Below are 57,671 nucleotides of genomic sequence, written 5' to 3' on the forward strand. Positions count from 1 at the left end.
CGTTCATGGGTGATCGACGAGGATGCGCGTTTCGTTCGGCCTGATCTCCGCGAGACCGGCTACTGGCGCATCGGCCCCGACGACTCCATCGAGCTGCTCCTCGCCCACGCCGAAGGTTCCGTCGAGCTGTTCTACGGTCAGCCACTGACCCAGACGTCGTGGGAACTGGCCACCGACGTCGTGATCAAATCCGACTCCGGGAAACGCACCGGCGGGGCCAAGCGGCTGTACGGTCTGGTCGAGGACGGCGACCTCGCCTACGTCGAGGAACGCGTCGACGCCGACGGCGACCTCATCCCCCGTCTGTCGGCCAAGCTGCGTCGCTACGCCGGCTGACGTACCGCGCCCGGTCGCGATGTCGCGGCCGGTCAGTGGTCAGCGCGTCGCAGCCAGCGTCGGCGATCCGACCACGCCAGATACAGGTTCTTCTTGGGGATGGCGCTGTAGACCACCGCACCGAGCATGATCACGACCGATCCGTAATTGGTTGCGGTACCAGGTCTTCCGGGCGACCCGGGGATCAGGGCGCCGGACGACGACAGCCCTGCGGGGCGGCCGGGGTGGCTGTCCACCCGCTCGCCGACGACGGAGAACACCTGTCCGGTGTCGGCGTCGGCGCGGACCGGGAAGGTCCTCCGGCTGCGCGGTGCGATCTCGGCGACCGCCCGCTCCTGATCGCGGTTGTAGATCACCGCGATCGATTCGTCGCCGGTGTTCCGGATGGTCATGGTCTCCGCACTGTTCCGATACTGATAGGTGACGCCCGAAGCCTCCGCATCGAGGTGTACCTGATCGGGATAGCCGCTGTCCCAGTCGGCACTCCACGGGGTCAGATAGTGGTGATCGAGGTGATCGCGCCGCGTCGGGATCGGCAGGTCGCTGGGCATCAGTTCCCCGGCGGAGAACCACATCACCCCCAGAAGCGTTGGGCAGGAATCGGTTCGGGGCGCCTGCACGTAGCAGACCTGATCCCCCGGCGGCACCGGCACCGATTCTCCGGGTGAGGCGACGACCAGATCGAGCGGGCCGTCGGTACCCACGGTCAGCACCGCCACCTCGGCATCGCCGCTATTGTGGATGGCCACTTCGCCGTCGATCCGCGTGTAGTACACACCGCGCGACAGCGGGTCGGCGAAGACGAACGACGGGGTTCTCGAGGTTCCGAAGTCCACGTCGCCGGGCTTCCAGTACCGCCCGTCGGGATCACGGTCGGACCAGTGCACCTCGCCGGGGCACGGACCGTCGAGGATGAACTGTGGTTCGTCGCTCTGCGGGTCGAGGCCCTCGACGATCTGGCCCACGAGCACCGGCCGGCCTCCGAGCCGTTCGGTCTGCACGATGTGGAACCCGGCGATGGGCAACGCAACCGATGCTCCGGCCGGCAGGTGACTGAACACGGTGTCGTCGGTGGCGGAGAGCTGCGGGGTGGACAGCACCCCGAGGTCGGCGACGCCCTGGTTGTGCAACACGAGGTGGTCGGCGCCCGCGGGCCGCGAATAGGTGAGCCCGGAGACATGTCCGGAGATCCAGGTGGCAGCGCCGTCGTTGGTCCAGTCGGCGTCGTCGGGAGTCAGGAAACGGGTGCGCACATCCTCATCGACGTGCAGGTCACCCTCCTGCAGTTCCGTCAGCCGGCCGGTGATCGGTCCGTCCAGGTCTGGCACCACGTGTGCGTGCGTCGTGGTCATGTCGGTCTCCCTTGGCGAGTTCTTCGTCCATGTGTGATTCGCGTCCCGGCCCGGCGCGGATTGGGTCGGTGATCAACTCCGATCGACGCCTGTGAACAGTTCACGCCACGTGCACGTGAGGGGCACGAGTAGTCAACTACTTGAATTACCGATCGCAGCCCCTGTGACGTGCGTTACATCGGGTCGGGTCGACGGACATATGGGCGCAGTGCCCGTCCCGACTGCGCCGAGCGCCGAGCGCCGACAGAACCCCACATCACGCCGACGGAACCCAAAACCCCGCCGACAGAACCCCAGATCTCGCCGACAGAACCCTATCGGCGCATCTGGACAGGTCCCCTTGTCACCGACCGAAGCCCTGACGATGCGCCGGAGGCTGGCCGCTGCAGGCCGGACCGGTCCGCATAGTCGCTTCCGGTCCCGCTTCTGGATTCCGTCGACGCGAAAACGGGTTCTGTCGATGCAAAAACGGGTTCCCTCGGCGCAAAAACGGGTTCCGTCGGCGCCAACTCGGGTTCCGTCGGCGCGAAAACGGGTTCTGCCGATGCAAAACTGGGTTCCGTCGACGCAAAACCGGGTTCCCTCGGCGCAAAACCGGGTTCCGTCGACGCAAAACCGGGTTCCGTCGGCGAGGCGCAAGTACTCGAGACGCAAGCGGCCCCCGTACCACCCGCGAACGGGTCTGGGCCGATCAGACAGGATCGGGGTACGGGGGCCGGGTGACCATCTGGGATTCGCCGGCACGGACGGTGCATCGTCGCGGGTGGGACCCGCCGCGCACGCCGTGGCAGTGAAGCCACGGTCCGCGTCAGCGGATGGTCACCTCACGTGTCCAATAGTCATACAACTTCGAACCACCTCCTTCCTCGTGTACAGCCGAAGATACGCCCGCCCCCGCAGCGGTCGCAACGCTTTTTTCAGGCTGTCTGCGCGGCCGCCGTCTCGACCACCGAACAGTCCGAATTCACGGCCAGAACATCTTGTGCCGCAATGTGATGCGTCACGATGACGACGGTTCTTTGTTCGCCGAAGAGGCCTGGGCCGGATGCGATGATGCGGCGCAGCAAGGCGGCGCCATCGGCGGCGTCGAGGTGTTCGGTCGGTTCGTCGAGCACCACCACCGGCGCCGGATGCAGCAGCGCGCGGGCCAGGAGGATGCGGCGGCGCTGACCGCCGCTGACGGCGTCCGGACCGGCTGTGAGATCGGTGTCGATACCGTCCGGCAGCGAGCGCAGCCACTGACCCAGGCCGACCGCGTCGAGCGCCGCGATCACGTCGTCGTCGGTGGCATCGCCACGGGCCACCAAGAGGTTCTGCCGGACCGTTGTCGAGAAGATGTGACCTTCCTCCGCGAAATAGCAGGTGGCCGCGCGTGGATCGACCGGCTCACCGACGCTGTCGCGGCAGTCGATGGAGCCGGCGCGCGGCGCGAGCAGACCGGTCAGCGTCAGTGCCAACGTCGACTTCCCCGAGCCGCTGGGTCCGATCACCACCATCCGGGCGCCTGGCGGCAGTCGGAGATCGAGCCCGCCCGCGGGACCGAGTTCCGGGCCCGACGGCCATCCCCAGCGCAGACCTTCGGCCGACAGTCCGACCGGTCCGGGGTGGATGACCCGGTCGCCGACGTCGCCGCCTTCCCGATCCACCGCGGGTGTACCTGCTTCGTCGACCAGCGCCATCACCCGCGCGGCGCATTGTCGACTCCGCTCGAGCTGGATGCCCGCCTCCGTGAGCGGTCCGGTGGATTCGAACGCGGACAGCGGCAGCAGGATCAACACCCCGAGGATCATCGGTGTCAGACCGTCGCCGGACGCGACTGCGGCGATCGACCCGGGAACAGCGGACGCCAGGTGGATGCCGATGATGCATGCGGCCAGCAACGACACCCCCATCGACAGCGGGGTGGCGGCGCTCGCGGCGGCTTCGTGACGCAACCCGCGGTCCGAGGCAGCCAGTGCCGCCGCGTCGGCGTCCGCCGCCGCCGCGAGGACACGCTCGCGACGTCGCGCCACGGTGAGTTCGGGCGCGTGCCAGAGGGCCGCCACCGTGGCCTCGGACGCCTCGGCGGCCGATGACGCCGCGTCGGTGATCGACCGGGCCGACCCGCGGGCGGCCAGCCACGGCGCCACGACTCCGCTGACGACGAGTGCGACGGCGAGCACCGCGGCTGCCCAGACGGACACGATGGCCATGATCAACACCGCCGCCACACTGGTCACCGCTCCCACCGCGATCGGGATCACGCCGCGGATCAGGGCATTGCCGATCTCGTCGATGTCATCGCCGGTCCGGCCGAGGAGGTCGCCGCGACGCAGGGTCACCGAGTAGGCCGGCGCGCCGGACGCCAGCGTGCGGTACACGCGTTCGCGTGCGGTGGCCATGGCGCCGAGCGCGAGGTCGTGGGTGGCCAGGCGCTCCAGGTACCGGAACACGCCCCGGGAGATGCCGAGGGCCCGCACCGCGGTGATCGCCACCGAGAGAAAGAGTACCGGTGGCATCTGCCACGCGCGGGTGATCAGCCACGCCGACAGCGCCGCCAGGCCGAGTGCCGACAGCGAGCCACCGACGCCGAGGAGCACGGAGATCACCAATGGACGACGGTGCAGTCCGAGAAACACGAATGCGCGACGCAGTGGATCGACGCTTGCGACCGGGGCGGACACCCGCGGCTCAGTGTGCACGGTTCACCCCGTCGAGGTCGATGATGTGGTCGGCGAACGACCGTGCGATCGGATGGTGGGCCACCACCACCACGGTGGCCCCGGCCCGTGCACGCGTCGCGAGCATGTCGAGCACCGCCACCGCGGACTGTTGATCCAGATGCGCGGTGGGTTCGTCGAGGAGCATCAGCGGCGCATCCGAAGCGAGCATTCGGGTGAGGGCCAGACGTTGACGCTGCCCGGCCGAGAGTCCGACGCCACCGGCACCGACCACCGTGTGCACCCCCTGCGGTAGCGAGTTCAGCACCTCGTCGAATCCTGCCGCGGACGATGCCTGCTCCAGCGTGACGTCGTCGAGACGGCCGAACAGATCAAGATTCTCGGCGACCGTGCCCGGCACGACGACCGGTTGCTGCGGCAGCCAGGCGATCTGCGCGTGCAGCGCCTCGGGTTCCAGCTCGAGCACCGGGATCGTGCCGATCCGGACGGAGCCGGTGTCGGGCCGGATCAGGCCCATCATGGCCAGCAGAGTCGTCGACTTCCCCGTGCCGTTGGGACCGGTGACCACCGTCAATGCACCGGCGGCGATCTCGCCGTCCAACCGTCGGGGTGCCCAGCCGTCGCGGCCGTGCACGCCCAGGTCGGTGAGGGCGATCGTCGCTCCGGCGATCGAACACGTGCGATGGCCGGTCGGGGCCGCGGGATGATCCTCACCGGCGTCGATGAGATCGGCGACCTCCCGGGCGGCGGCCACGCCGTCGGCGGAGTTGTGGAACTGTGCACCCACCTGCCGCAGCGGGTGATACGCCTCGGGCGCGAGGACCAGAGCGAGGACGCCCGCATAGAGGCTCATGTCGCCGTAGACCAGACGCAGCCCGATCCCGACCGCCACCAACGCCACACAGAGCGTCGCGAGCAGTTCGAGGACCGCACCCGAGAGGAACGCCACCCGCAGCGCCGACATCGTGCTGCGGGTGTGCGCGTGGGACAGCGACGCGACCTGGGTTGCCGCACCTCGGGATCGGTTCAGCGCGCGGAGGGTGGGGAGCCCGGCGATGAGGTCGAGCAGTTGGGCGCTCAACCTGCTCATCGCCGCCAGCTTGCGTGCGGTGCGCTCGCGGGTCATGAGTCCGATCAGCACCATGAACAGCGGTATCAGCGGAAGGGTGATCAGAATGATCAGCGCCGACGGCCAGTCGGTCAGTGCGATGACGACAACGACCGTCGGCGTGACGGTGATCGAGACGATCAGCGCCGGAAGGTAACCCGACAGATACGGACCGAGACTGTCGAGCCCGCGCAGCAGGACCGTCGCCGCGTGGTCCCGACGTGCCGACAGTTCGCGCGGCGATGTACGCGCGGAATCGGTCAGCGCATCGAGTGCGCGGGCCCGCAGCTGCGCGATCACGCGTGCCGACGCCCGATGCGCATAGCGGTCGTGCAGGTAGGTGAACACCACCCGCATCGCCACCGCGCAGGCGAGTACGACCAGATGTGTCTGCTGCGCTGCGACCGTGCGGGTGGCGGGATCGACGATGAGCTCGGACACGATCGACGCCACCATCGCCGCCGTGATCAGGACGGCGACGAGCGTCGCGAACGAGAACGCCGCGGTGGCAAGCACATAGCCGCGAGCGACCGACGAATAGCGGAGCAGCCGGGGATCGATCGGTCCGGTCCGGGACGACGCTGCCTCACGTCCCGGCGCCGCGTCGGTGACGCCGACGGAGTCCTCGGGCCGGACCTGGGTCATTCCGCCGACGCGCGCAGCGACGGCAGCCCGCTCGGTTCGGGGATCTGCTCGACCGAGATCCGCTTCCGGAACACCCAGTAGCTCCACGCCTGGTACCCGATCACCACAGGCGTGATGATGAGCGCCGCCCACGTCATGATGGTCAGCGTGTAGTGGCTCGACGACGTGTTGTCGATGGTCAAGGTGTACGCCGGATCCGTCGTCGACGGAAGCACATTCGGGTACAGCACCGAGAACAGGGTCGCCACCGTGCCCGCGATGGCGACCGATGTCGCGGCGAACGCGATGCCCTCGCGCTGCATCTGCGTGGCGAGGGCCATCACCACAGCGGCGACCGCGGCGATGAGCACCGGAATCCATGTCCACCCGTTGCCGTGGGCGAACTGTGTCCAGAGCAGGAACGCGGCTGCCACCACCAGCGTCGGGATCGCCAACCGTGCGGCGTACGTCATGGCGTCGCGTTTCAGCACACCCGAGGTCTTGAGCGCGAGGAACACCGCGCCGTGCGTGAGGAAGACCAGCAATGTGGTCAGCCCACCCAGCAGGGCATACGGATTGAGCAGATTGAAGAATCCGCCCGTGTATTGGGCATCGCCATCGATCGGTAGCCCGCGGATCACGTTGGCGAACGCCACACCCCACAGGATCGCCGGGATCCACGACCCGAGCCCGATCCCGATGTCGGCCCATTTACGCCACTTGGGGTCGTTGATCTTTCCGCGCCACTCGATCGCACAGACGCGGGTGATGAGCCCGACCAGGATCAGGAACAGCGGCAGATAGAACGCCGTGAACATCGTTGCATACCAACCACCGAAGGCCGCGAACATCGCTCCGCCCGCGGTCAGCAACCACACCTCGTTGCCGTCCCAGACCGGGCCGATGGTGTTCAGGATCGCCCGGCGCCGCTTGTCGGGATCGGCGATCTCATCGGTCGGTGCCACCGTGTCGTCACCGCCCGTGTGGCTGCGGCCGAGGAACGGCATCAGCATGCCGACGCCGAAGTCGAATCCCTCCAGGACGAAGTAGCCGACGAACAGCACCGCGATGAGCAGAAACCAGAATTCAGGCAGTCCCATCGGAGGCCTCCTCAGTACGCGAACGAGAGTTGTTTGGGCTCATCGGTGTCCGACGGCTCGTCCGGTGGTATCGCGTCGTAGGTGGCCGGGCCCTCGATGACGTAGCGACGCTGGAGCAGGAACCAGACCACGCCGAGCGCACCATAGAGCAGGGTGAAACCGATCAGCGTCACCCAGACCGTCGCCGCGACGTGATTCGACACCCCGTCCTGGACCAGCATGTGGATGCGCAGCGGATCGAGGTCGTCGGCCCAGTTCGGTACCACGACCCACGGCTGACGGCCCATCTCGGTGAAGATCCAGCCGGAACTGTTGGCGAGGAACGGGGTCGGGATCATCCACAACGCCAGCAACCCGAACCGTCGGGACTCGACCACCCGCTTCTTACGGGTCAGCCACAAGCCGCCCAACGCGACGACGGCCGAGCCGAGTGCCCAGGTGATCATCGCGCGGAAGCCCCAGTAGGTGACGAAGAGGTTCGGGGCGAAGTTCTGCCCCGGCATGTCGAACTGCTCCTGATACTGCGCCTGCAATTCGTTGACGCCCTGCACGGTGCTGTGGATGTCACGGTTCGCCAGGAACGACAACATGTTCGGTATCTCGATGACCTCGGTGATGTTGTCGCAGTTGTTCTGCCGCCCGATGGCGAGTACCGAGAAGGGAGCGCCGGTGGTGGTTTCACACAGAGACTCGGCGGAGGCCATCTTCATCGGTTGCTGCTTGAACATGATCTCGGCCTGGATGTCACCCGTGATGAACAGCGCGACGCCGGACACCAGCGTGACCCACAGCGCGAATCTGGTCACCGGACGCCACAATTGGCGGGCGTCGCGCTCGAGGTCCTCCGGTGTGGCGTCGATCTGGCTGGGCGACGTGGTCTTCGGCATGCCCGACGTGTCGCCGGTCTCGATCGCCTCGCGAAGCTGCTTGGCGCGCCACATGTTCCGGGCCATCCACCAGCAACCGACCGCGGCGACACAGGTTCCCGCGGTGAGGAACGCACCCGCGATGACGTGGGGGAAGGCCGCGAGCGTGGTGTTGTTGGTGAGCACCGCGACGACATCGTTCATCCTCGGCCTGCCGCGCTCCTCATCCCAGACGACGCCGACCGGGTGCTGCATCCACGAGTTCGCCGCGATGATGAAGTACGCCGACGCGTTCACGCCGATCGCCGCCAGCCAGATGCATGCGAGATGGACTCGACGCGGCAGGCGCCCCCAACCGAAGATCCACAGACCGATGAAGGTGGACTCGAGGAAGAAGGCGACCAGCGCTTCGAGAGCCAGTGGGGCACCGAAGACGTCGGCGACATATCGGCTGTACTCGCTCCAGTTCATGCCGAACTGGAACTCCTGGACGATGCCCGTGGCCACGCCGAGCGCGAAGTTGATCAGGAACAGCTTGCCGAAGAACTTCGTGGCACGCAGCCATTGCTCGTTGCCGGTCACGTGCCAGACCGTCTGCATCACCGCGATCATCGGCGCGAGGCCGATGGTCAACGGCACCAGCACGAAGTGATAGACGGTGGTGATCCCGAATTGCCATCGGGACACATCAAGAGCGTCCATGTCGCCTCTGTCAGAGTCGGTGTATCGGGCTGCGATACACGGCCGGACCGATCTGGGGAACTTCTTGCCGAACCCCGACTACTACTGACGGTAGTAGTCGATTGTGGACCACGCTACGCTGCATCAACGGTTCGGTACAACCAACCAAAGTCATCATCGCACTCGGTATGTAATTGTGGGGTGGATCTCGACGGCGGCGGGGTCGGCGTCCGAGTCACCGGAGCACTCGGAGCGTGCCGTCCGCCGAGCCAATTGTCAGTCAACGCAAATGGCGCGGTCCACCAAATCCGCGAATTCGTCGTGACCCGACGCGACTGGCATGACATAGCGGTTCAGCGAGGTCACCCGGGCGGCCAGCGCAACGCTGCTGATCAGCCACACCGAGTCCGCCGCAATCAGATCCGCTCGCCGGATCGGCTCGATCTTGGTCGTCCACCCTTCTGCCGCTGCGGTCTCGAACACGGCCCGCTGGGTGGTACCCGGCAGGATGCCCGCCTCGGCCGGCGGCGTGACCAGCGTCTTCCCCGTGACCGCAACAACGGTCGAGCGTGGCCCTTCGAGGACCGAGCCCTCGCTGCTGAGGTAGATGACGTCGTCGTAGCCGTTGGCCGCCGCGTGCCGCAAGGCCGCCATGTTGGTCGCGTAACTGAGCGTCTTGGCGCCGAGGAGCTGCCACGGAGCCGTGGCGGCGAGATCGGTGGAGTACCCGCGTTCCAGCGTCACCACGGACACACCGTCAGCGCGCGCGGAGGCGACGCGCTCGGCGACGGGGCCGACCATGACGTAGGCGGTCGGACCGGAATCCGGCGCGCTCTCGCGGCCCCGGCTGTAGATCAGACGCAGCCATGCCTCGGCGTCCTGGTGGTCGGCCGTCCACTGTTTCTCGGCGATCGCGATCGCCGCGAGCCACGCATCACGATCGGGTTCGGGCAGTTCCATCATCTCGGCGCTACGCCCGAGCCGGTCGAGGTGCGCGGCGATCTTCCGGGTTCGTCCGGACCGGATGAGAAGGGTTTCGAACACCCCGTCTCCGCGCAACGCCGCCAGGTCGTCGGCGTGCAGGAACGGGACGTCGGGGTCGTGCACCGTGCCGTCGAGGGACACCAAGATCTGGGCTGCCATGGTTTCCAGGCTAGAGCAGCGACACCCGCGCACCCGGGACCGACAGACGTCGGCCCAACGAACGGTGGCGACGTCAGATCCGGGCAGATCAGCGGAGCTCCAGCCCGCCGCCGCAGTGCATCTACAGGTAGCCGCCGTCGACGGACACCCAGCCCCGCCGAGCAAACCACAACCCGATGCCCCGGGCGTGGGCGAACGCAACTCTCCTCCCGACCCGTAGAATCAACCTGTGACCGCGTCGCCCATTCTGACCAGGTATTCCACTCAGGGCGCCGTCCCCGGACCCCTTGCCGCCGACGACGATCAGCTCGTCGGCGTGGCATGGCATTACGGCGACCCGCTCGGTGAACAACGCACCGCCGAGCGTTCGGTCGCGATCATCGACCGCTCCGACCGTGCAGTGATGGAACTGCCCGGCGCCGAGCGCCTGACCTGGCTGCACACGATCTCCAGCCAGCATGTCGCATCGCTGGCCGACCGCACCAGCGCCGAGAACCTGTCCCTGGATGCCAACGGCCGTGTCGAAGAACACTTCGTCATGACCGACATCGACGGCATCACCTGGATCGACTGTGAGGGAGGCCGTGGCAAGCCACTGCTCGACTTCCTCACCAAGATGGTGTTCTGGGCCAAGGTCGAGCCGGCCGCGCGCCCTGACATGACGGTGCTGACACTCGTCGGACCCGACGTCCGGCATGGCCGGATCGCCGAGCTGTTGGAGCTCGATCCCGACGCGCCGGTCTACGCGGCCGGCAGCCTCCCCGAACTGCATCACGAGGACGAACCGCTCGGTTTCTGGCGCATCATGCCCGGGATCGGCGACGGTGCACGTCTGCCCGTGGTCGATCTCGTCGTGCCCGACTACACGGTGGATGCCTGGTGGACCCAGCTGACCGAGGCGGGCGCGCGGATGGCCGGGACCTGGGCCTACGACGCCCTGCGGGTCGCGGCCCTGCGCCCGCGACTGGGTGTCGACACCGACGAACGGACCATCCCCCACGAGGTGAACTGGATCGGCGGGCCGGAGGCCCAGGGTGCGGTCCACCTCGACAAGGGGTGCTACCGCGGACAGGAAACCGTCGCGCGGGTGCACAATCTCGGCAAATCGCCCCGTCGTCTCGTGTTGTTGCAACTCGACGGCAGCACTGACCATCGGCCGGCTCCCGGGGACCCGGTGACCGCCGGCGGCCGCACGGTCGGCCGGGTCGGGACCGTGGTCGATCACTTCGAACTCGGACCGATTGCGCTGGCGCTGGTGAAACGGTCGGTGGGGCCGGATATCGATCTGCTCGTCGACGGCGACGAGCCGGTGAGCGCACGTATCGATCCCGACTCGGTCCACACCGAAGACCATGTACAGGCCGGCCGGGCCGCCGTCGAGCGGCTCCGTCACGGCGGGGTGGCCGGTTCGTGAGGAGCGACTCTCGCGAGATTCCTCAGGGAGCGATTGAAGGATTTCGCGGAATGGTGACCAACTCATCAAGTCACGGCGTCGTGTTGGCCGTCTGCGCGGCGACCGATGATGTGATCCTCGAGAACATCGGCGCCAGTGGCATCGACAAACGTCCTCAACCGGGCCGCGTGGCGGTGGGTGAACTGGGACTGAAGCCCGATCACGTGGTCGACACCAAGCATCACGGCGGCATCGACCAGGCGGTTTACGCCTACAGCGAAGCCGAGGCACGGCGCTGGGCGGACGAACTCGGCCGTGACCTGCCGTTCGGCTGGTTCGGCGAGAACCTCCGCGTCGACGGCATGCCGATCACCGATGCCGTGGTCGGCGAACGCTGGACGATCGGCGACGACGGCCTGCAGGTGGAGACGACGATTCCACGCACGCCCTGCCGCACCTTCGCCTCGTGGGCGGGCGAGCCGCAGTGGGTCAAACGGTTCATGGACCGCGCCGATACCGGCTCCTACCTGCGCGTTCTCACACCCGGAACGGTCGCACCCGGCGATAGGGTCCAGGTAGTACACCGCCCCGCGCATGGTGTGAAGGTGCGGCATCTCCTCCCCGGTACGGACGCGGATGCGAACGCTTTGTCGGTGCTGCTGGGCGCCGACGGCCTGGCGCCGAAGGTTCGCCGCGAGGCGTCGCGAAAACTGGCGCGGATGTGACCTGGCGCGCTCCGGTGGGATGTTTTTCCGCTGGTCGCGCCACGCTCGGCAGGGCGATCCGCATTATCTGAACGAGCGCGCTAAACTGGTGCCACGACAGATTGACTAACTAGAGAACGGGGCCGCCAAGTGTTTGGCCGCCCCGTCATTGTGCGAGGGGGTCCCATATGGGCCGCGGCCGGGCGAAAGCAAAGCAGACGAAGGTTGCTCGTCAGCTGAAGTACTCCACTCCGAACACCGACTTCGACAGCTTGCAGCGCGAGCTGTCCGGGTCGGATGACTCGCCGGATCGCCGGGATCCGGTCGACGAGTGGGCCGACGAGGACGAGTGGCGTCGAGCCTGACGCCCTAGCGACGTCGGCAACACCCTCGTTCCTCCCGCGCCGATCATCGGCGCGCATCTACGCAAACCACACCTGAGCCAGACCACGGGCATCGCCCTACGGTGGGTGCTCAGGTGTGGTTGTGCGCTACCCCGGTGAAGACCGGTGTGGCCTCGCCGCAAGGCGCTGTCCGTCTGTCGTCGGCGCGCTTTCGGTCGAGGATGCCCCACACCTACCCCGGATTGCGCTCGGACCCTGCAGAAGTCGGTCGCCACCATTCCTGGGCGCCGAAGCCGGGATCGAGATCCGACAACGTCTGATCGCGACCTGCACCGGGTACGACGTGGAAGCAGATGCTGCTGCGTTCACTCACCAGGGCCAGCGGCCACCACAAGGCGCGAACGTACGCGCGTGCGAGCTCTTCGCCGTCCCACGTGTAGATGCCGCGATACAGGTTGTGGCCGTCGTCTGCGATCCACAGCTTCGACACGAACCCGGGAAACCCGACGAAGAGCGGTGTGTTGAGCATGCTCTCGACGCGGAACACCGCGTGGGCGAACCGGTTCGACCCGATCCAGCGCAGCCGGAAACCGACGATCAGGGTGACCGGATCGGCGACATCGTCGGTGTCCAGGACGGTCTCGCGATAGACGCGGCCAGACGTGCCGTCCGCGAACCGGATGGTCCGGTCGACGTTGTCGTCCGGGAGGGGTACCCGCCGGGCCCCCAGCAGTTGGATGGTCGCCGCGATGCACCGCGCGACATCACCGAGTCCTCGGCGCGCAGGAAGGTGTTGCACCCTATCGATCTGGCCTGTCGATGCGCCCATGACGATGCCTCTCTCTCCGGGCGAGGATCTCCCTCACTCAGTGAACCTCGACCGCGGCAGGTCGGCGAGAGGCAAAAGGCCCGATGTGGACCGTCAGAAGCGGGGATGCTCCCCCGACAGCACGACGCGCGGAAGTTCGTGGTTCTTGGGCTCGGAGGACCGTTTGATCGAGCCCAACACCCAGTTGTCGACATGGCGGGCGGTCAGCACCGCCTGGGCACGCTCGGTGTCCTCCGGGGCGACGACGGCCACCATCCCGACGCCCATGTTGAAGGTGCGTTCCATCTCTTCGCGTGCGACTCGGCCCCGTTGCGCGATCAGCGCGAAGACAGGTGCGGGCGTCCAGGTCTCACGTTCGATCTCGGCGACCAGCCCCGCCGGGATCACCCGCGCGAGATTCTCGGCCAGGCCGCCCCCGGTGATGTGGGCGAAGGTGCGTACGTCGGTCTCCGCCGCCAGGGCGAGACAGTCGCGCGCGTAGATCCGGGTCGGTTCGAGTAGTTCCTCGCCGAGGGAACGACCGAATTCCTCGACGTGGCCGTTCAGGTCCATATGACCCCATTCGAGGAGAACCTTGCGGGCCAGCGAATAGCCGTTGGAATGCAGACCCGACGACCCCATGGCGATCACCACGTCGCCGGGCCGTACCTTTTCCGGCGACAGCAACTGGTCGGCCTCCACCACACCGACGGCGGTGGCCGACAGGTCGTAGTGGTCCTCGTCCATCAGACCCGGGTGTTCGGCGGTCTCACCGCCGAGCAATGCGCAGCCCGCGTCGACGCAGCCGTCGGCGATACCGGCAACGATCTGGGCGACGGTCTCGGGCACCACCTTGCCGACGGCGACGTAGTCCTGCAGAAAGAGCGGCTCGGCCCCGCAGACGACGAGATCGTCCACGCACATCGCGACGAGATCGCGGCCCACCGTGTCGTGCTTGTTCATCGCCTGCGCGATGGCGAGCTTGGTGCCGACGCCGTCGCTGGCCGCGGCGAGCACCGGCTCGCGGTAGTTGCCCTTGAGGGCGAACAGACCGGAGAAACCGCCCAGGCCACCCATCACCTCGGGGCGTGAGGCCCGCTTGGCGTGTGGCGCAAAGAGTTCGACCGCGCGCTCACCGGCATCGATGTCGACGCCGGCCGCCGCGTAGGAGATACCGCCGTCGGCGCCTTCGTGAAGGTCGGCCTGACTGTCGGCAGCCGAATCCCGATCGGTCATCTAGCTGAGCACCCCTTGTCGAAAAGTCCAGGTGGTCGGATCTCCGGGTGATCGGAGGCTCCGTCGTCGCATGCCGTCAGCAACTCGCGTTCTGACGTTCGCGCACGAGTCCCGACGGCGAATACGCTACCCGACCGCGGTGCGGCTGTACTGTCCGGTGTGGGTCGGCACGCGGACGATCAGGGCCGCATCACGGCGCTGACGTTGTCGTTGGGCGCGGCGAGCGGATCGCGCCCGTCCGCGGCGGCGCTGGCGAGCATCTGTTCGAGGACCGCCTTACCCATCGAGGTCTCCCTCGGCAGTTCGATCGGGTATTGGCCGTCGAAACACGCCGCGCAGAGGTTCTCCGCCTGCTGGTCGGTGGCCGCGATCATCTCGTCGATGCTGATGTAGCCGAGTGAGTCCGCCCCGATGGCCTGCCGAACACCGTCGACCATGCCCTCTTCGGACTCCATGCCATTGGCGATCAGCTCGGCCGGCGACGCGAAGTCGATTCCGTAGAAGCAGGGCCAGCGAACCGGACTGGACGCGATACGGACGTGCACCTCGGCCGCACCGGCCTCGCGCAGCATCCGGATCAATGCGCGCTGGGTGTTGCCGCGGACGATCGAGTCGTCGACGACGACCAGGCGCTTGCCCCGGATCACTTCACGGAGCGGATTGAGTTTGAGTCGGATGCCCAGCTGGCGAATGGTCTGCGACGGCTGGATGAAGGTCCGCCCGACGTAGGCGTTCTTCATCAGGCCTTGTCCGTACGGGATGCCCGATTCCTGGGCGAAACCGACCGCGGCCGGGGTGCCGGACTCGGGCACCGGGATCACGAGGTCGCCGTCGGCCGGGTGCTCCCGGGCGAGCCGACGCCCGATCTCCACGCGGGTCGAGTGCACCGAGCGGCCGTGGATGACGCTATCGGGCCGGGCGAGATAGACGTATTCGAAGACACAGCCCTTGGGCTGGGGCTCGGCGAACCGCGAGCTGCGCACGCCGTCGGCGTCGATGGCGAGGAGTTCGCCGGGTTCGATGTCGCGGACGAACGACGCGCCGACGATGTCGAGGGCGGCGGTCTCGGACGCCACCACCCAGCCACGGTCGAGTCGGCCCAGAGAGAGCGGCCGCACCCCGTGGGGGTCGCGAGCCGCGTACAGCGTGTGCTCGTCCATGAAGGTCAGGCAGAACGCGCCGCGCAGCAGCGGCAGCAGTTCCATCGCGGCCTGCTCGATGGTGCTGTCGGCGGCGCCGTGGGCCAGCAGGGCGCCGACGAGATCCGAGTCCGACGTCGCGGCCGTGCTCATCACCCCGAGGGCGCGGGCCCGACTGGCGAGATCGGCGGTGTTGACCAGGTTGCCGTTGTGACCGAGAGCGACACCGGTGCCTGCGTCGGTGTTCCGGAAGATCGGCTGGGAGTTCTCCCACGTCGTCGAACCCGTGGTGGAGTAACGGCAGTGCCCGATCGCGACGTGACCGGACATCGCGCCGAGCGTCTGCTCGTCGAAAACCTGACTCACCAGGCCGAGATCCTTGAAGACCAGCACCTGCGACCCGTCGCCGACAGCGATACCCGCGGCTTCCTGTCCCCGATGCTGCAGCGCGTAGAGCCCGTAGTACGAGAGCTTGGCGACGTCCTCACCGGGCGCCCAGACACCGAATACACCGCATTCTTCGCGCGGTTCATTCTCGGGTTCATCGGAGATGTGTGCCGTACCGCGGGCCGGCGAGGGAGCGAGTAGGTTTTTGCTGTTGATCGACAAGTCGGTCATCCGGTGCGCTCCCTGGGGCTGCGAGAAAACATGACAACACGTTGGTGGATGGGGAGATAACCCCAGCGTACCGGCCGGTAGCCATTCAGTGCGAAACATGTAGCGGCGCGGCGGCCCGAGCTATTCCGGCGTGTGAGCAATCCCACCCGGGCGGCACGCAGGGACACCCCCGTCATTCCTGGGCTTGCGGACCGACCGGGACGATCGGCAACAGCTCCGCGACGGCGGGCGCACGGTGGCCCGACGCGCTGAGCCGCCCGTTCGCGACAGCGTCGTCGAAACTCTCCAGCCCGGTCGCGAGCAACAGCCACTCCCGCGGATTCATCTCGAGCACATTCGGTGGTGTGCCCCGGGTGTGCCGCGGACCCGGGATGCACTGCACGGCCACGAACGGAGGCACGCGGACCTCCACCGAGTTGCCCGGTGCGAGCTGCGCCAGCGTTCGCGCGGTGAGCCTGACGGCGGCGGCCAGATCGGTCCGCGACGGTTGCGGCACGGTGTCATCCCGGAGCCACGGCGCGACCGCGATCACGGCGTCACGCACCTGGGCCGGATCGATCGGTTTGCGCGCTGCCACGTCGACCATCATGCACCATTGGTTCATGGGAACCGACGTGGCAAAACGGGAGTTCACCGGTGATGACCGGGTGCGGTTCCGCAGGCAGGTAAGCCGTGGCACCGAGGCGATCGCGCGGATGCTCTCCGACGGCTTGTTCACCGATCAGGGGAAGCCGCCGGAGCCGCTGTTGGGGATGGAAGTCGAACTCATTCTCGTCGACGACGACATGAATCCGGCGATGGCCAACGCCACCGTCCTCGACGCGATCGCGGACCCCGACTATCAGACCGAACTCGGGCAGTTCAACATCGAGATCAACGTGTCGCCGCGCCCGTTCGTGACCGACGACACCATCTCCCTCGAACAGGCGCTGCGTACGTCACTCAACCGCGCCGAGCAACGCGCCGCGAGCACCGACAACCACCTCGTGATGATCGGCATGCTGCCCACCCTGAGCGCTGAGCACTTCGCCCACCACTGGATCTCGGCCAATCCACGCTACGACCTGTTGAACCAGCAGATCTTCGCCGCCCGCGGCGAGGACATCGAGATCGACATCAGCGGCGTCCCGCTGGGTGACGACCACCCCACCGAGCGACTGCACACCACCACCGACTCGATCCTCCCCGAGGCCGCCTGCACCTCGCTCCAGCTGCATCTGCGCGTGGCGCCGGAAGACTTCGCCGCCCATTGGAATGCCGCGCAGAGCATCGCCGGCATACAGGTGGCGCTGGCCGGCAACTCACCGTTCCTCGCCGGGACGGCGCTGTGGCACGAGAGCCGCATCCCGGTCTTCGAGCAGGCCACCGACACCCGCCCGCTCGAACTGAAGAATCAGGGTGTCCGGCCCCGGGTGTGGTTCGGTGAGCGCTGGATCAACACCATCTTCGATCTGTTCGAGGAGAACACCCGCTACTTCCCTGCCCTGTTGCCGGTGTCGACCGACATCGATCCGATCGACGAACTCGATGGGGGCCGCACCCCGGCGCTCGACGAGTTGCGACTCCACAACGGCACCGTCTACCGCTGGAATCGTCCGGTGTACGACGTCGTGGACGGACACGCACACCTGCGGGTGGAGAACCGCGTCCTGCCGGCAGGTCCCACGGTGGTCGACACGATGGCCAACGCCGCGTTCTACTACGGCGTGGTCCGTGGGCTCGTCGACTCCGACCGACCGCTCTGGTCGCAGATGTCGTTCAACGCCGCCGCCGAGAACCTGCACTCCGGGGCGCGGGCCGGACTCGAAGCGCAGCTCTACTGGCCGAACGTCGGCTGGGTGCGTCCCGACGAACTGACGTTGCGCCGGTTGCTCACCGTGGCCGACACCGGCCTGCAGGCCTACGGAGTGTCGGGCAAGGCACGCTCCCGCTATCTCTCCGTCATCGAGGGCCGGTGCATCACCCGGCAGACCGGCTCGGTGTGGCAGCGCAAGGCCGTTCTGGCACGTGAGGACGCCGGCGACGACCGGTCCACCGCTCTGCGCGGGATGCTCGGCGATTACGTCGACCTCATGCACGAGGGCGAGCCGGTCCACACCTGGCCGATCTGAGCAACGAAGCGTCACCACCCGGTCTCTGAGGAAACCTCGCGAGGAACGAGCGATGCGTCACGAAGGGCCCTTCGTGACGGCCCTCCGCTTGCGCTCCGGGCCTCCTCAGGGATCGGGGGTTGAGCGAGCATGCGAATGCGTCCCCACCCGGTCCCTGAGGAGCCTCGCGAGGAACGAGCGATGCGTCCCCACCACCGGCCCTTGAGGAGCCTCGCGAGGAACGAGCGATGCGTCACGAAGGGCCGACACAAGCCCCGCGCGGACACCGAACGGGCCTATGCGGTGTTGCCCTGCGGCCGATGAAACGCCGCGAGTTGTGCGCCCGCGGCGGCGAGTCCGAGACCGGCGGCCACAGCCGCGGCCTTGTTGCCGGTCAGTTTGGAGTCGAGTCCGAGCTTCCGGTCCACGCTGAAACGTCCCGGTCCGAGGGCAGCCAGTGCTATGGCCGCCACCGATAGGTTCGCGACGTACTCCCAGCCCTCGGACGTGATGAAGAAACCGTTCGGCAGGTGCACCGAACGAGCGGCCACGGCCATCGTCCCGACGACGGCGGAGGCCGCCACGGGTGTGCCCGCCCCGGCGAGGATGGCGCTACCGGCGCCGACCTCGACCACGGCTGATGCCTGCGCCTGCAGTTTGGGCTGTTTGAAACCGAGCGAACCGAACCAGCCCGCCGTGCCGTCGAGGCTGCGCCCGTGCTTGACACCATGGGCGATCATCGTTCCGCCTATGGCCGCGCGCAGCAGCAGTTGAACTGCTGTGTTGTCGGTCGACGGTCGGGTGAACGGGCTCTTCATCGTTGTGTACCTCTCAGCGTTGAACGTCATCGGGCATGTCTGGCCATGAGATCAGGTCTCGGAACGGAGTTCCACCCCCGCGGCCCGCTCGAGCACCCGGACCACCTCGGTTTGATCCGCACGAGGTCCGAGCTCAGCAAGGGCCGACGCCCACGCCCGACCGAGCGCCGACCCCACCTCGAGGTCCACCCCGCACTCGCGCGCGAAGTCGAGCGCGATACCGACGTCCTTGTTCATCAGTGACGCCGTGAATCCGGAATCAAATCGCCGACTCAGCACGAAGGCACCGAACTTCGTCTCCGTCGCCTGATTGCGGCCGCTACTCGCATTCAGCACGGCCAGCAGTGTCTCCGGGTCGATCCCGAACTTCGCGCCGGCGACAAGGACTTCGGCCGCCGCGAACAGCCCCGTCGCGGAGAGCAGATTGTTCAACGCCTTTGCGGCATGGGCGCTTCCGGCCGGACCCACGTGAATGATCTCCCGCGCGGTCGTTGACAGGAGTGGTCGCACGGTCTCGATGGAGCCCTTCTCCCCACCGACCATCACCGCCAGATCGGCGGCGACCGCCCGGGACACCCCGCCGCTGACCGGGGCATCGAGAAGCGCCACCCCCGACTCTGACGCTGTCTCGGCGAGTGCTCGAGTGCGTGAGGGGACGCTCGAACTCATGTCGACGATGATCGATCCCGGCGCGAGAGAACGGAGCAACCCTTTCGCACCGAGGACGACGTCCTCGACAACATCACTGGTCGGCAACGAGAGCACGACGATGTCGCAGTCGCCCGGCTCCCCCGTGATCGCCGTCGAATGCTCGCCGACAAAGCGTTGGGTCGCAACGGGATCGGCATCTGCGACGACAAGGGGCTGGCCGGCGGCCGCGAAGTTCGCGGCGATCGGCGAGCCCATCGCGCCGAGGCCGACCATCGCCACTCGACGCCCCGGGAGCGGCGGGCGGTCGGTCATCATCCCTCCGCGGTCTTGCTTGTTCTCCACGGGATCACCTGGATCGCTTCATGACCCGATCGGCAGCCGCCCAATGCTCCTCGGCCACCCAGAGTTCGGCGAACTCGTGCACCGCCTCGTCAGCCGTCGCACCATTGATCACCTTCTTGATCCCGGCCGCCGGGGCCGAGGCGAGTGACTCGGCGACCGCACGCCAGTCATGGTCGAAGGTGTCGCGCGGGAAGACCTCGTCGATCAAGCCGCACCCCCGCGCGTCGGTCGCCGACAGCAACTGCCCGCTCCCCGCGAGAAGCAGTGCCCGCGGTCGGCCCACGAGCGCGGCCAGCCGCTCGGCGCCACCCCACGCGGGCATGATGGCCAGCGTCGACTGGTTGAAGCCGATCTTGATGTCATCGGCGGCGAGTCGGATGTCGGCAGCCGTGGCGAACTCCGCACCGCCACCGAGGGCGTGACCGTTGAGCGCCGCGATGACCGGCGCCGGGAAGTCGACGAGACGTTGACAGATCGTGCGCATACGCCAGGCCATCGCGCGGGCATCGTCGAGCGTCCGCAGCTTCGCGAGCTCCTTCAGATCACCCCCGGACACGAACACGCGGTCGCCCCCACCGGTGATAGCGAGCGCCCGGGCGCCGGCCGCCGCATCGATGGCCTCGTCGAGCTCGTCCATCGTCGACGGCGCGATGGCGTTGCGCGCCTCCGGGCGGTCGATCGTGATCACGGCCAGCCCATCGACCGTCTCCAACTTCACCATGAAAATCGCTCGCTCTCCACTAGTGAGATTGCTATTCTCGTTTCAAGAGAACAATATCATCATCCAATCCGGGGTCGACGTCGATGCATCGGAGCGCCGCCCCGGTCAGACCCATGGGGGATTCATGACCAGGCAGGTACCGGTCGAACTGGCCGAGAAGTACATCGCCAACGGCTGGTGGACCACCGACACGGTCGGCGACCTCCTCTCACAGGGACTGCGGGAGTCGCCCGACACCGCATTCCGCATCCACTCGTCTGTGCGCCCGTGGGCAGGCACATTCGCCGAGGTGGAACACGTCGCCCGGCGTCTCGCCGCCGGTTTGCGTGCCCGCGGAGTCGGACCGGGAGACGTCGTCGCCTTCCAGTTGCCGAACTGGATGGAGGCCGCCGCCACGTTCTGGGCGCCGGCCTTCCTTGGTGCAGCGGTCGTGCCGATCGTGCACTTCTACGGCCGCAAGGAGGTCTCCTACATCCTCGAGGAGGTCTCGCCGACGGTGTTCATCACCGCGGAGCGCTTCGGACGACTCGAGTACGACCTCTCGGTCTGCGCCGACGTCCCCATCGTCGGCGTCATCGACCGCGACTTCGACGAGCTGCTCGCCGACGAACCGATGCCCGACACCCTGCCCGTGGACCCGGCCGCACCTGCACTGGTCGCATTCACCTCCGGCACCACGAGAAACCCGAAAGGCGTTCTGCACAATCACTATTCACTGGTCCATGAGACACGCCAGCTCGCCCAGTGGTATCCGCCCGATCGAGGTCATCAACTCACCGCGGCACCCGTCGGTCATTTCATCGGCATGATCAATGCATTCCTGATCCCGGTGCTCGACGGCACCGACATCAACCTCACCGACGTCTGGGATCCCGGACAGGCCCTCGACCTCATGCTGTCGGCGGATCTGACCGTCGGGGGCGGCGCCACCTACTACATGACCAGCCTCCTCGAGCACCCCGACTTCACGCCCGAACATCTTCCGTCGATGAAATACGCCGGCCTCGGTGGCTCGTCGGTCCCGAGCGCGGTGACCACACGGCTCGCCGACCTCGGAATCACCGTCTTCCGCTCGTACGGAAGCACCGAACATCCGTCGATCACCGGATCGCTGTATGACGCACCCGAGGACAAGCGACTGCACACCGATGGCCGTCCGCTGCCCGGAGTCGAGGTCAAGCTGGCTGATGACGGCGAAATCCTCAGTCGCGGACCAGATCTCTGCATCGGCTACACCGATTCCGACCTCACCAACCGGATGTTCGACGACGCCGGCTGGTACCACACCGGCGACATCGGGGTGATCGACGAGGACGGCTATCTCAAGATCACGGATCGCAAGTCCGACATCATCATCCGCGGCGGCGAGAACATCAGCGCGCTGGAGGTCGAGGAGGTTCTCCTCGGCATGGACGAGGTGGCCGATGCGGTCGTCGTCGCAGCGCCCGACGACCGCCTCGGCGAGCGCGCCGCCGCCGTCGTACGCATCACCGCCGGACACACCGCACCGACGCTGGACGACCTCCGCCGACACTTCGCCGACGTGGGGCTGGCGAAGCAGAAGTGGCCGGAGGAGATCCATGTGGTCGACGACTTCCCGCGGACCGCTAGTGGCAAGATCCAGAAGTTTCGCATCCGCGAGGACATTGCTAGTAACCGGTGAAGAGAATAGTATTCTCGCAAGTAGCAAAGGAGAGTTTCATATGTCACCAAGCCAGCTGCCTTACCCGCTGTTCGACGCGGACAACCATCTGTACGAGACGAAGGAGGCACTCACCAAGTTCCTGCCCGACAAGTACAAGAAGGCCATCCAGTACGTCGAGGTGGAGGGCCGCACCAAGATCGCCATCCAGGGTCAGATCAGCGAGTACATCCCCAACCCGACGTTCGACGTCGTCGCCCGCCCGGGCGCCATGGAGGACTACTTCAAGAACGGCAACCCCGAGGGCAAGAGCAAGCGCGAGATCTTCGGCAAGCCGATCAAGTCGCCGCCCGCGTTCCGTGAGCCGGCTCCGCGTCTGGAGTTGATGGACGAGCTCAAGATCGACCGGACCCTGATGTTCCCGACGCTCGCCAGCCTGGTCGAGGAGCGGATGCGACACGATCCCGAGCTCATCCACGCCGTGGTCCACTCGCTCAACCAATGGCTGTATGAGAACTGGTCGTTCAACTACAAGGAGCGGATCTTCACCGTTCCGGTCATCAGCCTGCCGATCGTGGACAAGGCGATCGAGGAACTCGAGTGGTGTGTTGAGCGCGGCGCCAAGGCGATCCTGGTGCGTCCGGCACCGGTCCCCGGTTTCAAGGGACCGCGCTCTTTTGCCCTGCCGGAATTCGACCCGTTCTGGAAGCGTGTCGTGGAACTCGACGTGCTCGTCACGCAGCACTCCTCCGACAGTGGTTATGCCCGCTACAACCAGGATTGGGACGGCACCGGCACCGAGATGCTGCCGTTCGTGACCAACGCGTTCCGGATGGTCAGTGAGTGGCGGCCGATCCAGGACGCGGTGGCCTCGTGGGTGTGCCACGGTGCCCTCTTCCGCTTCCCGGAGCTGCGGATCGCCGTGATCGAGAACGGCGCCAGCTGGCTACCGCACGTCCTACAGACCCTGACCGACGTCTACAAGAAGGCGCCGGAGGGGTTCGGCATGCAGGACCCGGTGGCCGCGATCAAGAAGAGCATCCACGTCAGTCCTTTCTGGGAAGAGGACTTCAGCAAGCTCACCGCACTCATCGGTGCCGAGCGGGTGCTGTTCGGTTCGGACTATCCGCATCCCGAAGGGCTGGCCGAGCCCACCACCTACATCAGCCACATCGAGCATCTGCCGCTCGAGGACCAGAAGCTCGTGATGGGCGGCAACTTGGCGCGGCTGCTCAAGGTATGAGCTGGCAGACCATCCCCGAGATGGTCCTCTCGTCCGACGACCGCTTCGGTGATGCCGAAGCGGTCGTCGACGGCTCTATGCGCTTGACCTTTCGCGAGGCAGTCCAGCGCATCCGCTGTGCAGCAGGCGCATTCGCTGACATCGGGATCGACAAGGGCGATCGTGTCGCGATCTGGGCACCGAACTCAGCCGAATGGATCATCGCCGCCTTCGGGCTGTTGACCGCCGGCGCCATACTCGTTCCGGTCAACACACGCTACAAGCACGATGAGGCCGCGGACATCCTCATCCGCAGCGGCGCCAGGGCCGTGTTGGTCCAGAAGGACTTTCTGGGGCTCGACTTCGACGCGCCCGCAGGAATCCGCGTCATCGACATCAAGAGCGATTTCCTCTCGAGCGGAACACCTTTCGAGTCAAAGGTGTCCGGCTCGGACATCGCCGACATCATGTACACCTCGGGCACCACAGGGCGCCCGAAAGGTGTCATGATGAATCACCAGCAGGTTCTACGCCTCTTCGCCGAATGGTGCGACCTCGCCGACCTGCGTCAAGGCGACCGCTACCTGATCGTCAACCCGTTCTTCCACATGTTCGGGTACAAGGCCGGTGTCATCGCATCCTTCCTACGCGGTGCGACGATCTATCCCATGGCCACCCTCAATGTGGATGGCGTGCTCGAGATGGTCGAGACCGAGAAGATCACCATGCTGCCGGGGCCACCGACCCTGTACCAATCGCTGCTGTCCGCGACCGACGGATCACGGGACCTCTCGTCGTTGCGTGCGGCGGTCACCGGGTCTGCCGACATCCCCGTCGATCTCATCCGTCGCATCAAGCGCGACCTCCCCTTCGAGACCATCATGACGGGCTACGGACTCACGGAAGCCGGCACGGTGACCGCGTCCCGACCCGGCGACACCTTTGAACAGATCGCGACGACCGTCGGAAAGCCGTGCGACGACATCGAGATCCGCATCGCCGATGACGGCGAGGTACTCATCCGTGGGTACAACGTCATGCAGGGGTATCTCGACGACCCGGAGGCGACCGCCGCCGTCATGGACACGGATGGCTGGCTACGGACCGGCGATCTCGGCGAGATGACCGACGGCGGCCGACTCCGCATCGTCGGGCGCAAGAAGGACATGTTCATCGTCGGCGGCTTCAATGCCTATCCCGCGGAGATCGAGAGCTACCTGCTCGAGCACCCCGCGGTCGAGCAGGTAGCGGTGATCGGGGTGCCGGACGAGCGTCTCGGACAGGTCGGGAAGGCATTCGTCGTTGCGCGATCGGTGATCTCGGAGGACGAGTTGATCTCGTGGAGCCGAACACGGATGGCCGGGTTCAAGGCCCCGAGGTCGATCGCCTTCCTCGATCACCTCCCGACGAACGCCACCGGCAAGGTGATGAAGGATCTTCTGCGCTGACCCCATCCACCCCACCCGCCGATCGAGGAGCCACCCCCACCCGCCGACCGAGTAGCCAGCGATCCCCCCGCTGATCGAGTAGCCGGCGAGCGGCAGCGAGTCGGCGTATCGAGATCGCCCGCCCGCCAACGCAACCCGCTCACCAATCACGCGCTTCCCAGCGGCTCGACCTCAGCACAGCACGGTGCCGCGGCAGCGATGTCCTACTGGACTCCCTTGCCGCCCAAGGCATTTACCGAGACCGCCCGGTTGACGCTTATCACTACTCCGAACTCAGAGAGATCGCTTGTCGCGGACACGCGCTCACCGCCGCTCGAACCGAGTCGTGCGTCCGCTCCGGTGGACGCTCTTCCCACACCGCGACATCATCGTCGCCGACTTCGAACACATCGGGTGCGAGCAGCGCGCACAGGCCATGACCCTCACACAATCCCCTGTCCACGTCAACGCGCAGTTCATCCTCGGTCACAACGGTCTCCTCCGGATCTTCATGGACACTCGTATCGGGCGTGCTCATAGAGCAGCCGCCGACGCCGTCTACTTCAGCAAGCTGCCGGCGTCCACGGCCAGGGGGAGTCCCGTGACGAATCGGGACTCATCGGATGCGAGGAACAACACCGCGTTACTGATGTCGCGAGGTTCCACCCAGCCGGTCGGCAGCACATGCATCATTTGTGCGACAACCTTGAGATCCTCCGGCCCCGGAGCCTCGAGGTCCGGACGGAACATCTGCATGGTCCCCTCGTTCATGAACATCGGCGTATTCACATTCGTGGGGAGGACCGAGTTGACTCGAATCGACTGGGCTCCAAGCTCGACCGCGAAGCTGCGCATCAGTCCGATGACACCGTGCTTGGCTGCGATGTAGTGGCCGGTATTCGGATAGGCTTTCATCCCACCAACCGAGCTGGTCAGGACAATCGATCCGCCGCCAGCTGAAAGAAGATGGGGAACACCCGCTTTCACGGTCTTCCAGACACCCGAGAGATTGACGTCGATCATATCCTGCCAGTCGGTCTCGCTGGTTTTGTCGAGCGTCTCACCCCCGTTTCCGATCCCGGCATTGGCCACGATGACATCGAGATGGCCGAGCTGCTCAACACCGTTGTCGAGCGCCGCCTTCACAGCGTCGTAGTTGCGGACGTCTACCTCGGATGCGATGATCCGCCGATTCTGCTGCTTGACCAACTCCACCGTCTCAGCGAGGTCCTCGGGAGTCGACGGGGCGATCGAGGTGTCATTCGTGACCGCACCACAGATGTCCACCGCAATGATGTCGGCTCCCTCTTCCGCCAGCCGCACCGCGTGGCTTCGCCCCTGCCCACGCGCAGCGCCGGTCACAAACGCGACCTTACCCTCCATACGACCAGCCATTGATCTACCAACTTTCTAAATTCGTGATTTGATTGAGTTGCGCCCCAGCCGGGTTCGCACCGCGTCGGCACAGATACCGAACGCCTGTTCAGAAGTGTTACACGGGTCACATCCGGTGTCAACAGCCGAGTGCCCTGAAACCCATTGGCAATAAACTGTTTTCATAAACCACGATCGCCTCGCAATCCAGGCTTAGCCCGGATACACCAGCACACGATTCGAACTCGTTACTACAGCACGCGTTAAAGACCCTGTGCCGCAACTACCTCCAGGGCCTGCAGGGTTTCAGGTGACGGCTGAACCGACAGCAGCGCAACAAGACTGTCGAGCAATTGACTCACATGCACCGCGTAGCTGGGCACTGGCTCGCCGAGCGCCTTCGTTCGATGCCGGTCGACGCATGCGTGCACGCACATCGCACTGGCCTGTTTGATCCGGATCTCGCGTAGCTCGTCGGGCACACCATCCAGCAGCGCTCCGACGCGGTCGTAGTACGCCTGCTCGGTCTGCCGGTTTGCAGCGGGCAACTGATGCAACGGATGCAGGCTATTTCCGAGCTGTTCGATGAACTGCAGGTAGTAGCAGTTTTCATCCTCGCCGAGCTCGATAAGCGGCAGATGATGCGCCTCGACAACAGCGCGCAGGTCCTCCAGGTTGGCTCGCGCGAACAGCAGAGCCCGCCGGCGGTCAAGGTCATCGACCCGGTTTGCCAGAACCGCCGTGACCAACGCCTCCTTGGAACCGAAGTGGTATTGAACAGCCGACTTGTTCGACGTACCCGCCTCAACTGATATCTGCCGCAACGGAACTCCGTCGAGTCCATGGCGCGCGTAGAGCCGCTCCGCGGTCACTATCAGTCGCTCCTTGGCGGATCGGCCATCTGTCGGCATAAATCAATCAAACCATAGACAAATTAGGTCTGTCGACTTAATATTCAGACACCTGAACTGAGAGGTGGATCACATGACCCGCGGTTCCCTAGACTCCTGCGACGTCCAGAGCACCAACACCCCAGCAGTCCTAACACCGTTTGAACAGGCACGACACGACTGGCTTGACGGCCAGGTCTGGACCCGGCCTGGATTGGGGCGGCGTGAACGTCGCTGGGTGACGCTGACATGCGTGGGTGCCGCAGACGCCCCACGACCGATAGAAGATCAGGTCGACCAGGCGCTGCGCAGCGGCGACATGACCATCGACGAGATGCTCGAGTTCGTTCTCCACTTCGCTGTATACAACGGTTGGCCAAAGGCTTCGCACATGGAGGGAGTGATCCGGCGCGCCTGGGCGGCGATCGATCGCGAGGCCGGCGGAACCGGACAACTACGCAAACCCGAGAACTCGAGCCTCGGGATCACCGACTGGGATGCCCGAATCGCTGATGGTGCAAAAGAATTCGCCTCAGTTAATCTGATCGATGCACCCGGAGCGGATACGCCCTACATCCATGCCGGAATCCTCAACTTCGTATTCGGCCACGTCTGGCAACGACCGGAGCTCAGTCGTCGCGACCGTCGATTCATCACTGTCGCATCTGTCGCCGTCTGCGACGCGCTGACACCCCTGCATTCACACACCGGCTCGGCCCTGGAGTCCGGTGACATCACCAAGTCTGAGATGGACGAGGTCGTCCTGCAACTCGCCGCGTATTCGGGGTTCGCCAAAGCCGAAGCCCTGCACGGTGCCAGCGAAGACGCCTGGGCGCGCATCCATCCCTGAGCGAACTACCTGATCGTCTCATCACATCGCCACGGCCCTCGGCCGCCTGTACGAAAGAGGACAACACCATGTCAGGACTGGACGGACGCGTTGCGTTCATCACGGGAGCAGCACGCGGCCAGGGGCGCGCGCACGCCGTACGCCTCGCCCAAGAAGGCGCGGACATCATCGCTGTGGATATCTGCGAGAACATCCCCTCGATGACCTATCCGAACTCTTCGGCCGAAGATCTCGACGAGACCGCTCGCCTGGTCGAGAAGGAGGGACGTCGGATCGTAACGCGAATGGCAGACGTCCGCGACTTCGATGCGCTGTCGGCCGCGTTCCAGGAGGGTTACCGCGAGTTCGGCCGAGTCGACATCATCATCGCCAACGCCGGCATCATCAAGATGGGACCCGAGGATCCGGAGAACTTCCTCGCGGAATGGAACGATGTCATCGACACCAACCTCACCGGCGTCTTCTACACCATTCGAGCGGCCTTACCGGCGTTGCGCGAGGGCGGCCGCGGTGGGTCAATCGTCATCACAAGCTCCTCGGCCGGCATCAAGGCATCCGCCTCCATCAACGCGAGCGGGAACGCCTACGCCTCCGCCAAGCGAGGTGTGGTCGCGCTGATGCAAGGACTTGCCAATTACTTGGCACCGGAATGGATTCGAGTCAATACGATCCACCCGACGGGCGTGGCCAGCGGGATGACGCTCAACGACGCGATGCAGCAACTGATGGCGCAGGCAGCCGCCGGTGGAGCGAACACCATCTCCGGAATGCAGAATGCACTGCCGATTCAGATGCTCGAACCCGAAGATGTCGCCGGCGCAGTCGCATATCTGGTATCCGACGAGGCAAAGTTCATCACCGGGACACAGTGGGCGCTCGACGCGGGATTCACTGTCCGATGACGCTCGGTACGGCTCCCCAGAACAGAGGGCAATCATGAGTGTCGCACTCGAGCAACGTGACTCCGACGTGCTGCCCACCGGCCTACTGATCGGTGGCGAAAGTGTCAGTGCGACATCGGCAGGCACCCACGACCACATCTACCCGGCCACCGGTAAGCCCAACGCCACCATCGCCCTCGCCGGGCAGGATGAAGTCGATCGCGCTGTCGCGTCCGGGCGGGAGGCGCAACGCGAATGGATGTCGATGCCGATCGGACGGCGCCGCGATGTCTTGTTCGATCTGGCCGACGCGGTGCACGACAACATCGACACACTTGGCCGACTGAGCATCCATGATTTCGCGGTGCCCCTGCGTACCGCTCCGGGGCACGCCATGCTCGCGGAAAGCTTCATCCGGTACTACGCGGGCCACGTCGACAAAGCGCACGGCGCAGCATCGCAGGTCTCCGCCAAGTTCGACCTCAACCTCATCGAGCGTGAGCCCTACGGCGTGGTCGGCGTCATCGCACCGTGGAACGGGCCCATGGTGGTCGTCGGCCTGAGTGTTGCACCAGCGCTCGCCGCGGGAAACGCGGTGATACTCAAGCCATCCGAGCTGTCGCCCTTCAGCGCATTGCGGTTCGGCGAGATCTGCCTCGAGGCAGGATTACCGCGCGGATTGGTCAACGTGTTGCCGTCGGATCCTGATGGTGGACGCGCGCTGGTTACACATCCGGGGATCAGCAAGATTCACTTCACCGGCGGCGGCACCACCGCACGCGAAGTATTGATCGCCGCTGCGGCCAACCTCACGCCTGTCGCCACCGAACTCGGCGGGAAGTCGGCAAACATCATCTTCGCTGATGCCGACCTCGACCAGGCGGCGATTCTCGCGGCGTGGCAGGGCCCCCTCGGACAATCGGGACAAAGCTGTGCGTGTGGCAGCCGCATCCTGGTGCACAACGATGTCCACGACGAGTTCATGCAACGCTTCCTGGCGGTGTTGGATTCTGCACCGATCGGGGATCCGTTCGATCCCGACGTCATGGTGGGCCCAGTCGTCAGCGAGCCGGCAATGCGTCGCATCCTGGGTGTCATCGATGGCGCGGTTCGCGACGGGGACGGCACTCTCGTCACCGGTGGTCGTCGCATCGGCGGAGAGCTGCGCGATGGCTACTACATTGAACCCACGGTCTTTTCCGATGTCGACAACCGGTCATCTCTCGCGGGCACCGAAACCTTCGGACCGGTGGTGTCCGTCATGCGGTTCCGCGATGATGACGAAGCGATCTCGATCGCCAACGACACCGACTACGGCCTCAATGCCTATGTCCAGACGGCAGATCTCAGTCGGGCACACGCCATGTCACGCGCGCTGCAATCGGGATCCGTCTGGATCAACAGAAACAGCGACATCTCTCCGCAAGGCCCGTACGGCGGTTTCAAAAAGAGCGGGACCGCACGGTCCGGCGGTATCGAGGGCCTGCACGAGTTCCAGCAGGTGAAGAACACTCGCATCGGCCTCTAACGGTCGAGTCCACGCGGGTATTGGTAATCAGCTCTATTCACAAACTCAGCCCTGCTCAGCATTCTGAAAGGTCCAGCAAACGATGACAAATCCCGCCACCGTCGACTATTTTTCGGACAGCGACGTGTCACAGAACCCGTACGACTACTGGGACCGCTTGCGTAGTCAGGGGCCGGTGACCCGCGAGCCCTACCAGAACGTCATTGCCGTGACGGGCTATCAGGAGGCGAGCGAGGCGTTCAAGGACACCGACTCCTTCTCCGCCGTCAACGCCATCGGTGGTCCGTTCCCACCGTTGCCCTTTGAACCCGTGGGCGATGACATCACCGACCAGATTGAAGCGCATCGCCACGAGTTCCCGATTTTCGAGCACATGGTCACGATGGACCCACCCGACCATCAGAAGGCCCGATCCCTGCTGCTTCGGCTGCTGACTCCGCGGCGGCTCCAGGAGAATGAGCAATTCGTCTGGGATCTTGCCGACCGTCAGATCGACGAGTTCATCGAGAACCACCGGTGCGAGTTCCTCGGCGAGTACGGCAAGCCCTTCGCGACCCTCGCCATCGCCGACCTCCTGGGAGTGCCCGAGAGCGACCGAGACGAGGTCCGCCGCAATCTGGGGGCGGGCAACGCACCCGGAAGCAGGGTAGGGGCACTTGATCACGAACCTGTCGGTAGCAACCCTCTGCAGTACCTCGACGATCTCTTCGCCGGGTACGTCAATGCTCGGCGTGAGGAGCCCCGCGACGACGTCCTCGGCGGTCTGGCCACGGCCACCTACCCGGACGGATCGATCCCCCCGGTCATTGAGGTTGTGCACCCGGCGACCTTCTTGTTCGCCGCAGGTCAGGAGACGGTCACCAAGCTCCTGAGTTCGGCCCTGCTGGTTCTCTGTGAACGTCCAGACCTGCAGGAGCAATTGCGTGCCGACCGAAGTCTGATCGTCCCTTTCATCGAGGAATCGCTCCGGATGGAAAGCCCCACAAAGGTCGATTTTCGGCTGGCGCGGAAGTCGACAACACTCGGCGACGTCGACATCCCTGCAGGCAGCGTGATCATGCTCTGCTTGGGTGCTGCCAATCGTGACCCACGAAAGTTCGACAATCCCAACGAGTTCCGACTCGATCGGAAGAACGTGCGCGAACACATCACGTTCGGTCGCGGTATCCACACCTGTGCCGGCGCCCCACTCGCCCGTGTCGAGGGACGGGTGACGATCAATCGGCTCCTCGACCGCATGACCGATATCAGGATCGACGGGACGGCGCACGGCCCGGCCGGGCAACGCAACTTCACCTATGAGCCCACGTTCCTGTTGCGCGGCCTGACCGAATTGCACATCGAGTTCGACGAGAAGGACTGACCATGACGAACATCGTGGACAACATTCTGGATGAGCTCCGCGGCCGTCCCGGTGACGGCGATGTCATCACGATCATCAACCCCGTCACCGAGGAGCCGATCGCCGAGTTCATAGACGGCGGCGCAAAAGCAGTGGACGAAGCGGTTGCACGCGCCCGCGCTTCGTATGAATCCGCGGTCTGGCATGGGCTGCCCGGAAACGAGCGAGCCAAGATCATGTGGCGGATCGCCGATCTGATGGAGCAGCACGCCGGTGACCTCGCCGCGCTCGACTCACTGAACACCGGGATGAACTTCGAACAGGCCAAATCGATCATGGGTACGAGTGCTGAGGTCTTCCGGTACTACGGAGGCTGGTGCACCAAGCTGAACGGCATCGCGCACGACGTTCAGATGACCGGTGGTATCACCGGCGCATACTCGAACATGCACGCGTACACCCTCAAAGAGCCTTACGGGGTCGTGGGTCTCATCTTCCCGTGGAACGGACCTGTCTTCAATGCCGCGGCCAAGCTTGCACCGGCACTCGCCGCCGGCTGCAGCTCGGTCGTCAAACCCGCTGAAGAGACTCCCCTTTCGGCGATGCTCCTGGAGCGCATCCTAGCCGAGGCCGGTGTGCCCGATGGCGTCGTGAACCTTGTCACCGGATACGGCCACACTGCCGGTAAAGCACTGACCGAGCACCCCGACGTCGACAAGATCGCGTTCACCGGTTCGACCGAGGTCGGCAAGCAGATCGTCGCGGCATCGTCCGGCAACCTCAAGCGCGTGACGCTGGAACTGGGTGGGAAGTCCCCAGTTCTCATCTACGATGACGCCGATCTGGAGAAGGCCGTCATGATGGCGGCGATGGGCATCTTCATCCACTCCGGGCAGGGCTGCATCTGCGGATCACGGATCTTTGTCCAACGGGGAGTGTACGACCAGGTGGTCGAAGGCTTGTCGATGGTGGCCAACGGGGTCAAACTCGGAGGCCCCGAGGAAGATGACACGCTCATCGGTCCGCTGATCAGTGAAAAGCAACTGAATCGGGTGATGGGATTCATCGACGGCGGTAAGGGCGATGGCGTCGAAGTGGTGACCGGAGGCCATCGCCTCGACCGCCGCGGCTATTTCGTTCACCCCACCGTCGTCACCGACGTGGCACCCGCGATGCCGCTCTACCAACAGGAAATCTTCGGACCCGTCGTAGCCGTCATGCCTTTCGACGATGACGAGCAGGTCGTCGAACTGGCCAACGACTCCGACTACGGGTTGGCCGCGACAGCATGGACCACTGACGTCGGGCGGGCGCATCGATTGGCAAAGCGCCTGCAGGCCGGGACCGTCACCGTCAATTGTCAGATGGTGTTCGACGCATCCATGCCGTTTGGCGGCTACAAGCAATCCGGATGGGGCCATGAATGGGGCCGAGATGGCGTCGAGAGCTACCTCCAGACAAAGACTGTTTACACCCAACTCTGAGGATCCGGAGGCGATATGAGCATCCTGAGCGAAGAATTCGCGCGTCCCGATGCGCTGCTCTCCAGCAAGGGCACCCGCGTAGCCCGTTCCATGCGACGTCATCCTCTGCGATATCGGATGGCGGTCATCGCGACCGACCAGTTGGAGGCCGTTGTGTACTCCGGTGGTTGGCTTTTCGACCAGTCGATGGCCGGGTGGGACGTCAGCGTCCACGTGCTCGAGGACGGACCGACCTTGCCGCTGTCGATACTGGGGGCAAGCGTGATCAGCGCACGTTCGTCGCGCGATGATCCGTCCGATCACCTACGACCACCCCGCTCGTGGGTGCTATCGGCCAACCTATTCCGCACCGATCAACGGATTCGGGCTACGGTCACGGCGGCCATGGGCCGCAACCAGGCAGATATTCGACTCTGGGGCCACGGATTCACCGACGACCTCGAGCATCAGACGGTGCCGGCACGACATCACCTCAGTAATGCCGCGCGCGCATTCAAACGTCGCGCTCTCGAGGCCGCCGGCATGCCAGGTGACCTGGCACAGTCAGTGGAGGAGTTGTGTCGTGTCGGCCCTGCTTCGATCGACCTCGATACGCCGCCGCGATCGACCATCACTCACCCCACCCGCTGATCGAGTAGCCCGCGAGCGACAGCGAGTCGGCGTATCGAGATCACCCACCCCTCCGAACAAGTCATCGACTCTCGACCTGTCCACTGCCGGCGGATGCCACATCGAGAACAGCGCGCGCAGCAACCACGCCGCCGTCGACGAGTAGATCGGTACCCGTGATGAAAGCGGCGTCCGGGCCGAGCAGGAAGGCGGCCGCCGCAGCGATATCGCCCGCCGTCCCCGCTCGCCGGCACGGTGAGGCCTCAAGCATGGATCGCATCGACGCACCGGAGTCACCGGCGAGCTCGTCCCGACCCTGGCGCGTGGAGATGATGCCGGGACTGATGGAGTTGATGCGAGCGCCTCGGCGTCCCCAGTGGACGGCCGCCGCCGCCATGCGCAGTTGGTTGGCGCGCTTGGCGATGGCATAGGCATGAGCCGCCGACGGGAATGTCCCGACATCGAGAAATGAGAGTGACAGCAGATCATCTGCGGGCGTGAGGCGAAGTGCCCGCTCCATGTCTGCGGTGAGTCCCGGCGCAGCGAACGTACCCGCCATACTTGCGATCACGACACCGGACCCACCTGGCGCGATGACCTCACCGAACTCGTCGACGCTGAAGGCCACACCGGCGAGGTCGACGCCCAGAATCGCGGCGGTGCCCGACTTTGCCGCGGACACGCCCGCCGTGTGGATCACCTGCATGATCGGACCGAGCTCGGCCGCCGCGCGGGCGAGCTCGGTGACTGAATCATGCGACGACACATCGACCGTCATCGGTGTGACGTCATAGCCATCTTCGGCCAACGCGTCCTGGGTTCGGGCCAACAGCTCCGGGTCATGATCTGCGAGAACAATCTTCGCGCCCGAACCGACGCGGCGGGTGATCGCCTGGCCCATACCGCCGACACCCACTGTCACCACCACATTGCCGGTCATCTGGACTCCTTCGATCATGCGAACTGGGCCGTCCACGCGGGGACGTTGGCTGACAAGAACCGGTACCGATACGCTTACGGGCCACGCAGGATTGTGACGGCCGCAACCGATGTCGGTCCCCCGACGTTGTGCGCCAATCCGATTCGCGCGCCGTCGACCTGGTTGGCCGCTGTGCCGCGCAGTTGCTCGAACAGCTCGACGCACTGGCCGACGCCGGTTGCGCCGGGCGGGTGACCTTTCGACTTGAGACCGCCGCTGGTGTTCACCGGGATCGAACCCCCGATCGTCGTCTCGCCGGCCTCGAGCAACTTGTACCCCTCGAACCTGTTGGCGAATCCCAGATCCTCATAGCTGATGAGCTCGATCCCGGTGAAGAAGTCGTGTACCTCGGCGACATCGACATCGGCCGGCGATATGCCGGCCATCGCGAACGCGCGTTGCGCGGCCCGGACCGACGCCGGAAAAGTTGTGAGGTCGGCCTTGTGCTGGTGCATCATCGAGTCCAGCCCGAGACCCACCCCGGCGACCCATACCGGCCGACTGGTGTACCGGTCGGCGACGTCCTCGGACGTCAGGATCAGCGCGGCGGCACCATCGCTGAGTGGCGCGCAGTCGAACACGCTGAACGGTTCGACCACCGTCGGCGCCGACAGCGCCTGCTTGGCGGTGATCTCGAATTGCAGCCTGGCCTTCGGGTTGGTGGCGCCGTGGCGATGGTTCTTGACCGCGATCATGGCCAGATGCTCACGAGTGGCCGGGGATTCGTGAAGATAGCGGTTCACGTGGAGCGCGACACCTGCCGGGGCCACCAACCCCAACGGATACTCCCACGTCATGTCCCGGGAGATGGCCTCCCACTCCCACACGACGTTCTTCGACGCCGTTTCGCGCAACTTGTCGGCGCCGACGACCAACGCCACATCCACGGCGCCCGAGGCGATCGCGTAGACCGCATTGCGGACGGCGTCATTGCCGGTGGCGCACGAGTTCTCCACGCGTGTGACCGGGATTCCGTCGATGCCGAGCGAGTCGGCCACGATACCCGATGCGAAGCCGTCGGTCGGACCGACCGCCCCGAACCAGGCGGCCTCGATGTCGTGCTTGTCGATCCCCTTGTCCACCGATGCCGCGCAGTCGGCGAATGCCATCGGCACCAGATCCCGCACGCCCAGCGCGAAATGCTCCGCGAACGGCGTCATTCCCGCACCGACGACGGCAACCCTCCTCATGCCGCCACCCCTTCCGGTTCGAAGGCGTATCCGTAGTCGGGTACTCCCGACCGCAGCGCCAGCCGCCGGAGAACGAGGCGACCACGGTCGCCGATCCCCACCAATCCGACGTGTGGTCCAGCCACCTTGACCAGGGCACGTACACCCACCTCGTCCAGTTCGACCAGTACGAGAGAGTACGGCGACGGCAGCCCGGGTACCGGGACGTGGACGGTGGCCTCGGAGTACACCACCCCCACGCGCGGCAACGGCACGAGTTCGTAGTCGGTGTGCAACGCACCGTCGGTGTCCACGTGATAGCGCGGTGGGAAGTCGAGGACGTCACTTCCGGCGAACTTTCCTGCCTCCCAACGCACCTTGGCCTCGAAAGCCCGCTCGTAGGCGGCCAGAGAGATCCGGAGCTCGTCGTCGGACGCAACCGGCTCCTCCGACTTCGGCCGGGCCGACGGTTCCCGCCGGTACACCATCGCAGCACCGGCAGCGACCGCGGTCCCGGATAGGCTTCCCTGCTCCACGGCCACGAGGGTCCCGGTCAGTTCCCGGTCAGCCATGACGGCCAGCGCGAACAGGGCCGCACTCGCACCGGTTGTCGGGAGGGCCGCGTCCACCTCGGCGAGCCGAGTCGCCTCCTTACGTTCGACGCCGGCCACGATCGTCGGTTTCTCAAGCCACGATGCGGCCAGCGATGCCACCAGCCCGCGGTCGTGCAGCAGCCGCGGGTCCCCGTAGTCGTGGACGGCACCCGCGATGTTGCGGGTGCGCACCGGAAGACTGCGTGAGATCCGCGCATTGGTTCGCACGCCGAGACCTCGCTCGGCGGTCAACACCGCTGCGGCCCCGGCAGGTTCGAGGTCGACGCCGATGATCAACGTGCGCGACCGTGCCGAGCTCAGGGCGTCCAGAGCCGCGGGTGCGCCGCCGACTCGCTCGGTGACCTCGAGTTCGGGGTCGAGGTCCAGACCGGCCAGCAGCACGGCCGCGTTGCTGCTCTCCCACAAGGGAAGGTCACGACTCACCAACACCACCGACTCGGCCACGCCGCCTCCGCTCAGCGCCGCTCGGCCGGCCTCCACCGCGAGCGTGATGGCATCCTCGTCCTCGCCGGTGACGCGACGGTCGGCGGCGCCCCAGCACGGGAGATATGTTCCGATCGAGGTGATGTTCGGCATCGCACTTTCCCTTCCTGTCCGCCTTCGGCGGTTGTCGTGGGGCGGAGCGGTCCCCTACCCCTGACGAGGCCCGGAGCGCTAGCGCAGGACCGTCACCTCCCGATCCCTGAGGAGGTCCGGAGCGCAGGACCGTCACCTCCCGATCCCTGAGGAGGTCCGGAGCGCAGGACCGTCACCTCCCGATCCCTGAGGAGGTCCGGAGCGCAGGACCGTCACCTCCCGATCCCTGAGGAGGTCCGGAGCGCTAGCGGAGGACCGTCACCTCCCGATCCCTGAGGAGGTCCGGAGCGCTAGCGGAGGACCGTCACGAAGGGCGGCCCTTCGTGACGCTTCGCTCGTTCCTCGCGAGGCTCCTCAGGGAGCGGTGAGGGCGTAACGCCTTACTCCTCACGGATCGCGGAAGCTCCTCACGTCACCGCGCCCTCAGTCTTCAGCTCAATGATGCGGTCCCAGTCCATCCCGAGTTCCTGCAGGATCTCGTCGGTGTGTTCGGCGAACCCCGGAGCCGCGCCGACTGCTGCGGACTCCACATCGAACTGCACCGGGTTGCCGACCAATTCGAGGTCGCCGGCCTGGACGATGTAGTCGTTGGCACGGATCTGCGGATCGTCGCCGACCTGACGCGAATCCTGCACCGGCGCCCAGGGCCCGGCGAGGGTGGCGAACCGCTCGGTCCACTCGGCGAGAGTGCGCTCGGCGATGATCTCGCGGAGGACCGCGACGGCCTCAGCGGTGTTCTCCGCCAACAGTTCCCCGCTGGAGAATCGCGGATCCTCGGCGAGTTCAGGCCGCTCCACGTGCTTGCACACATCCGGCCAGAACTTGCCGGCCTGCAGCATGACGAACGAGATGTAGCGGTCGTCGGCGGTCTTGTACAGGCCCGACAGGGGATTGGTCGGCGAACCATGGCCGCCCTGCTGTGGCGCCTCCATCGGCTTGTCGAGGTGCAGCGACAACGCAACCGTGTGGCCCATCGACCACAGACCGCTACCCAACAGCGACACGTCGACCACCGAGGACTCCCCCGTGCGTTCCCGCTTCAGCAATGCTGCGGCGATACCACCGGCCAGGTTGGTGCCCGAGATCGTGTCGCCGAACGCGGGTCCCGGTGGGCTGATGAGACCTTCGGTGTCCGGCGGGGTGAGGGTGGCCGCGATACCACCGCGGGACCAGAAGGCCGTCATGTCGTAGCCGCCCTTGTCGGACTCCGCGCCACGCGGACCCAGGGCACTCCCCCGCGCGTAGATGATCGATGGATTCACCGCACGGATGTCGTCGACATCGATCCCGAACCGCGCCCGCGGTCCGGGCAGGAAGCTGGTGAGGAAGACGTCGGCCTTGCGCACCAACTCGTAGAGAACCTCGCGACCTTCGGGTCGCGACATGTCCAGCCCGATGCTGCGTTTGCCCCTGTTGGCGTGTTCCACATTGGGATTCAGATCGCCTTCGATGCGGAACTGGCCGGTCTGACGCAGGCCACGCTGCGGGTCACCGGTCACCGCGTGTTCGACCTTGATGACCTCGGCGCCCCACTCACGCAGCACGGCGCCGGCCGACGGGACGAACCCGTACATCGCAACCTCGAGGATCGTCATACCCTCCAACGGCTTCACGACTCCACCGCCTCGGCGAACGCCTTGATCTCGGTGAACTCGTGCAGGCCGGCCATCCCCATCTCACGACCGATCCCGGATTCCTTGTAGCCACCGAACGGCACGTCTGCGCTGAAGTAATTGCCGCCGTTGATGCTGAACGTGCCGGTCCGGATGGCACGACCCACGGCGATTCCACGATCGCGGTCGGCGGTCAGGACACCCCCGGAGAGCCCGTACTTCGAGTTGTTGGCGATCTCGATGGCATGCTCGTCGCCATCGTGTGGGATCAGCGCCAGAACCGGACCGAAGACCTCCTCTTGGGCGATCTCGCTGTCGGGGTCGACGTCGGCGAGCAGCGTTGCCGCATAGAAGAACCCGGGATCGATCCGCTCTCCACCGCGCACCAGCCGGGCACCCGCCTCGATGGCACGCTGCACCATGCCGTCGACCTTGTCGCGCTGCTTCTCGCTGATGAGGGGACCCATGTAGGTCTTGTCATCGGATGGGTCGCCGACCGTCACGTGCTCGAGCATTCCGCCGATCATCTGCGCGAGTTGGTCGTGCTTGTCCCGGGGCACGATCACCCGCGTGGTCAACGCACAACCCTGACCCGCATGGGTACAGATCGTGAATGCCGCGAACTGCGCAGCCTTCATCAGATCCGCGTCGTCGAGCACGATCAGTGCCGACTTCCCTCCGAGTTCGAGGAACACCCGCTTGAGTGATCCCGCGGCGTCGGCCATGATCTGCTTGCCGACGGGCGTGGACCCGGTGAACGTGACGACATCGACGTCGGGATGGGCGACCATCGCTTGCCCGACCTCGACCTGCGAGGACGCGAGCACGTTGACGACTCCAGCCGGAATGTCGGTGTGCTCGGCGATGATCTCGCCGAGCGCCAGGGTGACCAACGGTGTGTCGGGTGCTCCCTTCAACACCACCGTGCAACCCGCGGCCAGAGCCGGCGCGATCTTCGCCAGCGCCAGTTGATTCGGGTAGTTGTAGGCGACGATCGCCGCGACCACGCCGGCCGGTTCCCGTTCGGTCCAGCGTCGATGCTGCTGGCCGCGGATCTCGATCGAACCGAGTTCCTCGGTGGGCGAGTAGTTCTCGAGCAGGTCGGCGTAGTAGCGAACGATTCCGATCGGGACCTCGAGCTGATTGCCCTTGGTCAACATCCTGGTGGCGCCGACCTCGGCAATCGTCAGCTCACGAAGTTCCTCGACATTGTCGAGGAGCGCCTTGTGCAACTGGCCGAGGCACCGTGCCCGGAGTTCGACGTCGGTGGCCCAGCCGGACTTCTCGAATGCCGTGCGGGCCGCGGCGATCGCCGCGTTCGCCTCATCCACACCGGCATCGGGTGCCGAGCCCAGCACCGCCCCGGTCGCCGGGTTGATCGACTCGAAGGTTGCTGCCGAATCGCGAAGGTGTCCGTCGATCAGCAGTCGCTTCCCACTCACGCCGGAAGCACCGATCCCATCGACCGCAGCCGACGTGCCGCTCGTCATCGTGTCCTGGGCCACCACATGCCCTCCAGTCCTTGTTGGAAATGTCATTCTCGTATATGACTAACGTCACATTCGCATAGAATCGCCGAGTACGCAAGGTTGCGAGCCGCCGCCCCACTCCAGTGGCAGCGGAGCGCAAATCCCGCTTCCGCAGCCAGGTATTACACCGCAACCCTTGCCGATTACTGTTTTACGAGAGTACCGTTCTCACACATGGAAGGGAGATTCTTGTGATCGAAACCTCAGCCCTCACCCCCGCGATGGGTGTCAAGGTCACCGGCGTCGACGATCTGCGTGATCCCGCGGTTATCGGCCATTGCCTCGAAGCCCTGAAATGGCGCGGGGTCCTGCTGATCCGCGGACTGCACCTCGACGACGACGCCCAGGTGGCGTTCAGCAAGCAACTCGGCCCGGTGCTTGCCCCCGCCGGCAAGGAGGTGTTCGTCGTTTCGCTCGACCCGGCCAAGTCCCGGTCGGCCGACTATCTGCGGGGAACGTTCAACTGGCACATCGACGACACCACCAATGACATTCCGGCGAAGGCCACCATGCTCACCGCGCGGCACGTCGCGATGGTCGGTGGCGGCACCGAGTTCGCGAGCACCTATGCAGCCTACGAGAACCTTCCCGAGCAGGACCGCAAGCGCTACGAGGGGTTGCGTGTGGTCCACAGTTTCGAGGCCTCACAACGTCTCGTGAATCCCGACCCGACAGAGGAGCAGGTGGCGGGATGGCGTCAACTGCCGACTCACGAGACCTCGCTGGTATGGCAGCGTCGTGACGGCCGCAGGTCACTGGTGATCGGCGCGACCGCCGACCACATCGTCGGTATGCGCGCGGAGGAAAGCCGCGAACTCCTCGACGAACTCCTCGCGTGGTCGACCCAGGAACGATTCAGCTATGTCCACGAGTGGGAGAAGGACGACGTCGTCATCTGGGACAACACCGGGATGCTGCACCGGGCTCTGCCTTACGACCCGAAGTCCGAACGACTGATGCACCGCACGACGATCGCCGGAGACGAGGCGTGGATGTGAAGAACGCGATCGTCACCGGCGGAGCCTCCGGCATCGGTCTCGCCGTCGCCGAGCGCCTGCGCAGTCAGGGCTACCACGTCGGCACCATCGACCTGACGTCCGACTCCGACGATCCCCTCGCCCAGCCGGCCGATGTGACCGACCCGGAGCAGGTGGGGTCAGCATTCTCGGCGATTCGAGAAGCCCTGGGTCCCATCACCATTCTGGTCAACGCCGCCGGCATCGACGGATTCCAGAAGTTCACCAGGCTCAGCTTCGACGAATGGCGCAAGGTCATCGACGTCAACCTCAACGGAGTCTTCCACACGATCCAGGCCGCCCTGCCGGACATGCTCGACGCGCAGTGGGGCCGCATCGTCAACATCTCATCGTCTAGCGCTCATTCTGGGCAGCCCTATATGGCGCACTACGTGTCGGCCAAGTCCGCGGTCAACGGACTGACCAAGTCCCTGGCGCTCGAGCTCGGCCCCGAAGGCATCACCGTGAACGCGGTGCCCCCTGGGTTCGTCGACACCCCGATGTTGCGGAACGCCGAGGGACTCAAGCGACTCGGAGGCACCGTCGACGAACACATCCAACGCACCCCGGTCCGTCGGGTCGGCCGTCCCGAGGACATCGCCGCCGCCTGCGCCTTCCTCATCTCCGAGGACGCGGGCTACATCACCGGACAGATCCTGGGCGTCAACGGCGGACGCAACACCTGACCACCACACCCGCTGTACCGCAAGTAATCACATCCATCATTCAGAGCACGTTCGCAAGAAGGAGGACGCCGACATGGGGCGCGTAGAGGGAAAAGTGGCTTTCGTGACCGGAGCGGCACGTGGACAGGGCCGTAGCCACGCGGTCCGGCTCGCCGAAGAAGGTGCCGACATCATCGCTGTCGACATCTGCAAGGACCTCGACACCATCGGCTACCCGATGGCCACACCCGAAGACCTCGAGGAGACCGCACGGCTCGTCGAGAAGCACGGACGTCGGATCATCACCGCCCAAGCCGACGTGCGCGAGGCGTCGCAGATGCGCAGCGCACTCGAGCGCGGCATCAACGAGTTCGGCAAACTCGACATCGTGGTCGCCCAGGCCGGTGTCGCCGGGATGAAAGGTGAACCACAGACCCAGGCCTGGTGCGAGGTCGTCGACACCAACCTGATCGGCACCATGAATGCGGTCAATGCCGCGCTGCCGCATCTCGGCGAGGGCGCCTCGATCATCGCCACCGGCTCGACCGCCGCACTGATGGACATCGCCAAGGTCGACGTCCCCGGCAAGGATCTCGGCGGCGTTGCCTATGTCTTCTCCAAACGCGCTCTGTCCCAGTTCATCCACGAGCTGGCCACGCATCTCGCACCGCGCGGCATCCGCGCCAACGTGATCCATCCGACCAACTGCAACACCGACATGTTGCAAAGTGAGCCGATGTACCGCTCCTTCCGGCCCGATCTGGAGAAGCCGACGAAGGAAGATGCGACTCCCGCGTTCTACGTGCAACAGGCCATGCCCACCCCGTGGGTCGAGCCGGGTGACATCAGCAACACCGTGCTGTTCCTCGCGTCCGACGAAGCCCGCTATGTCACCGGCATGCAGATGCGCGTGGACGCCGGCGGCTACCTCAAGTGGTACGACTGGCACATCTGACCGACAAACGAAACCGCAATCGACTGCCCAGCAACCTCTTTCACACAATCCAAGGAGGACGATCGTGAAGGTTCACATCGATCCCGACCGCTGCCAGGGACACACCCTGTGCGCGATGATCGCGCCCGAGATCTTCGAGCTCAGCGACATCGACGGCCATGCCACACCGGTCTCCGAGGACGTGCCGGAGGGATTCGAGGACAAAGTCCGCGAGGCCATTCGCTCTTGCCCGGAACAGGCGATCTCGGTGTCCGAGTGCGTCAATTCGGCCGCCGAGTGATCGAACGACATCAGGAGACGAGACGATGAGTCCTGACAGCATGACCGACGACGACGCCCGGAAGCGGAAGCGATTCCAGTTCGAACGACACGCGACCGAGTACCGTGAGAAGTTCCTCGAGACCACCCAGGAGATGCATGAGCAGTGTCCGGTGGCGTGGAGCGACACCTATGGTGGTCACTGGGTTGCCGCGAGCAGCGAGGCGGTCTTCGAACTAGCCCGCTGCCCATACGTTTCCAACGATCACGATGTGCGCAACCAGCGCACCGGATACAAGGGCATCAGCATCCCCACCGCCGAGCGAGCGGCGGGCGTGCGCGGCGGAATCCTGGAGATGGATGGGTCCGAGCACAAGTTCTTCCGCTCGATCCTCAATCCGTATCTGTCGCCCGCAGCGGTCAAGCGATGGATTCCGGTCATCGACAAGATCGTCCACGCCTGCATCGACGAGAAGATCGAGAGCGGGCGCATCGATTTCGTCGACGAACTCGCCAACGTCGTACCGGCCGTCCTGACGCTGGCGATGCTCGGCATCCCGGTGGAGAAGTGGGAGATCTACAACGAACCCGTGCATGCCGCGGTGTACACCCCACCGGACTCACCCGACGCACCTCGCGTCGCCGAGCTCCATCGCCAACTCGGCATCGACCTGATCACGAATCTCTTCGAGATCCGGGAGAATCCGCGACCGGGAATCATCAACGCCGTCGCCAACGCGAGCTTCGACGGTGGCGCGCCCGACGACATGGAGTTGCTCGGCATCCTCAGCCTGGTGATCGGCGGCGGCTTCGACACGACCACCGCTCTCACCGCGCACGCCCTGGAATGGCTGTCGGAGAATCCGAGCGAACGTGAACGGCTCAGCGAGGACCGCGACACCCTGCTCGACGCAGCCACCGAGGAGTTCCTGCGGTATTTCACCCCGGCCGCCGGCGACGGACGCACCATCGCCAAGGACTTCGAGGCCGAGGACGGAACCGACTTCCGCGAGGGCGACCGGCTGTGGTTGTCCTGGGCGATGGCCAACCGTGACACCGAGCTTTTCGAGGATGCCAACTCGATCCACCTCGATCGAACCGGCAACCGACACTTCAGCTTCGGACTCGGTGTGCACCGGTGCATCGGCTCCAACGTCGCCCGCACCGTCTTCAAGCGCATGTTGGTCGCGGTGCTCGACCGCATGCCGGACTACCGGTGCGACCCTGCGGGCACGGTGCACTACGACTCGATCGGCGTCATCCAGGGCATGCGGCACCTGCCCGCGACCTTCACTCCCGGCCCTCGGACGCACGCGAGCCTGGCCGACACGCTGGTGGAGGTGCAGAGGATGGTCGACGAGGAGGAGCTGGCCGAACCGCTTGCCCTGGCGAAGGCGAAACAACAAGGGTGATAACGGGTCCCGCCACCTGATGGAAGCCACCCGTACCCACGTGAGGAGACATCGTGCCCAAAGGGCCGGTACGCCCGCTGCCGCAGCTGACCGCGGCCAATGAGTTCTACTGGACCTCGGGCGCAGATGATCAGCTGCGCATCCAGGAGTGCACCCACTGCGCCGAACTCATCCACCCACCGCAACCGGCATGCCGGTACTGCCTCGGGACCGAGATGGGACACCGGATCGTGTCGGGCCGCGGGGTCGTCGCAGGATTCACCGTCAACCACCGCTTCGCGCTCCCGGGCCTGACACCTCCCTATGTGGTGGCCCAGGTGGCGCTCGCTGAGGATCCTCGAATCCGGCTGACCACCAACATCATCGACTGTGATCCCGAGGACGTCTTTCTCGGCATGACGGTGGAGGTCAGTTTCCTGCCCGTCGAAGACGTCTGGCTACCGCTGTTCCGTCCGATCGCCGACCAACCCGACGAACCCGCCGCACTGCCCGCCGACGAGATCGATCCGGCGGACTTCGCCCAGCATGTCCGGCCGATGGTGACGTCGCACAAGTTCGAGGACCGCGTCGCTCTCACCGGCATCGGCATGTCGCAGATCGGCCGGCGCCTGATGCGGCCGCCATTGTCGCTGACCGTCGAGGCCTGCAAGGCCGCCGTCGCCGACGCAGGACTGACGATGGCCGACATCGACGGCATCGCCACCTATCCGGGCGGCGGCAACGTCGGCGGGTTCGGCGAGGGCGGCGTCACGCCGGTGGAGGCAGCACTCGGCATTCGGCCGACGTGGCACAACGGCGGCATCGAGACCTTCGGGCCCGGCGGATCGGTCATCGCGGCCATGCTGGCGGTCGCGAGCGGTTTGGCCCGCCATGTACTGTGCTACCGCACCGTGTGGGAATCCACGTATGGCGAGTTGCTCAAGAACGGTACGATCGTACAGCCATCCGGACGAACGGCGAGCTGGATGGTTCCGTTCGGTGCCACGTCGGCAGCACATACGTTGGCGCAGAACGCACAGCGCCACTTCGCCCGATACGGCACGACCAAAGAGACGCTGGGCTGGATCGCGCTGAACCAGCGCGCCAACGCCGGACTCAACCCGACGGCGGTCTATCGAGAGCCGATGACGATGGACGACTACCTCGCGGCCCGACCGATCACCACCCCATTCGGGCTCTACGACTGCGACGTGCCCTGTGACGGTGCGGTCGCCGTGATCGTGTCGGCGGTCGAGACCGCCGACGATTTGGCACACCCACCGGTCCTGGTGGAGGCGGTCGGCACGCAGATCATCGAACGGATGGATTGGGACCAGAGCACGTTGACCCACGAGCCGCAGGTCCTCGGTCAGTCCGCGCATCTGTGGTCACGCACCTCGATGCGGCCGGACGATGTCGACGTTGCCGAACTCTACGACGGCTTCACGGTGAACTGCCTCTCCTGGATCGAGGGGCTCGGATTCTGCGGGATCGGCGAGTCGAAGGAATTCCTCGATGGCGGCAAGAACATCTCGCTGCAGGGCCAGATCCCGCTGAACACCCACGGCGGGCAGCTCTCGCACGGTCGAACGCACGGCATGGGGCTCCTGCACGAGGCGATCGTGCAGTTGCGTGGAGATGCCGGCGACCGACAGGTCGCCGACGCCCGCGTCGGCGTCGTGAGCAGCGGGGGCCTCACCCCGAGCGGTGTGTTGCTGCTCCGGAGCGCGTCGTGACGGCCGATCCATGGCTCGAGGAACGGCCCGATCCGGTGACCGCTCGCGTCGTCGAGGTCGACGGCGTGCCCATGTCCGGCCTCATCGCCGAGGCACCTGATCCCCGCGGAGTTATCGTCGCCATCCACGGCGGCGCAACGCGAGCCGGCTACTTCGACTGTCCGGGCCACCCGGCGAACTCACTGCTGCGCATCGCTGCTTCGGCAGGCTATACCGCGGTGGCGATTGATCGTCCCGGCTATGGCACGTCCAGGCCCCATGCCGAGGAGATGGACGCGTCGCGTCGCGTGGACCTCGCCTACGGTGCGATCGACGCTTTCCTGGCAGGCCGAGCGCACGGAGCGGGCGTCTTCCTCTGGGCTCATTCGGTGGGATGTGAACTCGCGGTTCGCATGGCCGCCGACGTCGACCGCGGACCTGATCTGCTGGGTCTCGAGTTGTCTGGTACCGGACTCGAGCATCAGGCGAGGGCGCACGAGGTCCTGGGCGATCATGAACGCAACGCTCCCGCAGCCGGTGTGCGGAAGTTGTTGTGGGAGCCGGCCGCACTGTACCCGGCAGACGTCATCGGTGGCGCGATGATCGCCTCCCGGACACCGCCGTTCGAAGGCTCTGCGGTCCGGGCCTGGCCACGGCAGACGTTTCCGGAGCTCGCTCCGGGTGTCCGCGTGCCGGTCCATTTCACCGCCGCCGAACACGAGCGGGTCTGGCGGCGAGACCCCGAGGCGCTCGGCGAGATCGCGGCGCTGTTCTCCGGATCGCCGCGGGTGGTGGTCGACCAGTTCGTCGGGGGCGGCCACAACCTGAGTCTCGGACATACCGCCCGCTCGTATCATCTCGGCATCCTCTCGTTCGTCGAATACTGCCTTGTGCGTCGCACACGCCCCGACCTGCCCACCCTGGACCGCACATCGAGCGGACCCAATCGAACGGAGTAGTACCCATGCGCATCGGATTCATCGGCCTGGGCAGCCAAGGTGGCCCCATGGCACAGCGGATCATCGACGCCGGTGAAGAGGTGACGCTCTGGGCTCGGCGACCCGAGAGCCTCGAGCCCTTCGCGCAATCCGGGGCAAAGATCGTCGGCAGCCCGGCCGAGGTCGGGGCGGCCAGCGACATCGTGTGCCTGTGCGTCGTCGCCGACGATGACGTCCTCGAGGTCGCCGGCGGTGTACTGGAGGGTCTGGCCGAGGGCGGGATCATCGTCGTGCACAGCACCGTTCACCCGGACACCTGCCGAGAGCTGGCCGAGCGAGCTCGGGAAACCGGGGTGCGGATCGTCGACGCACCGGTGAGCGGGGGCGGACGCGGCGCCGAAGCCGGGACATTACTGGTGATGGTCGGCGGTGCCGATGACGATGTGGCGCGGTGCCTGCCGGTGTTCGGAATCTACGGCGAACCGGTCGTGCATCTCGGCGATCTCGGAGCGGGTCAGACCACGAAGTTGTTGAACAACCTGCTGTTCACGGCCAACATGGCCACAGTGGTGGACACCCTCGAACTCGGGAAATCCCTCGGTGTCGAGCCGGGCCGGTTGGCCGATGTGATCCTCAAGGGCACCGCTCGCAGCTTTGCACTGGAATCCATCGCGGCGTCTGGCGGGACGATCGAGCGGATCGCGGCACACGCCGGCAACCTGTTGCGCAAGGATGTGGGCCTCGTCGCAGACATCGCGGGGCTCGAGAAGACCTCCGGTAACGCCACTTTCACAGCCGCCCAGGCAACTCTCGAGAAGATCGGAGCGCTGAGTTCATGAGCGAGGTCGCCGTCGTCGGTGTCGGACGCATGGGTATGCCGATGGTGTCCCGCCTCATCGAGGCCGGGCACAAGGTATCTGCCCTCGCCCGGCGTCCCGAGGTGCATGAACAACTCACCGCCGCAGGTGCCCGTGCATTCGCCGACATCTCCGAGGTCGTCACCGCCGACACCGACGTGGTGCTCATCGTCGTCCTCACCGACCAACAGGTCCGCGACGTCTGCCTTACCGGCGGCCTCCTCGACCAGATGAAGTCCGGCAGCACGGTTGTCGTCCATACAACCGGCAGTCCCAGCACGACCGAAAGTATTGCCAAGATGGGCGCACCACAGGGCATCTCGGTGATCGACGCCGCTGTGAGCGGCGGCCCCCACGATATCGCCGCGGGTACGTTGACCATATTCGCCGGCGGCGACGAGGACACCGTCGACGGAGTCCGCCCGGTTCTGAGCGCCTATTCGGATCCGGTCCTCCACGTCGGCGGCCTCGGTTCGGGCCAGCGCGTCAAGCTCGTCAACAACGCGATGTTCGCGGCGCAGATCGGACTCGTCAGTGCGGGAGTCGAACTCGCCACCCGCCTCGGACTCGACGAAAAAGAGTTGCTCTCGGCGTTGCCGAATGGCAGCGCGAACAGCCGGGCATTGGGCAGTATCGCGAGATATGGCTCGGTCGACGCATTCACCGAGGGCGTGCGGCAATTCGTCGGCAAGGACGTCGACGTGGTGCGCAAGGTGACCGCCGAACTCGGCAGCGACCTCGGACTTCTCGACACGTTGATCACCCGCGTCGGCCTCTGACTCGCTGCCTCGCTTCTCGACGTCGAGTAAGCCCTCCCCTCCGCTGGTCGAGTAAGCCCCCCTTCGCTGGTCGAGCAAGCCCCCCTCCGCCGGTCGAGCAAGCCCCCCTCCGCCGATCGGGCAAGCCCCCCTCCGCCGGTCGAGCAAGCCCCCCTTCGCTGGTCGAGTAAGCCCCCCTCCGCCGGTCGAGCAAGCCCCCTCCGCTGGTCGAGTAAGCCCGCGAGCGCCAGCGAGCGAGCGCATCGAGACCCCTCAGCCTGTGGATGAGAATCCGTCACCTCGTGTGATCTGTCGGACAGTGCTTCCATGACCGCCTACGTCTACATCCTCCAGTGTGCAGATGGCAGCTACTACGTCGGGAGCACACGAAGCCTCGAGCAGCGCGTCGAGCAGCATAACAACGGACTCGGGTCTCGATACACAAGCACGCGCAGGCCCGTACAGCTGCTGTGGTACCAAGAGTTCGAGAATGTCGGCGAGGCATTCGCTCTCGAGAAGCGGCTACAGAATTGGTCGAGAGCGAAGCGTCGGGCGTTGATCGAGGGCAGGTTCGATGACTTGCCTGCCTTGGCGAAGAAGCCCAAGCGCCCCTTGTGATCTCGATACGCTCGTCGCTAGCGCTCCTCACTTACTCGATCAACGAAAATCGTGCCCCACCGCCGGTCGAGTAAGCCCGCGAGCGCCAGCGAGCGAGCGCATCGAGACCCCCACAAGCGATATCGATCGCTTGTGGGGGTCGACCGGCGAGACGAGTCACTTCAACAAGCTCCCGCCGTCGACGGGCAGCGCCACTCCGGTGATGAAGCGGGCTTCGTCAGACGCCAGGAACAACACCGCGTTGCTGATGTCCTCGGGTTCCACCCAGCCGATCGGCAACACGTGCATCATCTGGGCCACGATCTTCATGTCGTCGGGACCCGGGTTCTCCAGATCTGGCCGAAAGAGTTTCATCGTGCCCTCGTTCATGAACATCGGTGTGTTCACGTTCGTCGGCAGCACCGAGTTCACCCGGATGGAATGCTCACCCAATTCGACGGCGAAGCTCTTCATGAGTCCCAGCACGCCGTGCTTGGCGGCGATGTAGTGTCCCGTGTTCGGATAGGCCTTGGCGCCTCCGACCGAACTCGTCAATACGACAGAGCCACCCTGTCCCGACGCCAGCAGATGCGGCACCGCCGCTTTCACCGTCTTCCAGACGCCGGCGAGGTTGACGTCGATCATGTCCTGCCAGTCGGATTCGCTCGTCTTGTCCAACGTCTCTCCGCCGTTGCCAATGCCGGCATTGGCCACCACCACGTCGAGTCGGCCAAGTTGTTCGACGCCACTGTCGACTGCGGCCTTGAGTGCATCGAAGTCTCGGACGTCCACCTCGGCCGCGACGATCCGTCGGTTGCGGCCCTTCACCAGCTCGACCGTTTCAGCAAGATCCGCCGGTGTGGCGGCCGCGATCGCGGAGTCGGCAGTGACCGGTCCGCACACATCGACGGCGATGATGTCCGCACCTTCCTCGGCCAGGCGAACCGCGTGGCTGCGTCCCTGCCCTCGTGCCGCTCCACTGATGAAGGCAACCTTGCCCTCCAAACGTCCCGCCATGATTCCCACCCTTCTCTGTGTGTTGGAGCATTCGTTGGTTATCAGGATCCCTACGCCGGCACCGACACGACGCCGCGCGGGAGGATCATCGGTAGATCGGTGTAGGTGACGATCCCGGGCGGTGCCGCCACCACCGCAGGGATCGCGTTCAACGGTGGCGTGGCGGTCATGATGTGCCCGAGAACCATGAACTCCTCCATGGTCGTCGCCTCGAAGTCCGGCGGCGGCAGAAAACCGACCTTCATCGTGACGGTCGGCCGCCCGGCGACCTCGATGACCCAACCATCCTGGTCGATCTGCCAATCCGGCTGCAGGGTCTGGCCTTTGCGCCACAGCACGTTGATCTCCGCAACGGTCTTCCCGGAGACGATGCCCTTCCAACTGGCGTGGACGCCTGCCACACAACCCGCCGGGATCGTCCACGACCCGAGGTCCAGATCTTCGGTGGTCTGGGCATATTCGGCGTCGCAACGCACCTCGTCGAGCTCGACCCCGAGCGCGTCGGCCACCATGCGCACCGCCTCTCCGAACACCCCGGTCCCCTGCGCCGTCATCGCCTGCAGGTCGGGATGATCGATAGGTTGGCCGAAGCCGACGGGTTTCTCGGTCTCCGGGGAGTCGTAGAAGGTGGTGTCGGCGGCCTCGTTGACGGTGATGCGGTCGACGCGGTCGCAGATGCCGGCCGCGACGATCGACAGCTGATTGACGAATCCGGGACTGATACCGGAACCGAACATGCTCGACCCTCCACGCAGGCAGGCGTCGGCGATACGCGCGCGCCCGTCCCCCTGGTTGTGGCCGGTGATGAAGGAGGCTGTGGCAACGACATTGATACCGGACTCGAGGATGCGGACGAGTTCGTCGACGTCGATCCACATCGGGTTGTAGACCACGACATCGGGTTTGAGCGCAAGAAGATCGGCGACATTGTCGGTCGCCGTCACCCCGAGGGCTCCGACGCCGGCGAGTTCGCCGACATCGCGTCCGACCTTGCCACTCGACCAGGCGTAGCAGCCGACGAGTTCGTAGTCGGGGTTCGCTGCGATCGCCGCGACCGAGCTCCTGCCCACGTTGCCGGTGGTCCACTGCACGACACGGTAGACGTGATTGTCAGCCATGTGAGATGTCCTGTCCCCGGTCAGATCTTGGTGTAGACGGTCTTGGTCTGCAGGTATGTCTCGATTCCTTCGCGGCCGAACTCGTGGCCCCAACCGGACTGCTTGTAGCCACCGAACGGCATGGCGTGGTCGTAGACCATCTGGCAGTTCAGGGTGACTGTGCCGGCCTGCAGGCGTTTTGCCAGAGTGTGGGCACGGCTCACATCATTGGTCCATGCGGTGGCGGCCAGGCCGTAATCGGAGTTGTTCGCCATCGCGATCACTTCGTCGTCATCATCGAACGGAAGCACCGCGACCACCGGACCGAAGATCTCGCGTTGGAAAAGCCGCATCGCGGGGTCGACATCGGTCACGACTGTGGGATGCACGAAGTAGCCGCGCCGGTCCAGACGATGCCCGCCGGTCACCACCTCGACGCCGTCCTTCTTGCCCTCGTCGATGAAACCCATCACGCGTTTGAGCTGCTTCTCGCTGATCAACGGGCCAATGTGGACGTTCTCCTCCTTGGGCCCGCCGAGTTGCAGGCCGTTCGCCACACCGGCGATTCCCTCCACGACCTGCTCATAGACCCCGCGCTGGACGAAGATCCGCGACCCGCAGATGCAGCCTTGCCCGGAATGGATGAAGATGCCCATCGACGCCATGAGGATCGCGGTGTCGAGGTCGGCGTCGTCGTAGATCAGCACCGGGGACTTGCCACCCAGTTCGAGGGTCACCCGCTTGAGGTTCCCGGCCGCGGCGGCAACGATCTGTTTTCCGACGTCGGTGGAGCCGGTGAACGCGATCTTGTCGACGTCCGGGTGCTCGGTGAGGGCCTTGCCTGCCGTGTGGCCGTATCCCTGAACGAGATTGGCGACCCCCTCCGGAATGCCCGCCTCGTCGAGGATCTTGTGTAACAGGACCGCCGACAGAGGGGTCTCCTCGGCCGGTTTGACCACGCAGCTACACCCCGCCGCGAGGGCGGGTGCCAGCTTGGTGGCCCAGTTGAAGACGGGCCCGTTCCACGGGAAGATCAGTCCGACAACACCGTAGGGCTCCCGCAGGGTATAGCCATGGGCGTTGGAGAACAGCTGGGCCACGCCGCCCGTCATCTGGATGTCGTGCGCGATACCACTGATCTTCGTGCACCACCCGGCGTAATACCGGAACATCTCCGCGGCGGTGCCCATGATCGCTTGCGCCTGGTCGACCGGCATCCCGGTGTTGAACGAGTCGAGTTCGGCAAGGTCCGCGGCGCGCTCGTCGATCAGATCGCCGACGCGCCAGAGAATCTTCGCTCGTTCACTGCCGGGCTTACCGGCCCACACGCCCGATTCGAATGCCTCCCGGGCCCTCGCCACGGCCTCGTCGACAGCTTTCACCCCACCATCGGTGAACTCCGCGATCTGTTCCTCGCTCACCGGGTCGATGACCGGGATCACGTCGCCGTAGCCCGGACGCTTCTGGAGATCGTCCACGATCGTCTGTACAACCATCCTGCTTACCTCACTTGTGTCGGGTGTCCTCAGGCGTCAGACCACGAGCGATTCGTGATCGGCCCAATACTGTTGACGCACTATGCGCTTGTAGAGCTTGCCGTTGGGATCTCGGGGTAACGCATCGACGAAATCGATGGCGCGAGGGCATTTGTAGCCGGCGATCCCAGATCGGACGAAGGCCATGAGTTCGGCTGCCAACTCATCACCGGCGCACGCGGGGTCGACGGCTTGCACGACCGCGCGGACCGCCTCGCCCATCTCAGGGTCCGGCACTCCGATGACTGCCACGTCGGCGACGGCAGGGTGTGTCGCAAGGACGTTCTCGGCTTCCTGCGGATAGATGTTGACCCCACCGGAGATGATCATGTGGGCGGCTCGATCGGTCAGGTAGAGGTAACCGTCCTCATCGAGCCTGCCGATGTCGCCGATCGTGCGCCATCCCCTGCCATTTGCTGCCGCCGCGGTCTTGCCGGGATCGTTGTGGTACTCGAACGGGCGACCGCCCTCGAAGTACACCTGACCGGTCTCGCCCGGCGGCAGTTCCTCACCGTCCGGCCCAACGATGTGACACTTCTCCATCGGCCGCCCTACGGACCCGCGATGTGTCAGCCAATCCTGCGAGGTGATGAACGTGGTTCCGATGTCTTCGGTGCCCGAGTAATACTCGCTCACAATCGGCCCCCACCAGTCGATCATGGCTTGCTTCACCTCGATCGGACACGGTGCGGCGGAGTGGACGACACTTGTGAGGCTCGACAGGTCGTGACGCTCGCGTTCCTCTGACGACAACCGCAAGAGCCGGGTGAACATCGTCGGTACGAACTGCCCGGAGGTGACCCGATGTGTTGCGATGAGCTCGAGGCATTGGGTGGCATCGAAACGCTCCATGACCACCACAGTCGCGCCCAGCCGCTGCCATGACATCGAGAACACCAGCGGCGCGCCGTGATACAGCGGAGCCGGACAGAGATAGACCGCTTCGTCGGTGTCACCGGTCATCGCCAGCCCGGCGGCGATCTGCACGGTTGGTGCGGACGGATCGCCGAGAGACGTTCCCGGCAGCGGCTTGCGAACCCCTTTCGGGCGGCCGGTGGTGCCTGAGGAGTAGAGCATCTCGCGGCCCTCATACTCATCCGGCAGTGGGCCGGATGAGGTCTCTCGCAGGATGCTCTCGTACGAATCGAAGCCATCGACGTCACCGGTCACCGAGATCCGAATACCGATCCGACTCAGGTCCAAACCGGCGAGTACATCTGACATCTGCTCGCTCGCCACCAATGCGACGGCTCCACTGTCATCCAGGATGTACTGGACCTCGGCAGAGGTCAGATGTCGATTGATCGCCGTGTAATACAACCCGCTGCGCTGTGCTGCCCAGGTCGCCTCCAGGTAAGCGCGGTTGTTCTCCATGAGAATCGCCACCACGTCACCGACCCGAACCCCCCTGTCCCGCAACGCGCGGGCGAGTTGGCGTGATCGGAGATCGAGTTCGGCGAACGTCACCGTCTCACGCCCGGAACCCATGACGATCGCGGGCTTCGCCGGCGTCCTGTGCGCGTGATGGGCGAGCGTCATCGGCGCGGTGACCACGTCGACACCCCCTTCGCGAGAAGAACTGACTTCTTACTGCATCAGAATGACATTCTTTAATTCGATCGACAAGGGCTTCCCGATCTGATTCCGCATTCGCGCCGCACCTCGATCATCCGTCAGCCGCGCGCCCGGTAAGAGCGACTCTCATTGCTGACCAGCGCAGATGCTTCCTCGACGACCTCGCACTCTCACCGCTCACCTCAACAGACAGCAGTAACCAACATGCGAACCCTGATCGATCGATCAGGAATGTTAGGGTTCGGGAATGGCACAGTCAGCCGGCAGAGGAGACCCGGACTCGGCAACGCGATCCCGTCTCCTCGACGCTACGGCCGCGATCATGTTGAGCGAGGGGTATGCCGCTGCGACGTCGCGGAAGATCGCTGCCAGGGCAGGCGTGAAGCAGGCGCTCGTCTACTACTACTTCCCCACGATGGATGACCTGTTCGTCGCACTGATCCGGCGAGAAGCCGAGGCCATCCTCGAGCGGCAACGTCGCACACTCTCCGACAGCGATCCCCTTCGGACACTGTGGACACTCAACAGTGATCGTCAAGCGGGACGACTCAGCACCGAACTCATGGCACTTGCCAATCACCGCAAGGTGATCGGTGCCGAGTTGAAGGCCCTCGCGGAGCGTATCCGCGACATGGAGAGCGCCGTGGTCACCATGGTCCTCCGCGCACACGGCATCGATCTCGACGACCATCCACCTGTCGTGATGGCCATGGCGCTCAGCAGCCTGGCCCGACTGATGGCCAACGAGGAGGGCGTCGACATGACGCGCGGTCACGCCGACGTCGAGGCCTACATCGAGCGTCTCCTCACGCGCCTGTCGATGGAGCCGCGAACGACGTGAGCGTACGCAACCCCCGCCCCCAGAGGAGCCCGCGAACGAAGTGAGCGTACGCAACCCCCGCCCCCAGAGGAGCCCGCGAACGAAGTGAGCGTGCGTCGCGAAGGGCCGACCCTTCGTGACACCCCTCCGCTAACGCTCCGGGGTTCCTCAGGGACCGGTAAGACTACTCGCAATCCCCCGCCCCCAGAGGAGCCCGCGAACGACGTGAGCGTTCGCAACCCCCGCCCCCTGAGGAGCCCGCGAACGAAGTGAGCGTGCGTCACGAAGGGCACGCGACGATTGGCAGTCGTTTACTATTTCCCGACCATCCGCAGCAGGGCATCGACGATCCGCTCTGCATCGTCAGACGCAGGCTGCGCCTGTCGCCACAGGTGATCGGTCAGCATACCGAGGGTCGCGTGTGCGGCCAGCTGTGCTTCGAGAAGTGGCTCAGCACTTCCTAATTCGGTGAATGGTTCATGAAGCAGCTCGGCGAGCCGGGCACCCACCGACGGCGGCGATGTCATGATTCCGCCGTTCGCGGTGCCCGCGTTCCAGAGCACCGCATGGGTCGTCCGCGCCGATTCGGCATCAGCCTGTGCGAGAACACCGCGCACCCATCGCACCACCCGATCGCGCGGGTTCGTCTCCTTGCTCATCTGATGGGCCAGGTAGTCGTGCAGTCGATCGGCGCCGTCTTCGAGGATCGCCGCGACGAGTTCGTCCTTGGACCGGAAATGGCGATAGAACGCGTCGTTGGAGAGACCCGCCGCCGCAACGATGTCGGCCACCCGTGGCCTGCCGGACTGGCCGGCCGTCGCCATCACCTCGCGACCGGCGTCGATGAGGCGCCCCACCTCCGCCGCGTAGGCGGCCTCGCGGTTCGCCACGGCCCGCGATGCGAAACGCCGTGCGACCCCTGAACCTTCGACCGCAGCCGCGGCGACGGCCACCGCCGGTGGATCACGATCGGACGACATCCGGACCTGCCCAGCACTGCGCCATACCCGCCGCCGCCGCACGCGTCACGAGTTCGATGAGCACCCCATCGGGGTTGCGGCAGAACGCGAAGAACGTGGTGCCGCCGGGTCCGGCGCGCGTCGCCTCGCACACGAATCCGGCCGCCTCGGCCGCCGCGAGGTCGGCATCCACATCGTCCGACCAGTATCCGAGATGATGAACTCCCGACCCTGCTGACCACAGTGTGCCCGGCACCTCTCGGATGACCTCGATGCGTGGCGTCTCGATCGTGAAGGCACACGACATCGACACCGAGAGGTCGCCAGACGGCGTGCCGACACTCAGATCAGAATCGATCGTCGGCCCCCACGAATACCCGAACAGCCCGGCCATCGTCTCGCGCGTGGCCGCGGTGTCGGCGCTGACGATTCCCAGGTGGAAGAGATCCTCGCCGTTCATATCGGCCTCCGAATACGGTTTCGACGATCCAGAATTGCATTCTGTGTCACGAGAACTATATTCTCATTCGAGGAGAGGAGTTGCAAATGGCATGGGATTTCGAAACCGACCCGGAGTATCAGGAGCAACTGGACTGGGCCGCAGAGTTCGTTCGCAACGAGGTCGAGCCGCTCGACCGGATCTGGCCACACGAACAGTTCGTCCCGTTGGACGGTGCACGACGCAAGGCAATCGACCCGCTGAAAGACGAAGTGCGCAAGCGTGGCCTGTGGGCCACCCACCTCGGCCCCGAGCTCGGGGGGCAAGGCCACGGTCAGCTGAAGCTCGCGCTGCTCAACGAGATTCTGGGCCGCTCGTCGTGGGCACCGATCGTGTTCGGCTGCCAGGCACCCGACACCGGCAATGCGGAGATCATCGCGCACTTCGGCACCGACGCGCAGAAGGAGCGATATCTACGTCCACTGCTCGACGGTGAGATGTTCTCGTCGTACTCGATGACCGAACCGCAGGCGGGCGCAGATCCGACGATGTTCGAGACGCGGGCTGTCCAGGATGGCGACGACTGGATCATCAACGGGTGGAAGTACTTCTCCTC

The 57,671-nt window shown here is 65.4% G+C and carries 53 protein-coding genes (2 of these 53 only partly in view); 26 read left to right on the forward strand and 27 right to left on the reverse strand.

Features of this window, described 5'->3' with window-relative positions; genetic code table 11:
* Positions 1-336 carry the 3' portion of a heme-binding beta-barrel domain-containing protein gene (locus AC4AMJ_RS18300; RefSeq protein WP_489900768.1) on the forward strand. Its footprint begins 258 nt before the window's first position, so only the last 336 of its 594 coding nucleotides appear in the window; the start codon falls outside the window, past its left edge; the stop codon is at positions 334-336.
* Positions 337-368: 32 nt separating this feature from the next.
* Here AC4AMJ_RS18300 and AC4AMJ_RS18305 read toward each other — a convergent pair whose 3' ends face one another.
* The 6 genes from AC4AMJ_RS18305 to AC4AMJ_RS18330 all read right to left on the reverse strand — a co-directional run bounded on the left by AC4AMJ_RS18305 (position 369) and on the right by AC4AMJ_RS18330 (position 9,870).
* The gene (locus AC4AMJ_RS18305; RefSeq protein WP_489913749.1) at positions 369-1,688 is read right to left on the reverse strand and encodes a hypothetical protein; all 1,320 of its coding nucleotides are present in this window, start codon (positions 1,686-1,688) and stop codon (positions 369-371) included.
* A 917-nt stretch (positions 1,689-2,605) separates the two neighbouring features.
* Positions 2,606-4,351, reverse strand: a complete 1,746-nt coding sequence (gene cydC, locus AC4AMJ_RS18310) for a thiol reductant ABC exporter subunit CydC (RefSeq protein WP_489913751.1) — start codon at positions 4,349-4,351, stop codon at positions 2,606-2,608.
* Between the two features lie 7 nt (positions 4,352-4,358).
* Positions 4,359-6,101: a thiol reductant ABC exporter subunit CydD gene (gene cydD, locus AC4AMJ_RS18315; protein WP_489913753.1), complete on the reverse strand. Its 1,743-nt coding sequence runs from the start codon at positions 6,099-6,101 to the stop codon at positions 4,359-4,361.
* Positions 6,098-7,180 (reverse strand): cytochrome d ubiquinol oxidase subunit II, encoded by a 1,083-nt coding sequence (gene cydB / locus AC4AMJ_RS18320; protein WP_489899600.1) that lies wholly within the window; start codon positions 7,178-7,180, stop codon positions 6,098-6,100. The genes cydD and cydB overlap by 4 nt, the downstream gene beginning before the upstream one ends.
* An 11-nt stretch (positions 7,181-7,191) precedes the next feature.
* The gene (locus AC4AMJ_RS18325; RefSeq protein WP_489899599.1) at positions 7,192-8,748 is read right to left on the reverse strand and encodes a cytochrome ubiquinol oxidase subunit I; all 1,557 of its coding nucleotides are present in this window, start codon (positions 8,746-8,748) and stop codon (positions 7,192-7,194) included.
* Positions 8,749-9,003: 255 nt separating this feature from the next.
* Complete coding sequence (locus AC4AMJ_RS18330) at positions 9,004-9,870, reverse strand: aminodeoxychorismate lyase (RefSeq protein ID WP_489913755.1); 867 nt, start codon at positions 9,868-9,870, stop codon at positions 9,004-9,006.
* Between the two features lie 229 nt (positions 9,871-10,099).
* Between AC4AMJ_RS18330 and ygfZ the strand changes: the two genes are divergently transcribed.
* From ygfZ to AC4AMJ_RS18345, 3 genes are all read left to right on the forward strand, one after another.
* Positions 10,100-11,284: a CAF17-like 4Fe-4S cluster assembly/insertion protein YgfZ gene (gene ygfZ, locus AC4AMJ_RS18335; protein ID WP_489899597.1), complete on the forward strand. Its 1,185-nt coding sequence runs from the start codon at positions 10,100-10,102 to the stop codon at positions 11,282-11,284.
* 53 nt (positions 11,285-11,337) lie between these two features.
* Positions 11,338-11,988 (forward strand): MOSC domain-containing protein, encoded by a 651-nt coding sequence (locus AC4AMJ_RS18340; RefSeq protein ID WP_489913757.1) that lies wholly within the window; start codon positions 11,338-11,340, stop codon positions 11,986-11,988.
* Between the two features lie 167 nt (positions 11,989-12,155).
* A complete protein-coding gene (locus AC4AMJ_RS18345) occupies positions 12,156-12,332 on the forward strand; it encodes a DUF3073 domain-containing protein (RefSeq protein WP_489899594.1) in 177 nt (58 codons plus the stop codon).
* A 211-nt stretch (positions 12,333-12,543) separates the two neighbouring features.
* Here AC4AMJ_RS18345 and AC4AMJ_RS18350 read toward each other — a convergent pair whose 3' ends face one another.
* The 4 genes from AC4AMJ_RS18350 to AC4AMJ_RS18365 form a co-directional block, all read right to left on the reverse strand.
* Positions 12,544-13,140, reverse strand: coding sequence for a hypothetical protein (locus AC4AMJ_RS18350; RefSeq protein ID WP_489913759.1), 597 nt, complete (start codon positions 13,138-13,140; stop codon positions 12,544-12,546).
* 93 nt (positions 13,141-13,233) lie between these two features.
* On the reverse strand, positions 13,234-14,355 hold the full coding sequence (gene purM / locus AC4AMJ_RS18355; protein ID WP_489913761.1) for a phosphoribosylformylglycinamidine cyclo-ligase: 1,122 nt from the start codon (positions 14,353-14,355) through the stop codon (positions 13,234-13,236).
* A 179-nt stretch (positions 14,356-14,534) separates the two neighbouring features.
* Complete coding sequence (gene purF / locus AC4AMJ_RS18360; RefSeq protein WP_489913763.1) at positions 14,535-16,112, reverse strand: amidophosphoribosyltransferase; 1,578 nt, start codon at positions 16,110-16,112, stop codon at positions 14,535-14,537.
* Positions 16,113-16,284: 172 nt separating this feature from the next.
* Complete coding sequence (locus AC4AMJ_RS18365) at positions 16,285-16,698, reverse strand: sterol carrier family protein (RefSeq protein ID WP_489918462.1); 414 nt, start codon at positions 16,696-16,698, stop codon at positions 16,285-16,287.
* Between the two features lie 16 nt (positions 16,699-16,714).
* Here AC4AMJ_RS18365 and AC4AMJ_RS18370 point away from each other — a divergent pair, with 16 nt between their 5' ends.
* Positions 16,715-18,223, forward strand: a complete 1,509-nt coding sequence (locus tag AC4AMJ_RS18370) for a glutamate-cysteine ligase family protein (RefSeq protein WP_489913765.1) — start codon at positions 16,715-16,717, stop codon at positions 18,221-18,223.
* Positions 18,224-18,498: 275 nt separating this feature from the next.
* Here AC4AMJ_RS18370 and AC4AMJ_RS18375 read toward each other — a convergent pair whose 3' ends face one another.
* Genes AC4AMJ_RS18375 through AC4AMJ_RS18385 form a run of 3 tightly spaced genes read right to left on the reverse strand, consistent with a single transcriptional unit; the run spans position 18,499 to position 20,734 of the window.
* Entirely contained in the window at positions 18,499-19,020 is a 522-nt protein-coding gene (locus tag AC4AMJ_RS18375; protein WP_489899589.1) for a DoxX family protein, read from the reverse strand.
* 51 nt (positions 19,021-19,071) lie between these two features.
* On the reverse strand, positions 19,072-20,013 hold the full coding sequence (locus AC4AMJ_RS18380) for an NAD(P)-dependent oxidoreductase (RefSeq protein ID WP_489913767.1): 942 nt from the start codon (positions 20,011-20,013) through the stop codon (positions 19,072-19,074).
* Between the two features lie 4 nt (positions 20,014-20,017).
* Positions 20,018-20,734: an enoyl-CoA hydratase/isomerase family protein gene (locus AC4AMJ_RS18385; RefSeq protein WP_489899587.1), complete on the reverse strand. Its 717-nt coding sequence runs from the start codon at positions 20,732-20,734 to the stop codon at positions 20,018-20,020.
* Positions 20,735-20,858: 124 nt separating this feature from the next.
* Here AC4AMJ_RS18385 and AC4AMJ_RS18390 point away from each other — a divergent pair, with 124 nt between their 5' ends.
* From AC4AMJ_RS18390 to AC4AMJ_RS18400, 3 genes are read left to right on the forward strand one after another with little or no spacing between them, the layout of a single operon-like run.
* Positions 20,859-22,397, forward strand: coding sequence for an AMP-binding protein (locus tag AC4AMJ_RS18390; RefSeq protein WP_489913769.1), 1,539 nt, complete (start codon positions 20,859-20,861; stop codon positions 22,395-22,397).
* Positions 22,398-22,437: 40 nt separating this feature from the next.
* Positions 22,438-23,619: an amidohydrolase family protein gene (locus AC4AMJ_RS18395; RefSeq protein WP_489899585.1), complete on the forward strand. Its 1,182-nt coding sequence runs from the start codon at positions 22,438-22,440 to the stop codon at positions 23,617-23,619.
* Positions 23,616-25,046, forward strand: a complete 1,431-nt coding sequence (locus tag AC4AMJ_RS18400) for a FadD3 family acyl-CoA ligase (protein WP_489913771.1) — start codon at positions 23,616-23,618, stop codon at positions 25,044-25,046. Before AC4AMJ_RS18395 ends, AC4AMJ_RS18400 begins: the two co-directional genes overlap by 4 nt.
* 262 nt (positions 25,047-25,308) lie before the next feature.
* On the opposite strand, the gene AC4AMJ_RS18405 is transcribed toward AC4AMJ_RS18400, so the two are convergent.
* The 3 genes from AC4AMJ_RS18405 to AC4AMJ_RS18415 all read right to left on the reverse strand — a co-directional run bounded on the left by AC4AMJ_RS18405 (position 25,309) and on the right by AC4AMJ_RS18415 (position 27,271).
* A complete protein-coding gene (locus AC4AMJ_RS18405) occupies positions 25,309-25,563 on the reverse strand; it encodes a ferredoxin (protein WP_489899583.1) in 255 nt (84 codons plus the stop codon).
* 20 nt (positions 25,564-25,583) lie between these two features.
* Complete coding sequence (locus tag AC4AMJ_RS18410) at positions 25,584-26,420, reverse strand: mycofactocin-coupled SDR family oxidoreductase (protein ID WP_489899582.1); 837 nt, start codon at positions 26,418-26,420, stop codon at positions 25,584-25,586.
* Positions 26,421-26,662: 242 nt separating this feature from the next.
* Positions 26,663-27,271 (reverse strand): TetR/AcrR family transcriptional regulator, encoded by a 609-nt coding sequence (locus AC4AMJ_RS18415; protein WP_489899581.1) that lies wholly within the window; start codon positions 27,269-27,271, stop codon positions 26,663-26,665.
* Between the two features lie 112 nt (positions 27,272-27,383).
* On the opposite strand from AC4AMJ_RS18415, the gene AC4AMJ_RS18420 reads away from it, so the two are divergent.
* The 6 genes from AC4AMJ_RS18420 to AC4AMJ_RS18445 all read left to right on the forward strand — a co-directional run bounded on the left by AC4AMJ_RS18420 (position 27,384) and on the right by AC4AMJ_RS18445 (position 34,004).
* Positions 27,384-28,139 carry a carboxymuconolactone decarboxylase family protein gene (locus AC4AMJ_RS18420; RefSeq protein WP_489913773.1) on the forward strand — a complete coding sequence of 252 codons (756 nt, stop codon included), beginning with the start codon at positions 27,384-27,386 and terminating at the stop codon, positions 28,137-28,139.
* A gap of 68 nt (positions 28,140-28,207) precedes the next feature.
* Positions 28,208-29,041 carry a mycofactocin-coupled SDR family oxidoreductase gene (locus AC4AMJ_RS18425; protein ID WP_489913775.1) on the forward strand — a complete coding sequence of 278 codons (834 nt, stop codon included), beginning with the start codon at positions 28,208-28,210 and terminating at the stop codon, positions 29,039-29,041.
* Between the two features lie 34 nt (positions 29,042-29,075).
* Positions 29,076-30,548, forward strand: a complete 1,473-nt coding sequence (locus AC4AMJ_RS18430; protein WP_489899578.1) for an aldehyde dehydrogenase family protein — start codon at positions 29,076-29,078, stop codon at positions 30,546-30,548.
* A gap of 82 nt (positions 30,549-30,630) precedes the next feature.
* Positions 30,631-31,911, forward strand: a complete 1,281-nt coding sequence (locus tag AC4AMJ_RS18435) for a cytochrome P450 (RefSeq protein WP_489899577.1) — start codon at positions 30,631-30,633, stop codon at positions 31,909-31,911.
* A gap of 2 nt (positions 31,912-31,913) precedes the next feature.
* Positions 31,914-33,374: an aldehyde dehydrogenase family protein gene (locus tag AC4AMJ_RS18440; protein WP_489913777.1), complete on the forward strand. Its 1,461-nt coding sequence runs from the start codon at positions 31,914-31,916 to the stop codon at positions 33,372-33,374.
* A gap of 15 nt (positions 33,375-33,389) precedes the next feature.
* Positions 33,390-34,004 (forward strand): hypothetical protein, encoded by a 615-nt coding sequence (locus AC4AMJ_RS18445; protein ID WP_489899575.1) that lies wholly within the window; start codon positions 33,390-33,392, stop codon positions 34,002-34,004.
* 61 nt (positions 34,005-34,065) lie between these two features.
* On the opposite strand, the gene AC4AMJ_RS18450 is transcribed toward AC4AMJ_RS18445, so the two are convergent.
* The 5 genes from AC4AMJ_RS18450 to AC4AMJ_RS18470 all read right to left on the reverse strand — a co-directional run bounded on the left by AC4AMJ_RS18450 (position 34,066) and on the right by AC4AMJ_RS18470 (position 40,472).
* Positions 34,066-34,923: an SDR family oxidoreductase gene (locus tag AC4AMJ_RS18450; RefSeq protein WP_489899574.1), complete on the reverse strand. Its 858-nt coding sequence runs from the start codon at positions 34,921-34,923 to the stop codon at positions 34,066-34,068.
* A gap of 74 nt (positions 34,924-34,997) precedes the next feature.
* Positions 34,998-36,152, reverse strand: coding sequence for a thiolase C-terminal domain-containing protein (locus AC4AMJ_RS18455; RefSeq protein WP_489913779.1), 1,155 nt, complete (start codon positions 36,150-36,152; stop codon positions 34,998-35,000).
* Complete coding sequence (locus tag AC4AMJ_RS18460; protein WP_489913781.1) at positions 36,149-37,321, reverse strand: Zn-ribbon domain-containing OB-fold protein; 1,173 nt, start codon at positions 37,319-37,321, stop codon at positions 36,149-36,151. Before AC4AMJ_RS18460 ends, AC4AMJ_RS18455 begins: the two co-directional genes overlap by 4 nt.
* A 407-nt stretch (positions 37,322-37,728) precedes the next feature.
* Positions 37,729-38,934, reverse strand: coding sequence for a CaiB/BaiF CoA transferase family protein (locus AC4AMJ_RS18465; protein WP_489913783.1), 1,206 nt, complete (start codon positions 38,932-38,934; stop codon positions 37,729-37,731).
* Positions 38,931-40,472: an aldehyde dehydrogenase family protein gene (locus AC4AMJ_RS18470; protein WP_489913785.1), complete on the reverse strand. Its 1,542-nt coding sequence runs from the start codon at positions 40,470-40,472 to the stop codon at positions 38,931-38,933. The genes AC4AMJ_RS18465 and AC4AMJ_RS18470 overlap by 4 nt, the downstream gene beginning before the upstream one ends.
* A gap of 182 nt (positions 40,473-40,654) precedes the next feature.
* Between AC4AMJ_RS18470 and AC4AMJ_RS18475 the strand changes: the two genes are divergently transcribed.
* From AC4AMJ_RS18475 to AC4AMJ_RS18520, 10 genes are all read left to right on the forward strand, one after another.
* The gene (locus AC4AMJ_RS18475; protein WP_489899569.1) at positions 40,655-41,461 is read left to right on the forward strand and encodes a TauD/TfdA dioxygenase family protein; all 807 of its coding nucleotides are present in this window, start codon (positions 40,655-40,657) and stop codon (positions 41,459-41,461) included.
* Positions 41,458-42,165 carry an SDR family NAD(P)-dependent oxidoreductase gene (locus tag AC4AMJ_RS18480; RefSeq protein WP_489918463.1) on the forward strand — a complete coding sequence of 236 codons (708 nt, stop codon included), beginning with the start codon at positions 41,458-41,460 and terminating at the stop codon, positions 42,163-42,165. Before AC4AMJ_RS18475 ends, AC4AMJ_RS18480 begins: the two co-directional genes overlap by 4 nt.
* A gap of 73 nt (positions 42,166-42,238) precedes the next feature.
* A complete protein-coding gene (locus tag AC4AMJ_RS18485; protein ID WP_489899568.1) occupies positions 42,239-43,099 on the forward strand; it encodes a mycofactocin-coupled SDR family oxidoreductase in 861 nt (286 codons plus the stop codon).
* A 64-nt stretch (positions 43,100-43,163) separates the two neighbouring features.
* Positions 43,164-43,379 carry a ferredoxin gene (locus tag AC4AMJ_RS18490; RefSeq protein WP_489913787.1) on the forward strand — a complete coding sequence of 72 codons (216 nt, stop codon included), beginning with the start codon at positions 43,164-43,166 and terminating at the stop codon, positions 43,377-43,379.
* Between the two features lie 25 nt (positions 43,380-43,404).
* On the forward strand, positions 43,405-44,769 hold the full coding sequence (locus tag AC4AMJ_RS18495) for a cytochrome P450 (protein WP_489899566.1): 1,365 nt from the start codon (positions 43,405-43,407) through the stop codon (positions 44,767-44,769).
* Positions 44,770-44,822: 53 nt separating this feature from the next.
* Positions 44,823-46,484 carry a thiolase C-terminal domain-containing protein gene (locus AC4AMJ_RS18500; RefSeq protein ID WP_489913789.1) on the forward strand — a complete coding sequence of 554 codons (1,662 nt, stop codon included), beginning with the start codon at positions 44,823-44,825 and terminating at the stop codon, positions 46,482-46,484.
* Positions 46,481-47,422, forward strand: a complete 942-nt coding sequence (locus tag AC4AMJ_RS18505) for an alpha/beta fold hydrolase (RefSeq protein ID WP_489899564.1) — start codon at positions 46,481-46,483, stop codon at positions 47,420-47,422. Before AC4AMJ_RS18500 ends, AC4AMJ_RS18505 begins: the two co-directional genes overlap by 4 nt.
* Positions 47,423-47,427: 5 nt before the next feature.
* On the forward strand, positions 47,428-48,240 hold the full coding sequence (locus tag AC4AMJ_RS18510) for an NAD(P)-dependent oxidoreductase (RefSeq protein WP_489913791.1): 813 nt from the start codon (positions 47,428-47,430) through the stop codon (positions 48,238-48,240).
* Positions 48,237-49,037 carry an NAD(P)-dependent oxidoreductase gene (locus AC4AMJ_RS18515; RefSeq protein ID WP_489899562.1) on the forward strand — a complete coding sequence of 267 codons (801 nt, stop codon included), beginning with the start codon at positions 48,237-48,239 and terminating at the stop codon, positions 49,035-49,037. Before AC4AMJ_RS18510 ends, AC4AMJ_RS18515 begins: the two co-directional genes overlap by 4 nt.
* A 306-nt stretch (positions 49,038-49,343) precedes the next feature.
* Positions 49,344-49,634 (forward strand): GIY-YIG nuclease family protein, encoded by a 291-nt coding sequence (locus AC4AMJ_RS18520; protein WP_489899561.1) that lies wholly within the window; start codon positions 49,344-49,346, stop codon positions 49,632-49,634.
* A gap of 156 nt (positions 49,635-49,790) precedes the next feature.
* On the opposite strand, the gene AC4AMJ_RS18525 is transcribed toward AC4AMJ_RS18520, so the two are convergent.
* From AC4AMJ_RS18525 to AC4AMJ_RS18540, 4 genes are read right to left on the reverse strand one after another with little or no spacing between them, the layout of a single operon-like run.
* Positions 49,791-50,630 (reverse strand): mycofactocin-coupled SDR family oxidoreductase, encoded by an 840-nt coding sequence (locus tag AC4AMJ_RS18525; RefSeq protein WP_489913793.1) that lies wholly within the window; start codon positions 50,628-50,630, stop codon positions 49,791-49,793.
* Between the two features lie 50 nt (positions 50,631-50,680).
* Positions 50,681-51,748: an NAD(P)H-dependent amine dehydrogenase family protein gene (locus tag AC4AMJ_RS18530; protein WP_489913795.1), complete on the reverse strand. Its 1,068-nt coding sequence runs from the start codon at positions 51,746-51,748 to the stop codon at positions 50,681-50,683.
* 20 nt (positions 51,749-51,768) lie between these two features.
* Positions 51,769-53,223, reverse strand: a complete 1,455-nt coding sequence (locus AC4AMJ_RS18535; RefSeq protein ID WP_489899558.1) for an aldehyde dehydrogenase family protein — start codon at positions 53,221-53,223, stop codon at positions 51,769-51,771.
* A 36-nt stretch (positions 53,224-53,259) separates the two neighbouring features.
* Complete coding sequence (locus tag AC4AMJ_RS18540; protein WP_489918464.1) at positions 53,260-54,801, reverse strand: acyl-CoA synthetase; 1,542 nt, start codon at positions 54,799-54,801, stop codon at positions 53,260-53,262.
* A gap of 283 nt (positions 54,802-55,084) precedes the next feature.
* Here AC4AMJ_RS18540 and AC4AMJ_RS18545 point away from each other — a divergent pair, with 283 nt between their 5' ends.
* On the forward strand, positions 55,085-55,678 hold the full coding sequence (locus tag AC4AMJ_RS18545; protein ID WP_489913797.1) for a TetR/AcrR family transcriptional regulator: 594 nt from the start codon (positions 55,085-55,087) through the stop codon (positions 55,676-55,678).
* A gap of 293 nt (positions 55,679-55,971) precedes the next feature.
* Here the strand turns inward: AC4AMJ_RS18545 and AC4AMJ_RS18550 are convergent, their stop codons facing one another.
* Positions 55,972-56,637 (reverse strand): TetR/AcrR family transcriptional regulator, encoded by a 666-nt coding sequence (locus AC4AMJ_RS18550; protein WP_489913799.1) that lies wholly within the window; start codon positions 56,635-56,637, stop codon positions 55,972-55,974.
* Positions 56,621-57,076 (reverse strand): VOC family protein, encoded by a 456-nt coding sequence (locus tag AC4AMJ_RS18555; RefSeq protein ID WP_489899555.1) that lies wholly within the window; start codon positions 57,074-57,076, stop codon positions 56,621-56,623. Before AC4AMJ_RS18555 ends, AC4AMJ_RS18550 begins: the two co-directional genes overlap by 17 nt.
* Positions 57,077-57,162: 86 nt before the next feature.
* Between AC4AMJ_RS18555 and AC4AMJ_RS18560 the strand changes: the two genes are divergently transcribed.
* Positions 57,163-57,671: the 5' portion of an acyl-CoA dehydrogenase family protein gene (locus tag AC4AMJ_RS18560; RefSeq protein WP_489913801.1), read on the forward strand. It continues 793 nt past the right edge of the window; 509 of the gene's 1,302 nt are visible here — the first part of the coding sequence; its start codon is at positions 57,163-57,165; its stop codon lies beyond the right edge, outside the window.

It is taken from the genome of Gordonia sp. LMA484, assembly GCF_058129505.1.

Bases quoted from the DNA above. Each gene is read 5' to 3' on its own strand.
- AC4AMJ_RS18410 (WP_489899582.1), bottom strand. From the start codon at position 26,420: ATGGCTGGTCGTATGGAGGGTAAGGTCGCGTTTGTGACCGGCGCTGCG.
- AC4AMJ_RS18450 (WP_489899574.1), bottom strand. From the start codon at position 34,923: ATGACCGGCAATGTGGTGGTGACAGTGGGTGTCGGCGGTATGGGCCAG.
- AC4AMJ_RS18440 (WP_489913777.1), top strand. From the start codon at position 31,914: ATGACGAACATCGTGGACAACATTCTGGATGAGCTCCGCGGCCGTCCC.
- purM (WP_489913761.1), bottom strand. From the start codon at position 14,355: ATGACCGATCGGGATTCGGCTGCCGACAGTCAGGCCGACCTTCACGAA.
- AC4AMJ_RS18305 (WP_489913749.1), bottom strand. From the start codon at position 1,688: ATGACCACGACGCACGCACACGTGGTGCCAGACCTGGACGGACCGATC.
- AC4AMJ_RS18390 (WP_489913769.1), top strand. From the start codon at position 20,859: ATGACCAGGCAGGTACCGGTCGAACTGGCCGAGAAGTACATCGCCAAC.
- AC4AMJ_RS18455 (WP_489913779.1), bottom strand. From the start codon at position 36,152: ATGAGGAGGGTTGCCGTCGTCGGTGCGGGAATGACGCCGTTCGCGGAG.
- AC4AMJ_RS18530 (WP_489913795.1), bottom strand. From the start codon at position 51,748: ATGGCTGACAATCACGTCTACCGTGTCGTGCAGTGGACCACCGGCAAC.
- AC4AMJ_RS18515 (WP_489899562.1), top strand. From the start codon at position 48,237: ATGAGCGAGGTCGCCGTCGTCGGTGTCGGACGCATGGGTATGCCGATG.
- purF (WP_489913763.1), bottom strand. From the start codon at position 16,112: ATGACCGACTTGTCGATCAACAGCAAAAACCTACTCGCTCCCTCGCCG.
- AC4AMJ_RS18385 (WP_489899587.1), bottom strand. From the start codon at position 20,734: ATGGTGAAGTTGGAGACGGTCGATGGGCTGGCCGTGATCACGATCGAC.
- AC4AMJ_RS18370 (WP_489913765.1), top strand. From the start codon at position 16,715: ATGGGAACCGACGTGGCAAAACGGGAGTTCACCGGTGATGACCGGGTG.
- AC4AMJ_RS18420 (WP_489913773.1), top strand. From the start codon at position 27,384: ATGACCCGCGGTTCCCTAGACTCCTGCGACGTCCAGAGCACCAACACC.
- AC4AMJ_RS18495 (WP_489899566.1), top strand. From the start codon at position 43,405: ATGAGTCCTGACAGCATGACCGACGACGACGCCCGGAAGCGGAAGCGA.
- AC4AMJ_RS18540 (WP_489918464.1), bottom strand. From the start codon at position 54,801: ATGACGCTCGCCCATCACGCGCACAGGACGCCGGCGAAGCCCGCGATC.
- AC4AMJ_RS18520 (WP_489899561.1), top strand. From the start codon at position 49,344: ATGACCGCCTACGTCTACATCCTCCAGTGTGCAGATGGCAGCTACTAC.
- AC4AMJ_RS18460 (WP_489913781.1), bottom strand. From the start codon at position 37,321: ATGCCGAACATCACCTCGATCGGAACATATCTCCCGTGCTGGGGCGCC.
- AC4AMJ_RS18425 (WP_489913775.1), top strand. From the start codon at position 28,208: ATGTCAGGACTGGACGGACGCGTTGCGTTCATCACGGGAGCAGCACGC.
- AC4AMJ_RS18430 (WP_489899578.1), top strand. From the start codon at position 29,076: ATGAGTGTCGCACTCGAGCAACGTGACTCCGACGTGCTGCCCACCGGC.
- AC4AMJ_RS18350 (WP_489913759.1), bottom strand. From the start codon at position 13,140: ATGGGCGCATCGACAGGCCAGATCGATAGGGTGCAACACCTTCCTGCG.
- AC4AMJ_RS18400 (WP_489913771.1), top strand. From the start codon at position 23,616: ATGAGCTGGCAGACCATCCCCGAGATGGTCCTCTCGTCCGACGACCGC.
- AC4AMJ_RS18375 (WP_489899589.1), bottom strand. From the start codon at position 19,020: ATGAAGAGCCCGTTCACCCGACCGTCGACCGACAACACAGCAGTTCAA.
- AC4AMJ_RS18525 (WP_489913793.1), bottom strand. From the start codon at position 50,630: ATGGCGGGACGTTTGGAGGGCAAGGTTGCCTTCATCAGTGGAGCGGCA.
- AC4AMJ_RS18550 (WP_489913799.1), bottom strand. From the start codon at position 56,637: ATGTCGTCCGATCGTGATCCACCGGCGGTGGCCGTCGCCGCGGCTGCG.
- AC4AMJ_RS18445 (WP_489899575.1), top strand. From the start codon at position 33,390: ATGAGCATCCTGAGCGAAGAATTCGCGCGTCCCGATGCGCTGCTCTCC.
- AC4AMJ_RS18470 (WP_489913785.1), bottom strand. From the start codon at position 40,472: ATGACATTTCCAACAAGGACTGGAGGGCATGTGGTGGCCCAGGACACG.
- AC4AMJ_RS18345 (WP_489899594.1), top strand. From the start codon at position 12,156: ATGGGCCGCGGCCGGGCGAAAGCAAAGCAGACGAAGGTTGCTCGTCAG.
- cydB (WP_489899600.1), bottom strand. From the start codon at position 7,180: ATGGGACTGCCTGAATTCTGGTTTCTGCTCATCGCGGTGCTGTTCGTC.
- AC4AMJ_RS18325 (WP_489899599.1), bottom strand. From the start codon at position 8,748: ATGGACGCTCTTGATGTGTCCCGATGGCAATTCGGGATCACCACCGTC.
- AC4AMJ_RS18395 (WP_489899585.1), top strand. From the start codon at position 22,438: ATGTCACCAAGCCAGCTGCCTTACCCGCTGTTCGACGCGGACAACCAT.
- AC4AMJ_RS18510 (WP_489913791.1), top strand. From the start codon at position 47,428: ATGCGCATCGGATTCATCGGCCTGGGCAGCCAAGGTGGCCCCATGGCA.
- AC4AMJ_RS18545 (WP_489913797.1), top strand. From the start codon at position 55,085: ATGGCACAGTCAGCCGGCAGAGGAGACCCGGACTCGGCAACGCGATCC.
- AC4AMJ_RS18535 (WP_489899558.1), bottom strand. From the start codon at position 53,223: ATGGTTGTACAGACGATCGTGGACGATCTCCAGAAGCGTCCGGGCTAC.
- AC4AMJ_RS18365 (WP_489918462.1), bottom strand. From the start codon at position 16,698: ATGGTCGACGTGGCAGCGCGCAAACCGATCGATCCGGCCCAGGTGCGT.
- AC4AMJ_RS18435 (WP_489899577.1), top strand. From the start codon at position 30,631: ATGACAAATCCCGCCACCGTCGACTATTTTTCGGACAGCGACGTGTCA.
- AC4AMJ_RS18485 (WP_489899568.1), top strand. From the start codon at position 42,239: ATGGGGCGCGTAGAGGGAAAAGTGGCTTTCGTGACCGGAGCGGCACGT.
- AC4AMJ_RS18405 (WP_489899583.1), bottom strand. From the start codon at position 25,563: ATGAGCACGCCCGATACGAGTGTCCATGAAGATCCGGAGGAGACCGTT.
- AC4AMJ_RS18555 (WP_489899555.1), bottom strand. From the start codon at position 57,076: ATGAACGGCGAGGATCTCTTCCACCTGGGAATCGTCAGCGCCGACACC.
- AC4AMJ_RS18330 (WP_489913755.1), bottom strand. From the start codon at position 9,870: ATGGCAGCCCAGATCTTGGTGTCCCTCGACGGCACGGTGCACGACCCC.
- cydD (WP_489913753.1), bottom strand. From the start codon at position 6,101: ATGACCCAGGTCCGGCCCGAGGACTCCGTCGGCGTCACCGACGCGGCG.